General features: G+C 60.2%; 54 protein-coding genes and 1 pseudogene (2 of these 55 only partly in view). 25 read left to right on the top strand and 30 right to left on the bottom strand.

The window, feature by feature from the left end:
• From ACX3YF_RS11105 to ACX3YF_RS11065, 9 genes are all read right to left on the bottom strand, one after another.
• Nucleotides 1-269, bottom strand: the 5' end (the start) of a protein-coding gene (locus ACX3YF_RS11105) for an FAD/NAD(P)-dependent oxidoreductase (RefSeq protein ID WP_458973745.1). 1123 nt of this gene lie to the left of the window's left edge; only the first 269 of its 1392 coding nucleotides appear in the window; its start codon is at nt 267-269; its stop codon lies off the left edge, out of view.
• Nucleotides 251-559, bottom strand: coding sequence for a (2Fe-2S)-binding protein (locus tag ACX3YF_RS11100; RefSeq protein ID WP_458973744.1), 309 nt, complete (start codon nt 557-559; stop codon nt 251-253). Before ACX3YF_RS11100 ends, ACX3YF_RS11105 begins: the two co-directional genes overlap by 19 nt.
• Complete coding sequence (locus ACX3YF_RS11095; RefSeq protein ID WP_458973743.1) at nt 556-2400, bottom strand: ABC transporter ATP-binding protein; 1845 nt, start codon at nt 2398-2400, stop codon at nt 556-558. The genes ACX3YF_RS11100 and ACX3YF_RS11095 overlap by 4 nt, the downstream gene beginning before the upstream one ends.
• Nucleotide 2401: 1 nt before the next feature.
• A complete protein-coding gene (locus ACX3YF_RS11090; protein ID WP_458973742.1) occupies nt 2402-3277 on the bottom strand; it encodes an ABC transporter permease in 876 nt (291 codons plus the stop codon).
• Nucleotides 3274-4230 (bottom strand): ABC transporter permease, encoded by a 957-nt coding sequence (locus ACX3YF_RS11085; RefSeq protein ID WP_458973741.1) that lies wholly within the window; start codon nt 4228-4230, stop codon nt 3274-3276. Before ACX3YF_RS11085 ends, ACX3YF_RS11090 begins: the two co-directional genes overlap by 4 nt.
• Before the next feature lie 46 nt (nt 4231-4276).
• Entirely contained in the window at nt 4277-5923 is a 1647-nt protein-coding gene (locus tag ACX3YF_RS11080) for an ABC transporter substrate-binding protein (RefSeq protein WP_458973740.1), read from the bottom strand.
• A gap of 85 nt (nt 5924-6008) precedes the next feature.
• Entirely contained in the window at nt 6009-7283 is a 1275-nt protein-coding gene (locus tag ACX3YF_RS11075) for an NAD(P)/FAD-dependent oxidoreductase (RefSeq protein ID WP_458973739.1), read from the bottom strand.
• A 36-nt stretch (nt 7284-7319) separates the two neighbouring features.
• Complete coding sequence (locus ACX3YF_RS11070) at nt 7320-7988, bottom strand: haloacid dehalogenase type II (RefSeq protein WP_458973738.1); 669 nt, start codon at nt 7986-7988, stop codon at nt 7320-7322.
• 902 nt (nt 7989-8890) lie between these two features.
• Nucleotides 8891-9775, bottom strand: coding sequence for a LysR family transcriptional regulator (locus ACX3YF_RS11065; protein WP_458973737.1), 885 nt, complete (start codon nt 9773-9775; stop codon nt 8891-8893).
• 95 nt (nt 9776-9870) lie between these two features.
• Between ACX3YF_RS11065 and ACX3YF_RS11060 the strand changes: the two genes are divergently transcribed.
• The 7 genes from ACX3YF_RS11060 (at nt 9871) to ACX3YF_RS11030 (ending at nt 16862) form a co-directional block, all read left to right on the top strand.
• Nucleotides 9871-11007, top strand: coding sequence for a DSD1 family PLP-dependent enzyme (locus ACX3YF_RS11060; protein ID WP_458973736.1), 1137 nt, complete (start codon nt 9871-9873; stop codon nt 11005-11007).
• Nucleotides 10997-11416 carry a RidA family protein gene (locus ACX3YF_RS11055; protein WP_458973735.1) on the top strand — a complete coding sequence of 140 codons (420 nt, stop codon included), beginning with the start codon at nt 10997-10999 and terminating at the stop codon, nt 11414-11416. Before ACX3YF_RS11060 ends, ACX3YF_RS11055 begins: the two co-directional genes overlap by 11 nt.
• A complete protein-coding gene (locus ACX3YF_RS11050; RefSeq protein WP_458973734.1) occupies nt 11413-11721 on the top strand; it encodes a (2Fe-2S)-binding protein in 309 nt (102 codons plus the stop codon). The genes ACX3YF_RS11055 and ACX3YF_RS11050 overlap by 4 nt, the downstream gene beginning before the upstream one ends.
• Nucleotides 11703-13094, top strand: coding sequence for an FAD/NAD(P)-dependent oxidoreductase (locus ACX3YF_RS11045; RefSeq protein ID WP_458973733.1), 1392 nt, complete (start codon nt 11703-11705; stop codon nt 13092-13094). Before ACX3YF_RS11050 ends, ACX3YF_RS11045 begins: the two co-directional genes overlap by 19 nt.
• Nucleotides 13091-14275: an NAD(P)/FAD-dependent oxidoreductase gene (locus ACX3YF_RS11040; protein WP_458973732.1), complete on the top strand. Its 1185-nt coding sequence runs from the start codon at nt 13091-13093 to the stop codon at nt 14273-14275. The genes ACX3YF_RS11045 and ACX3YF_RS11040 overlap by 4 nt, the downstream gene beginning before the upstream one ends.
• 59 nt (nt 14276-14334) lie before the next feature.
• Complete coding sequence (locus tag ACX3YF_RS11035) at nt 14335-15192, top strand: GNAT family N-acetyltransferase (RefSeq protein ID WP_458973731.1); 858 nt, start codon at nt 14335-14337, stop codon at nt 15190-15192.
• A gap of 209 nt (nt 15193-15401) precedes the next feature.
• Nucleotides 15402-16862: an aldehyde dehydrogenase family protein gene (locus ACX3YF_RS11030; RefSeq protein ID WP_458973730.1), complete on the top strand. Its 1461-nt coding sequence runs from the start codon at nt 15402-15404 to the stop codon at nt 16860-16862.
• A gap of 469 nt (nt 16863-17331) precedes the next feature.
• Here ACX3YF_RS11030 and ACX3YF_RS11025 read toward each other — a convergent pair.
• Nucleotides 17332-17712 (bottom strand): annotated as a pseudogene (locus ACX3YF_RS11025) (DEAD/DEAH box helicase); the annotation flags it as partial.
• Between the two features lie 109 nt (nt 17713-17821).
• Between ACX3YF_RS11025 and ACX3YF_RS11020 the strand changes: the two are divergent.
• Both ACX3YF_RS11020 and ACX3YF_RS11015 read left to right on the top strand, forming a co-directional pair.
• A complete protein-coding gene (locus tag ACX3YF_RS11020; protein WP_130204675.1) occupies nt 17822-18241 on the top strand; it encodes a polyribonucleotide nucleotidyltransferase in 420 nt (139 codons plus the stop codon).
• 29 nt (nt 18242-18270) lie between these two features.
• Nucleotides 18271-19167, top strand: coding sequence for a cation diffusion facilitator family transporter (locus ACX3YF_RS11015; RefSeq protein ID WP_130204673.1), 897 nt, complete (start codon nt 18271-18273; stop codon nt 19165-19167).
• On the opposite strand, the gene ACX3YF_RS11010 is transcribed toward ACX3YF_RS11015, so the two are convergent.
• Nucleotides 19161-20192: a DUF6515 family protein gene (locus tag ACX3YF_RS11010; RefSeq protein WP_130204671.1), complete on the bottom strand. Its 1032-nt coding sequence runs from the start codon at nt 20190-20192 to the stop codon at nt 19161-19163. The two genes, ACX3YF_RS11015 and ACX3YF_RS11010, sit on opposite strands and share 7 nt — an antisense overlap.
• 566 nt (nt 20193-20758) lie before the next feature.
• On the opposite strand from ACX3YF_RS11010, the gene ACX3YF_RS11005 reads away from it, so the two are divergent.
• Together ACX3YF_RS11005 and ACX3YF_RS11000 are read left to right on the top strand one after the other, a co-directional pair.
• Nucleotides 20759-21238 carry an Lrp/AsnC family transcriptional regulator gene (locus ACX3YF_RS11005; RefSeq protein ID WP_007937367.1) on the top strand — a complete coding sequence of 160 codons (480 nt, stop codon included), beginning with the start codon at nt 20759-20761 and terminating at the stop codon, nt 21236-21238.
• 199 nt (nt 21239-21437) lie between these two features.
• Complete coding sequence (locus ACX3YF_RS11000) at nt 21438-21647, top strand: DUF2788 domain-containing protein (protein ID WP_007937369.1); 210 nt, start codon at nt 21438-21440, stop codon at nt 21645-21647.
• Here ACX3YF_RS11000 and ACX3YF_RS10995 read toward each other — a convergent pair.
• The 4 genes from ACX3YF_RS10995 to ACX3YF_RS10980 all read right to left on the bottom strand — a co-directional run bounded on the left by ACX3YF_RS10995 (nt 21642) and on the right by ACX3YF_RS10980 (nt 28169).
• On the bottom strand, nt 21642-22277 hold the full coding sequence (locus ACX3YF_RS10995) for a pseudouridine synthase (protein WP_130204669.1): 636 nt from the start codon (nt 22275-22277) through the stop codon (nt 21642-21644). The two genes, ACX3YF_RS11000 and ACX3YF_RS10995, sit on opposite strands and share 6 nt — an antisense overlap.
• 107 nt (nt 22278-22384) lie before the next feature.
• Complete coding sequence (amn, locus tag ACX3YF_RS10990) at nt 22385-23884, bottom strand: AMP nucleosidase (RefSeq protein WP_189340267.1); 1500 nt, start codon at nt 23882-23884, stop codon at nt 22385-22387.
• Nucleotides 23885-24060: 176 nt separating this feature from the next.
• Nucleotides 24061-25710 (bottom strand): acyl-CoA dehydrogenase family protein, encoded by a 1650-nt coding sequence (locus tag ACX3YF_RS10985; RefSeq protein ID WP_130204665.1) that lies wholly within the window; start codon nt 25708-25710, stop codon nt 24061-24063.
• A 98-nt stretch (nt 25711-25808) separates the two neighbouring features.
• Nucleotides 25809-28169, bottom strand: coding sequence for a hybrid sensor histidine kinase/response regulator (locus ACX3YF_RS10980; RefSeq protein WP_130204663.1), 2361 nt, complete (start codon nt 28167-28169; stop codon nt 25809-25811).
• 405 nt (nt 28170-28574) lie between these two features.
• On the opposite strand from ACX3YF_RS10980, the gene ACX3YF_RS10975 reads away from it, so the two are divergent.
• The 4 genes from ACX3YF_RS10975 (at nt 28575) to ACX3YF_RS10960 (ending at nt 32093) form a co-directional block, all read left to right on the top strand.
• Nucleotides 28575-29372, top strand: a complete 798-nt coding sequence (locus tag ACX3YF_RS10975) for a hydroxymethylpyrimidine/phosphomethylpyrimidine kinase (protein ID WP_034148145.1) — start codon at nt 28575-28577, stop codon at nt 29370-29372.
• 18 nt (nt 29373-29390) lie between these two features.
• On the top strand, nt 29391-30014 hold the full coding sequence (thiE, locus tag ACX3YF_RS10970; protein WP_130204661.1) for a thiamine phosphate synthase: 624 nt from the start codon (nt 29391-29393) through the stop codon (nt 30012-30014).
• 15 nt (nt 30015-30029) lie between these two features.
• The gene (gene hemL, locus ACX3YF_RS10965) at nt 30030-31313 is read left to right on the top strand and encodes a glutamate-1-semialdehyde 2,1-aminomutase (RefSeq protein ID WP_130204659.1); all 1284 of its coding nucleotides are present in this window, start codon (nt 30030-30032) and stop codon (nt 31311-31313) included.
• Nucleotides 31314-31538: 225 nt separating this feature from the next.
• Complete coding sequence (locus tag ACX3YF_RS10960) at nt 31539-32093, top strand: tetratricopeptide repeat protein (RefSeq protein ID WP_103403450.1); 555 nt, start codon at nt 31539-31541, stop codon at nt 32091-32093.
• A 141-nt stretch (nt 32094-32234) separates the two neighbouring features.
• Here the strand turns inward: ACX3YF_RS10960 and ACX3YF_RS10955 are convergent, their stop codons facing one another.
• Nucleotides 32235-32564, bottom strand: a complete 330-nt coding sequence (locus tag ACX3YF_RS10955; protein ID WP_003185742.1) for a DUF1820 family protein — start codon at nt 32562-32564, stop codon at nt 32235-32237.
• A gap of 135 nt (nt 32565-32699) precedes the next feature.
• Between ACX3YF_RS10955 and miaB the strand changes: the two genes are divergently transcribed.
• From miaB to lnt, 5 genes are all read left to right on the top strand, one after another.
• Nucleotides 32700-34028, top strand: a complete 1329-nt coding sequence (gene miaB / locus ACX3YF_RS10950) for a tRNA (N6-isopentenyl adenosine(37)-C2)-methylthiotransferase MiaB (protein WP_178083105.1) — start codon at nt 32700-32702, stop codon at nt 34026-34028.
• A 207-nt stretch (nt 34029-34235) separates the two neighbouring features.
• Nucleotides 34236-35240 (top strand): PhoH family protein, encoded by a 1005-nt coding sequence (locus ACX3YF_RS10945; protein ID WP_103403448.1) that lies wholly within the window; start codon nt 34236-34238, stop codon nt 35238-35240.
• Nucleotides 35233-35727, top strand: coding sequence for an rRNA maturation RNase YbeY (ybeY, locus tag ACX3YF_RS10940; protein ID WP_047533696.1), 495 nt, complete (start codon nt 35233-35235; stop codon nt 35725-35727). The genes ACX3YF_RS10945 and ybeY overlap by 8 nt, the downstream gene beginning before the upstream one ends.
• A 5-nt stretch (nt 35728-35732) precedes the next feature.
• A complete protein-coding gene (locus ACX3YF_RS10935) occupies nt 35733-36572 on the top strand; it encodes an HlyC/CorC family transporter (RefSeq protein WP_046028710.1) in 840 nt (279 codons plus the stop codon).
• Between the two features lie 16 nt (nt 36573-36588).
• Nucleotides 36589-38112, top strand: a complete 1524-nt coding sequence (gene lnt, locus ACX3YF_RS10930) for an apolipoprotein N-acyltransferase (protein ID WP_130204657.1) — start codon at nt 36589-36591, stop codon at nt 38110-38112.
• A gap of 76 nt (nt 38113-38188) precedes the next feature.
• Here the strand turns inward: lnt and ACX3YF_RS10925 are convergent, their stop codons facing one another.
• Both ACX3YF_RS10925 and ACX3YF_RS10920 read right to left on the bottom strand, forming a co-directional pair.
• Nucleotides 38189-38950 carry a YdcF family protein gene (locus ACX3YF_RS10925; RefSeq protein WP_204149609.1) on the bottom strand — a complete coding sequence of 254 codons (762 nt, stop codon included), beginning with the start codon at nt 38948-38950 and terminating at the stop codon, nt 38189-38191.
• A 105-nt stretch (nt 38951-39055) separates the two neighbouring features.
• On the bottom strand, nt 39056-39376 hold the full coding sequence (locus ACX3YF_RS10920) for a hypothetical protein (protein WP_130204653.1): 321 nt from the start codon (nt 39374-39376) through the stop codon (nt 39056-39058).
• Nucleotides 39377-39656: 280 nt separating this feature from the next.
• Between ACX3YF_RS10920 and leuS the strand changes: the two genes are divergently transcribed.
• The 5 genes from leuS (at nt 39657) to ACX3YF_RS10895 (ending at nt 45794) form a co-directional block, all read left to right on the top strand.
• A complete protein-coding gene (gene leuS / locus ACX3YF_RS10915; RefSeq protein WP_458973729.1) occupies nt 39657-42263 on the top strand; it encodes a leucine--tRNA ligase in 2607 nt (868 codons plus the stop codon).
• Between the two features lie 88 nt (nt 42264-42351).
• Complete coding sequence (locus ACX3YF_RS10910) at nt 42352-42957, top strand: LPS-assembly lipoprotein LptE (protein WP_458973728.1); 606 nt, start codon at nt 42352-42354, stop codon at nt 42955-42957.
• Nucleotides 42958-42996: 39 nt separating this feature from the next.
• The gene (holA, locus tag ACX3YF_RS10905; RefSeq protein ID WP_130204647.1) at nt 42997-44034 is read left to right on the top strand and encodes a DNA polymerase III subunit delta; all 1038 of its coding nucleotides are present in this window, start codon (nt 42997-42999) and stop codon (nt 44032-44034) included.
• Nucleotides 44035-44244: 210 nt separating this feature from the next.
• Complete coding sequence (gene arfA, locus ACX3YF_RS10900) at nt 44245-44409, top strand: alternative ribosome rescue factor ArfA (protein ID WP_065908951.1); 165 nt, start codon at nt 44245-44247, stop codon at nt 44407-44409.
• A 62-nt stretch (nt 44410-44471) separates the two neighbouring features.
• Nucleotides 44472-45794: a lytic murein transglycosylase gene (locus tag ACX3YF_RS10895; RefSeq protein ID WP_130204645.1), complete on the top strand. Its 1323-nt coding sequence runs from the start codon at nt 44472-44474 to the stop codon at nt 45792-45794.
• Between the two features lie 110 nt (nt 45795-45904).
• Here ACX3YF_RS10895 and ACX3YF_RS10890 read toward each other — a convergent pair whose 3' ends face one another.
• The 12 genes from ACX3YF_RS10890 to nadD all read right to left on the bottom strand — a co-directional run.
• Nucleotides 45905-46855, bottom strand: coding sequence for a S66 peptidase family protein (locus ACX3YF_RS10890; RefSeq protein WP_047533711.1), 951 nt, complete (start codon nt 46853-46855; stop codon nt 45905-45907).
• Between the two features lie 170 nt (nt 46856-47025).
• A complete protein-coding gene (gene lipA / locus ACX3YF_RS10885) occupies nt 47026-48048 on the bottom strand; it encodes a lipoyl synthase (RefSeq protein WP_047533713.1) in 1023 nt (340 codons plus the stop codon).
• Nucleotide 48049: 1 nt separating this feature from the next.
• On the bottom strand, nt 48050-48697 hold the full coding sequence (gene lipB / locus ACX3YF_RS10880; RefSeq protein ID WP_047533716.1) for a lipoyl(octanoyl) transferase LipB: 648 nt from the start codon (nt 48695-48697) through the stop codon (nt 48050-48052).
• On the bottom strand, nt 48697-48972 hold the full coding sequence (locus ACX3YF_RS10875) for a DUF493 domain-containing protein (RefSeq protein ID WP_130204643.1): 276 nt from the start codon (nt 48970-48972) through the stop codon (nt 48697-48699). Before ACX3YF_RS10875 ends, lipB begins: the two co-directional genes overlap by 1 nt.
• Nucleotides 48973-49059: 87 nt before the next feature.
• Nucleotides 49060-50217 (bottom strand): D-alanyl-D-alanine carboxypeptidase family protein, encoded by a 1158-nt coding sequence (locus ACX3YF_RS10870; protein WP_047533722.1) that lies wholly within the window; start codon nt 50215-50217, stop codon nt 49060-49062.
• Between the two features lie 259 nt (nt 50218-50476).
• The gene (locus tag ACX3YF_RS10865) at nt 50477-51484 is read right to left on the bottom strand and encodes a septal ring lytic transglycosylase RlpA family protein (protein WP_458973727.1); all 1008 of its coding nucleotides are present in this window, start codon (nt 51482-51484) and stop codon (nt 50477-50479) included.
• Nucleotides 51484-52494: a lytic murein transglycosylase B gene (gene mltB / locus ACX3YF_RS10860; RefSeq protein ID WP_090466901.1), complete on the bottom strand. Its 1011-nt coding sequence runs from the start codon at nt 52492-52494 to the stop codon at nt 51484-51486. Before mltB ends, ACX3YF_RS10865 begins: the two co-directional genes overlap by 1 nt.
• A gap of 17 nt (nt 52495-52511) precedes the next feature.
• Nucleotides 52512-53615 carry a rod shape-determining protein RodA gene (gene rodA / locus ACX3YF_RS10855; RefSeq protein WP_090327560.1) on the bottom strand — a complete coding sequence of 368 codons (1104 nt, stop codon included), beginning with the start codon at nt 53613-53615 and terminating at the stop codon, nt 52512-52514.
• 31 nt (nt 53616-53646) lie between these two features.
• A complete protein-coding gene (mrdA, locus tag ACX3YF_RS10850) occupies nt 53647-55542 on the bottom strand; it encodes a penicillin-binding protein 2 (RefSeq protein ID WP_130204639.1) in 1896 nt (631 codons plus the stop codon).
• 10 nt (nt 55543-55552) lie between these two features.
• Entirely contained in the window at nt 55553-56020 is a 468-nt protein-coding gene (gene rlmH / locus ACX3YF_RS10845; RefSeq protein ID WP_007937439.1) for a 23S rRNA (pseudouridine(1915)-N(3))-methyltransferase RlmH, read from the bottom strand.
• Nucleotides 56021-56029: 9 nt separating this feature from the next.
• Nucleotides 56030-56524, bottom strand: a complete 495-nt coding sequence (gene rsfS / locus ACX3YF_RS10840) for a ribosome silencing factor (protein ID WP_130204637.1) — start codon at nt 56522-56524, stop codon at nt 56030-56032.
• A 73-nt stretch (nt 56525-56597) separates the two neighbouring features.
• Nucleotides 56598-57029 carry the 3' portion of a nicotinate-nucleotide adenylyltransferase gene (nadD, locus tag ACX3YF_RS10835; RefSeq protein WP_161793943.1) on the bottom strand. Its footprint extends 258 nt past the window's final position, so only the last 432 of its 690 coding nucleotides appear in the window; its start codon lies off the right edge, out of view — the gene reads right to left on this strand; its stop codon occupies nt 56598-56600.

Below are 57029 nucleotides of genomic sequence, written 5' to 3'. Positions count from 1 at the left end.
GTGTCCGGGCGGTAGTCGATCTGCCCGCGCAAGCGGTCGAAGCTCTGGTGCAGGTCATTGGCCTTGGCGGCCTCGGTGCCATACAGGGTGGCATAATCGCGGGTAAAACCTTCGGGTTGGCGACGGTAGATCTGCCCGCCATCCCGGCGATTCTCGTCGATCAGGATGGGCTTGAATCCAGCGGCGACCAGGGTTTCGGCACAACGTGTGCCGGCGGGCCCGGCGCCGACGATAACGACTCGATGAGTGCTCAACCGCGCAGTGGCCATATCGCCTCCGGTTGTGTAGTGACAATATCCAGCCCTTCACGGACCTCATTGGAGCAGGCGCGTAGACGTTCACCGCCGCGGGTCCAGACCCAACAGTCCTGGCAAGCGCCCATCAGACAGAAACCGGCGCGGCGACCCGAATCGAACTCCGATTGACGCAAGGCCAAACCCTGAGTCAGCAAGGCGACCATCAGCGTATCGCCCTGCAGCGCTTCGATGGGCATGCCGTCTACCTGCAGTTTGACAGTGGGCCGGTCCTGTTCGGCCAGTCTTACGAAACGCCCGTTCATGCATAGGCTCCCACGGTCATACTGTTGGAATCCTGCTGAGTGTTCAGCAACTCGGCACTGTCGTGATGGCAAAGGATTTCACTGCCGCCCACAATCATCCGACGGTCCGGCGGAACACAATTGCACAGGCCATCGACCCGCACCGGGCAACGATTGAGGAACGTGCACAGCCCAGGCACATTGGCTTTTGCACCAATGGGCGGCAGCGTGCCGCAGGTCGTTGTGCCACAGCTTTCCAGCCATCCCTGACGCAACTCCGGCACCGAATGGATCAACAAGTCGGTGTAGGGATGGAACGGTGCCTGGGCAAATGACTGACGAGTGCCGGCCTGAATCTTGTGGCCGCTGTACATCACCACGATGTCGTCGCACAGCGCTCGTACGGTAGAAATGTCGTGGCTGATGAACAGATACGAAACCCCCAGCTCCTGACGCAGGTCGCGCAGCAGTTCGAGAATTGCTGCACCGACCACCGTGTCCAGTGCCGAGGTTACTTCGTCGCACAGAATCAGATCCGGTTTGGCCGCCAAGGCCCGGGCCAGATTGACTCGTTGCTTTTGTCCGCCGGACAGTTCATTCGGCCGCCGTTCGGCCAGGGTCCGGGGAAGACGCACCAGATCCAGCAACTCGCCGATGCGTTCGCGCAGCGCGGCCCCCTTGAGGCCGAAATACATTTTCAGCGGACGACTCAGGATCGTGCTGACACTGTGCATCGGATTGAGTGCGGTGTCGGCGTTCTGAAAGACCATCTGAATGCGTCGGAACTGCTCGTCAGTGCGTTCGGATAGAGTACCGCCCAAAGGCTGACCATCGAACGTCAACCCACCGCGGGCCGGCGTCAGCAATCCCGCCACCACTCGAGCCAAGGTCGACTTACCGGAACCCGACTCACCGATCACCCCAATGGCCTGCCCCCTGCGCACCGTCAGATCGATGTCCTCCAGAACGCGAATCAATGGCATACCGTGCGGGTCTTTGTTGCCGTAACCGGCGGTCAGGCCCTGGATAGTCAGTAAAGGCGTGTCTTCAGCGATACCGCAGGGTGGACGAATCGTCGTGTCCGGCCGTGCTGCCGCCAGCAAGCTGCGGGTGTATTCATGGGCCGGGCCTTTGAGCATTGGCGCCGTGGCACTCTGTTCGAAGATTTCGCCACCATTGAGCACCACTATCTGATCTGCCATCTGCGCCACTACGGCCAGGTCATGGGATACATAGACTGCCGTCGCCCCGCGTTCACGCACTACACGTTTGAAGGCTCGCAGCACATCGATCTGAGTGGTCACATCAAGCGCCGTCGTCGGCTCGTCGAGCACTACCAACAGTGGATCACTGATCAGTGCCATGGCCGCCATCACCCGCTGCAGTTGCCCGCCGGAGACTTGATGGGGGTAGCGCTGGCCGATGCGATCGGGGTCGGGCAGGGCCAGATCGCGAAACAATTCGATAGCCTTGGCTTCGAGGACAACGCGGCTGCCCAAGCCATGAATCAACGCACCTTCCACCACCTGATCGATGAGTCTTTTCGCCGGGTTGAACGCCGCGGCGGCACTCTGGGCGATGTACGAAACCCGGTTGCCGCGCAGGCCTTGCAGCTCGCTTTCGCTCACCGACAGCATGTCATGCTCGCCAACCTGCACCACGCCGCCCGCCAAGCGACAACCGCGCCGGGCGTAACCGAGCAGCGCTAGGGCAATAGTTGTCTTGCCGGAGCCGGACTCGCCAATCAGTGCCAGCACTTCACCTTTTGCCAGGGAGAAACTCACGCCCTTGACGATTTCTACCTCGCCGCGCTCGCCACAGGCGACCACGCGCAGGTTCTCGACTCGAATCAAATCACTCATTTCAATGACCTCCCGTACGACGACTGCGTCGCGACGCCAACTGGTCGATCAGCAGATTCACACCGATGGTCAGGGTGCCGATGGCCAGCGCTGGAATCACGATGGCCGGCGCGCCCTGGTTGAGGCCACCAATGTTTTCCCTCACCAGCGAACCGAGGTCGGCATCTGGCGGTTGCACACCGAGACCCAGGAAGCTCATGCCACTGAGCAACAGCACGATGTAACCGAAACGCAGGCCTAGATCGGTCAAGACCGGATTGAGCATGTTCGGCAGGATTTCTACGCAAGCGACGTACAAACGGCGCTCGCCACGGGTACGGGCTACTTGCACATACTCTAGGGCTTCGATGTTCACTGCCATGCTGCGGGCGACGCGGAAGGCGCCCGGTGTGTAACTCATCACTGCAGCGCAGATCAGCAAGGTAACCGACGATCCGAAAGCCGAGACCATGATCAGCGCCAACATCTTGCTTGGAATCGAAATAAAGGCGTCCATCAAGCGACTGATCACCTCATCCACCCACTTTGGCGCAACGACCGATAGCAACGCGCAGAGGGTCCCAAGACCACTGGCGAGGACCGCCGAGACCAGCGCCAAACCCACAGTAAATCGCGCCCCGACAAGAATTCGACTGAGCATGTCACGACCGAGGTAATCGGTGCCAAATAGGTAAGCCGCGCTCAGACTGTCGAAGATATTGTCGGAGACCACTTCCCCCACCGGGTGCGGCGCCAACCACGGGCCGAATATCGCCACCAGCAACCACAGGAAACACATTGCAGCCCCGACCAGCCCTAGCCAGGATCGTCCACTAGACACCTTGCTGAGCGCTACGTCGGAAGCTGCAGGCGTCGATTTCACAATGAAATTTTTCATTGGTTTTTCAGCCTCGGATTGGACAGAATCGAGCACAGGTCGGCAATGAGCACCAACACAAGGTACGCCGTACAAAACAGCATGGTGCAGGCCTGGACCAGCGCCATATCGCGGTTGGTCACCGCATCGACCATCAGGCTGGCGATGCCGGGATAGTTGAAGATCGTCTCGACGATCACCACCCCACCCAACAGATAGGACAGGCTCAGGGCGATGGCATTAGCGATGGGCCCGATGGCATTGGGTAAGGCATGGCGAAGGACAATCCGCACCGGGCTCACGCCCTTGAGCCGGGCCATTTCCACGTAGGGACTGTCCAGTTGATCGATCACCGCCGCCCGGGTCATACGGGCCATTTGCGCGACGATCACGCAGCACAGGGTCATCACCGGCAAGGCGTAAGTACGCATGAATTGCCAGGGTGAGGTGATGTCGCTGGCGTACGACAGCGCCGACAACCAGCCCAGATTCACCGCAAAAATCAGCACCGCCAAGGTCGCCACCAAAAACTCCGGTACGGCCACCATGGTCAGGGTAATAAAACTCAGAAAGCCGTCGATGCGCCCGCCGCGGCCCATGGCCGAACCGATGCCCAGCATCAGCGCCACCGGTACAGACACCAGCGCCGTGGCGCCCGCCAGCATCAGGGTGTTGGGTACCCGCCCGGCCATCAACTCGCTGACCGGCATGGTGTTGGAGACGGACACCCCCATGTCACCGCTCAGCAAGTTCATCAACCAGTGCAGGTATCGCAACACACCGGGTTGATCCAGCCCCAGTTTCAGACGCAAGGCCGCCACCTGTTCCTGCGTGGCGAACTGCCCCAGAGACTGTTGCGCCGCGTCCCCCGGCAGCACCGCCGTGATGGCGAAGACCACCATGGACACAATCAACAAGGTCATGATCGCCGCCCCCAAACGCCGGCCGATCAACCACAGTGTGTTGCTATTCATCACTCTATCCTCTTGCAATATCGCAGCAGCAAAAACCAGCCTTTCATCAAGCGTCTAACCAGACCTGCTCGGCGAACATGTACCCCATGAAACCGCCCAGCGGGTTAGTGCCATAGCCCTTGATGCGCTGGTCGACGCCATCGATGTTGCTGATGAACACCGGTATGCCGATACCACAGTGGTCATGCACCAGGGTCTGCATGTCCCCGTACATCTTGCTACGCTTGGCGTCGTCGGTTTCTGCACGGGCGAGCATCAGTAACTGGTCGAACTGCTCGTTCTGCCAGCCCGACTCGTTCCAGGGCGCTTTCGACTGGAAGAACTGCGAGAACATCACATCGGCATTCGGCCGCGGGTTGATGTTGCCGAAGCTCAACGGGTGCTTCATCCAGTGGTTGGACCAGTAGCCATCGGCCGGTAGACGGTTGACGTCGAGCTTGAGCCCGGCCTGTTTTGCCGACTGTTGCAACAGCACCGCGATGTCCACCGAACCGGTGGCGGCCGGCGATGCCGCCAGCGGCATGCTGATGCTTTCCATGCCAGCCTTCTTCAGCAGGAACTTGGCTTTTTCCGGGTCGTAGACAGTCTGTGGCAGGTCGGCGTTGAAGTAGCGCGAACCGGGGGCAATCGGATGGTCGTTACCGACCACGGCAAAGCCACGGAACACCGCGGATTTGATCTGCTCGCGATCCAGCAGGTATTTCATGGCCTGGGTGAATTCCGGGCTTTTGCCAGGCATCTGATCCTGACGGATGATCAAATCCGTGTAGTTACCCGATGGTGCAGCCACCGCCCGGTGCCCCGCGCTGGCCTTGATGCGCACCGTCGAGCGCGGGTTGACTTCGTTGATGATCTGCACGTCGCCCGACAGCAGCGCGTTGACCCGCGATGACTCGTCGGCAATGCCGATGAACTCGATCTCGTCCAGATATGGCAGACCTGGCTTCCAGTAGTCAGCATTACGCACGGCAAGCGAGCGCACACCGGGATTGAACTCCTTGGCCTTGAACGGCCCGGTGCCAATGCCCTGGTTGAAATCGGTGGTGCCTTCGGGGACGATCAGCATATGTGAAACCGCGAGCATCGACGGCAGCTCGGCATTCGGGCCGGTCAGACGAATCTGCACTTCGTTGGTACCGGTGGCCTTGATCTCGGCAAACTGCTCCGCCAGCGGCATGACTTTGGAACCGGTGATTGGGTCCTTGTGCCGCATTAGAGAAAACACCACATCAGCGGCTGTCAGAGCCTTACCGTTGTGGAAGGTCACCTCCTTGCGCAGGGTGATTACCCAGAGCGTGGCGTCAGTGGTGTCGATGCGCTCGGCCAACTCCAGTTGCGGCACCATATGGCTGTCGAAACGCGTCAGGCCGTTGTAGAACATGTAATGACGCACGTAGTCGGTGGACGATGAGCCTTTAGCCGGATCAAGGGTATCGGCTGTGGAGGAGCTCTGACCGGCAACGCGAATCCGTCCACCCGGTTTGCCTTTGCCAGGGCTTGCGGCTTCATCATCGGCAAACAGCTTGCCAGCGGCGCCGAACAGACTACTGGCGCCCGCGACAGCTACCCCGGCCAACCCCAGCATCTGCAGTGCATTGCGGCGCGACATGCCGCGATTGAGCCCTTCGAAAACGCGCAGACTTTCTTCACCAGTGATCAGCTTGGAGTCGATATTTTTTTTATTGTCAGTCATGTCAGTCCTACCTTTCGTCAATGATAAGGCTCGAGTGCTGGCGATTAAGCGCAGCGTGGTTGAAACGTAAAGCAACTCCATGAACTCAGTGCAGGTAGTCCTGCAGGCGGTAATACGCACCTACCAGAGGCAGGAACCAGGGCTTGCCGAAATGCCCGGGAATAGCTGGCCAATCGAGTTCGCGCCACGGGTTGGCCTCGACCTTGCCGGCCATGACCTCGGCCATGACCTGCCCCATGTGCACAGACATTTGCACCCCATGACCGCTGTAACCCATGGAGTAATAAACCCCTCCATGCTGCCCGGCCCGGGGTAACCGATCGGAGGTCATATCCACCAGTCCACCCCAGCAGTAATCGATCTTCACGCTAGCCAGTTGCGGGAACATCTGGACCATTGCCGCCTGCAAGACCTTGCCACTCTTGGCGTCGGAAATGCTGTCGGACATGGCAAACCGAGCACGACCGCCAAACAGCAAGCGGTTGTCCGGCGTCAGGCGGAAGTAGTTACCGATCATGCGGCTGGTGACATAGGAACGCCGTGCCGGTAGCAAGCTGTCGATCAGGGCCTGCGGTAGAACCTCGGTGGCAATCACGAAACTGCCCACTGGCACGATCCGCCGCCGATACCAGCCCAATCCGCCCTGCTGGCACGTGCCTGTGGCCAGCAGAACCTGCGAGGCCTGTAGCGAGCCCTTGGTGGTGTTGACCTGATAGCCGCCGCCACTGGCTTTCCAGTCCGTCACCAACACGCCCTGGAAAATCGACGCACCATGACGTGCTGCCGCCTCGGCCAGACCGACACCAAAGCGCCCGACATGCATTTGCACCCCGTTACGCTGGAGCAAGCCACCGTGGAACTGGGCCGAATTGACTTCCGCGCGGGCCTCTTGCGCGGACAGCAGCTCGACATCGGCATCGACCTCCCGCCGAATCAATTCGCAGGTGCGCGCCAGGCCTTCGTAATGCATCGGTTTGGCGGCCAGCTTGAGCTTGCCATTACGCTTGAGGTCGCAGGCAATCTGCTCCTGCTCCACCAATGAAACGACGCTCTGTACGGCGCTTTCATAGGCTTGGTAATAAGCACGCGCCTTATCAGCGCCGAGGCTGGCGCTGAGTGCCGCGTAGTCTTGGGCAACGCCGGTGCTGCAGTGCCCTCCATTGCGCCCAGAAGCCTCGCCAATCACCCGCCCTCCTTCCAGCACCGCCACACTGGCCCCCTTCAAGGCCAGGGCTCGGGCCGCGGCCAGGCCAGTGAGACCACCACCGACGATGGCCACATCGACCTGCCCGGGCAATGCGCCGAGCTGTGCACCGGTGAATTGCGGTGCGGTATCGAGCCAATAGGACTCACTGCCCATGTCTAACCCCTTTTGCCTTGAAGAGTGCCTTGAGACTTATAGACCGACCAACCCGGGCAATGCGCCGATATCCGGAATCTGGTGGTAGCCATAAACGGCATTCGCCGGCTGTTCATGACCACGAGCAACGAAGGCTTTGTTCTTGATCTTCATGTCGTGGGCCGGCATCAGGTCGTAACGGAAGCTCGATGACACATGCAGGATGTCTTCCGGGCCGCAGTTGAGGTTATCGAGCATGAACTCGAAGGCAGCCAAGCGCGGCTTGTAGGCCTGGGCTTGCTGGGCGGTGAAGACTTTATGGAAAGGTGCGCCGAGCTTGTCGACGTTGGACATGATCTGCTCGTCCATCGCGTTGGAGAAAATCACCAGCGGAATTTTGTCGGCGATTTTCGCCAGGCCGGCCGGCACGTCGGCATGCGGACCCCAGGTCGGAACGGCATCGTAATAGAGTTGACCTTCGCCCTTGTACTCGACACCCCAACGCTTGCAGACCCGCGCCAGGGCGGTCTTGAGAATCTCATCATACGGCCGCCAATCACCCATCACCTGGTCCAGGCGATAGGCGGAAAAGTCCTGGACAAACTGATCCATTTGCTCGGCAGGGACCCGATCGGCGAACAGTTCGCGCGTCATGGTTCCCATCTGAAAGTTGGTCAACGTGCCGTAGCAGTCAAAGGTAATGAACTTGGGACGAAGAAAGCTCATGAGTGCGGTCCTTAGTGATGGTTGAGGTCATGAGGGGGCAAGCAGTTACTCCGTTCTGGAAGCATCGGTGCAACGCTGCATCACGGAATTATTACAACACCAAGAGACCATGCATAAACTGTTAAAAGTATAGGCTGCTTGGTACAAACCACCGTTTTGCAGGGCTTGCTCAGCAGACTTTGCGGGACGCTCCAGACTCGAGCACTCCACCCCAAGTTCTATGCCTTTGCGGGCAGTTACGGTGCGTCGACGAGCCATGCACAACGCAAAGTGCGGCAGAATTTACGACTGGTGGAACGAGAACGCGCGCGTCCCTGAGGATACGGCCGCTGATTGTGCTGCGAGGGAGAGGTAGGCCCAACAACCTTTCGGCCTGCGGTCGTTACGATTAGCCCATACCGTTCCGGCCTTCAGGCGCCGAATACTCAAATTAGCGCTAGACGCGCAACTCTTGTTCCATAAAGATCCAGAATGGTTCTTTGAACACATCCACCGAACTTTTTCGGCTGCACTGAGCTTGTCGAAATGCCGAGAAGCCCGCATAGATCAAGACACTGAAAATGTCTTATCACGACGCCCTTGCCTATAAAATCCAAATAAGCGGCCGGGTCGAGGATGCACACGCCCGCACCCTGCACAACAAGTGTCAAGCGGTATGGGATAACCTTGCTTCTATCAGCGATAGGCGAGATACGCTGGCCAAAGCAACATTTATACGCTTCGCGCTGAGACTACCGAGCCCAGAGTAATGAAGCGTCCGTCAGCGAAATCTGCGGGTTCAATCAGGCGTTTAGCCGTCTGGGGAAAGACGTAAGCCCCTCATCAGATATTTGAAAAACACCGATCATGCATCGTCGACCAGTGCACTCCAATGAAGTGGATCCGTGCTGCCTATCGCCCTGTCATGCTTTCAATGCATCTTCTAGAAATGCCACTAACGCCTGTACACGCGGACTGCGAAGTTTGCGTGAGGGGACCAACAGGTTCATCGGAGCGCTGTCGAATTGCCAATCCGCCATCACCCGTATCAGGCTGCCGCTGGCAATAGCGTCACTTACGTCCCATTGCGAACGTAAAACCAACCCCAAGCCTTGCTCGGCCCAACGCCGAGCTACGCTTCCGTCGTTGCTCAACAACATGGGTTCGATGCGCAGCGTTTTCCGCTCCGACCCCTTACGCATATGCCATAGCGTGACATCTTCATCATTTTCACGAATGCAAATGCAGCGATGCTCGGGGAGTTGGTCCGGCGACGACAGCACACCGTGCTGCTCTAGATAGGCCGGACTGGCGCATAACCATCGGTTGTTTTGCGTGAGAGGCTTGGCGATCCACAGGCTGTCATTGAGCTGACCGATGTGAATCACAGCATCGCTGTCGTGACGATCAGGCCATGGCGTTTCGCGTAAATCCAGGTGCAGGCGAAGCTGTGGGTGCAACCTGGCGAAACGAGCCAGCAGCGGCGCAATGCGTTGTCGCCCATAGCCGAACGGCGCCGCTAACCTGAGTGTGCCAACTAGCTGCTCGTCTTTCTGCTTGAAAGATTCCGGAAGCGCCTCCAGCTGCTCCAGCAAGAGCGCGCTTTCTCGGGAGAAACGCTCGCCATCGGCGGTGAGACTCAGGCGCCGGGCATCGCGATTGGCCAGGGTCAGACCGAGCAGCGTCTCCAGCTTACGCAGACGCATGGACAGCGCCGGTGGTGAGACATTCAGAATTCTGGCAGCAGCGCTTAAAGACTCGGAGCGCGCCAGCGTTACGGCCAGACGTAGGTCTTCGACGGAGATCATTCAATTTTACTTAATGATTGATGACTATCCATTGAACCATGACTTAATGACAGCTGAGTAGAGTGGCCCCTGTACCCAGCCACCCGAGTTCTGTCATGTCAGCCTCTATTTCCTCCCTCGATACCCCCGTCGCGATAGTCGATATCTCGCGAATGCAGCGCAATATCCAGAGCATGCAGCAACGCATGGACACCCAAGGTGTGCGTTTGCGCCCGCACATCAAAACCAGCAAATGCCTCCCCGTGATCAAGGCACAGATAGCCGCTGGCGCAAGCGGTGTCACAGTTTCCACCCTGAAAGAAGCTGAGCATTGTTTCGCTGAAGGCATCAGCGACATTTTTTATGCCGTTGCAATAGCGCCTGGCAAATTGGCCCAGGCACTGACACTCAGGCGCAAAGGCTGCAGGCTGAGCGTGCTCACCGACAGCGTCATTGGGGCTCAAGCCATCGTCTCCTTTGGACAGCAGAACAACGAACGATTCGAGGTCTGGATCGAAATAGATTGCGACGGCCATCGATCAGGTCTGACCGTTGAAGACAACGCACTCACAGACGTCGCACATATCCTTGTTGAGGGGGGCATGCAATTGCGAGGCGTGATGACCCATGCCGGATCCAGTTACGAACTCGACAATCTTGAAGCGCTGCAGATTTTGGCCGAACAAGAACGCTTCCTCTGCGTCAGCGCCGCCGAAAGAATCCGCGACGCCGGCTTGACGTGCCCGGAGGTCAGCATCGGCTCCACTCCCACGGCCCTATCGGCACTGAGTCTGGAAGGCGTCACTGAAGTACGCGCAGGCGTTTATGTGTTCTTCGACCTGGTTATGCACAACATCGGCGTCTGCCAGACAGACGAGTTGGCACTGAGTGTGCTGACCACCGTCATAGGCCACCAGCAAGATAAAGGCTGGATCATCACCGATGCCGGCTGGATGGCCATGAGTCGTGATCGCGGCACGCAGCGCCAGCGACAGGACTTCGGTTACGGACAGGTGTGTACCGAAGCTGGCGACTGGATCGAGGGCGCGCTGGTCACTGGCGCCAACCAGGAACACGGCATCATCACTCTTGGAGCGGCCGAGAGCGCCAACATCGTAGCGCGCTTCCCCATCGGCAGCCGTCTGCGCATTCTGCCCAACCACGCATGTGCCACAGGCGCGCAATTCCCGGACTATCACGCCGTTGACGCAGAGGGCGTCGTGCACACCTGGAGTCGCTTACATGGCTGGTAATCAAGCAGGTTCGATCGACTTAATCCACACGGCTAACGCAGCAGCTTCGGGTGGACATTACTCCCAGGCGGTAGCGCACGAGGGTGTTTTATATGTGTCCGGGCAACTGCCGGTACGCGCGAATGGCGACCACAGTGCCGACCAACCGTTTGAGGTTCAAACATCAATCGCCCTCGACAACCTAGTGGCGATCCTCAGCGAAGCGGGCCGGAGCACGAGTGATCTGATGAAGGTCACGGTCTATGTCGTAGGGATAGAACACTGGCCCGCCTTCGATCGGATTTATGCCCATTACCTGGGTGAACATCGGCCAGCACGCGTCGTGGTGCCTGTTCCGGTCTTGCATCACGGTTACTTGATCGAAATCGAAGCGCTGGCCCGCGGTGAACAAAAGGAAACCTACCAATGACGGGGCGCCTTGCAAGACTGGGAGAGCACGAACGCCCCAGCGTAAAACTTTGCGTGGACGGCTTGCCCATCACAGCGTTGCAGGGCGACACGCTGATGGTCGCGCTGCTGACCCAGGGTTCGGGGTTGCGCCAGTCGGAGTTCGATTCGGGCCGCCGCGCCGGTTTTTGTTTGATGGGTGCCTGTCAGGATTGCTGGGTCTGGACCCGCAGCGGCGAACGCCTGCGCGCCTGTTCCAACGAAGTCCGTGACGGGCTGGACATCGTCACCACACAACCGGAGGCGACATGGCCACTGCACGGCTGAGCGCTAATAAAGTCGTTATCGTCGGCGCCGGACCGGCGGGTATTCGCTGTACCGAGACCTTGTTGGCAGCGGGCTTCAAACCGATCCTGATCGATGAAAATCGCCGCGATGGCGGGCAGATCTACCGGCGCCAGCCGGACGGCTTCACCCGGGATTACGCCACGCTGTACGGCACCGAAGCGGCCAAGGCCCGCGACCTGCACGATAGCTTCGACCGCTTGCGCGGACAGATTGATTACCGCCCGGACACCCTGGTGTGGAACCTGACGCCGGGGCAATTGTACTGTGTCAGCCAGGGCCACCACTCAACGGTGGAGTACGACGCGCTGATCCTGTGCACCGGCGCCACCGACCGCCTGATGCCGATCGAAGGCTGGCAACTCGCGGGCACCTACAGCCTCGGCGGGGCGCAGATCGCGCTCAAATCGCAAGCAGTCTCCATTGGTCACCGCGTGGTGTTCTTGGGCAGCGGGCCGTTGCTGTATCTGGTCGCCAGCCAATACCTCAAGGCCGGTGCCAACGTGGCGGCGGTGCTCGACACTTCGCCGCTGAGCAAACGCATCGGCGCCTTGCCGAAACTGCTGGCGCGTCCCGGATTGCTGTTCACCGGCATGAAGCTGTTGGCGCAGCTGTATCGGGCGAAGATTCCGGTGCACCTGGGGATCAAACCGCTGGCGGTGCAGGGCGATGCGGCCAGCGGTGTCAGTGGCGCGCGGGTGCTAACGGCTCGCGGCGAGACTTTGACTATGAGCTGCGATGCCGTGGCACTGGGTTATCACCTGCGCCCGGAAACCCAACTCGCCGACCTGGCCGGTTGCCGTCTGCGCTTCGATGAGGCCTCCAGCCAATGGTGGCTGGCCACCGATGAAGAAGGCCGGACCACGGTCAGTGGTGTTTATGCCGCCGGTGACGGCTCGAAGATTCGTGGCGCGGATGCCGCGGAACACGCCGGGCGATTGGTGGCCATGGCGTTGCTGGAAGACCTGAACCAACCAATTAACGCTGGATTACGCGACGAACAACGCCAGCCTTTAGCGGTGATGGAGCAGTTTCGCCTGGGTTTGGACCAAGCGTTTCCCTGGCCGGCGGAGCAAGCCAAAGCCTTGCCGGACACCACCATCGTTTGTCGTTGCGAGATGATCAGCGCCGGCGAATTGCGCCGCACCGTCAGGGAAAAAGGGGCCTGCGAAGTCAACCGCGCCAAGGCCTTCAGCCGGGTCGGCATGGGCCGTTGCCAAGGTCGTTATTGCTCCCAAGCCGGGGCCGAGGTGATTGCCGCGGCGGCTGGCGTCAGTGTGCAACAGGTCGGTCGGCAACGGGGTCAGGCCCCGGTCAAACCCTTACCGATGACGATCATCGAGGAGCCCTTATGAAACCGCAAAAAAGCGATGTCCTGATTATCGGCGGCGGCATCATGGGCTCGACGTCGGCGTTTTTCCTGCGTCAACGTGGGCACTCAGTCACCCTGCTGGAGCGTGACCAGATCGGTCAGTACGCCAGTGGCGTGAACTTCGGCAACGTGCGGCGCCAAGGGCGTTACCTCGGGCAGCTGGAATTGGCCAACCGTTCCTGGGCATTGTGGAAACGACTGCCGGAGCTGATCGACGACGACCTCGAGTTCATCGCCAGCGGCCATATGCGGGTGTGTTATCGCGAAGATGAAATCGCCGAGCTGGAGGCCTATGCCGCAGCGCCTGAGGCGGCGCAACTGGATCTGAGGATTTATCGCGGTGCCGAGTTGCATCGGCGTTTTCCATTCCTCGGCCCGGAGGTCAAGGGCGGTTCCTACGCGCCTCACGATGGTCACGCCAACCCGCGTCTGGCAGCGCCGGCGTTTGCCCGGGCAGCCCGGCGCCTCGGCGCGAGGATCGAAGAGCGCACCGAGGTCGTCGAGGTGCAGAAGGTCAATGACGAATTCCACGTCACGACCACCGATGGTCAGCTGTTCGTCGCCCAGCAACTGTTGATCACCGCGGGCGCCTGGGCCGCCAAGCTGTCCGAGCAATTCGGCGAACCGGTGCCGCTGGAACCCAATGGTCCGCAAATGTCGGTGACCGAGCCAGTGCCCTACGCCTTGCCGACGGTGATTGGCGTGTTTACCAAAATCAAGGAAGAGGTGATCTACTTCCGCCAGATCCCCCGCGGCAACATCATCATCGGCGGCGGCAACCGCTGCACACCGGACATGCTCAACCGGCGTGCCTACTTCCAGCCGGAAAGCCTGCTCAACCAGATGCGGCAAATGCGCCGCCTGCTGCCAGGGGCCGAAAAGCTGAACATCATCCGGGTCTGGAGCGGTATCGAGAGCTATACGCCGGACTCCCTGCCGGTCATCGGCCCCAGCGGCACCGTCGACGGCTTGTTCTACGCCTTCGGCTTCTGCGGCCATGGCTTCCAGCTTGGCCCGGGCGTCGGCGACGTGACGGCCGAACTGATCAGCACCGGCAGCACCAGCACCTTGATCAGTCCATTCGATATCCGTCGGTTTACTAACCCATCCGCGATTGCGATGCCTTCATCTACAAGCCTCCTCAGCACAGGCAAACTTATATGAGCCGCACACTGCAACGCCCTGATCGCCCCGCTCAAGATCGCCATCTTCAAGGAGGCTCCATGCCTGCAACGTCAGATTCTGTCTATCTGTACCGCACTGTAACCGCGGCGGACATGCCCGCGGCACACGCTCTCTCCTTGCACCTGAAATGGCCTCACCGAGAAGAAGACTGGGCCATGGTACAGCGCACGTCCGAAGGCTTTGTCACGGAACATAACGGACAGTTGGTCGGCGTAGCATTCGCCTGCCATCAAGGCGCTTATTCCTCAATCGGCCTAGTGATCGTGAGTGACGAGCACCAAGGAAAGGGGATCGGACGTCGACTGATGAACCTGTGCCTGGAGGCCACTGCTCCACGCACGCCAATTCTCAATGCCACCGAGTCAGGCGCACCGCTTTATGCAAGCATGGGATTCGTCGACTTCGCACGAATCCAGCAGCATCAAGGTGTGCCACAGGCACCTGCGCTGATCCCTTTGATCAAGGGCTCGTATTGTCGCACATTAGGCCCGGCCGATTACCCGAAGCTGATTGAATTGGCCAATGCTGGTAGCGGCCTGGACCGCACAACGGTACTTAACGATTTGCTCCCGATGGCCGAGTACGTGGTCGGCATTGACGTGGATGGAAAACTACAAGGTACTGCCCTGCTCCGTCGTTTTGGTCGTGGCCATATCATTGGTCCGGTTGTCGCGCAAAACCTGGAACAGGCTCAACACTTGATTACCCACCTTCTGCGTTTGATACCTGGTGCCTTTGTTCGCTTCGACATTCTGGCCGATTGCAGGTTGGCCGGCTGGCTGGAAAGCCTGGGGTTGCAGTGCGTCGACAGAGCACCGCGAATGGTTCGCGGAGTCCCCCCGCAATCAAGCGGTGGACTCCAGCAGTTTGCTCTAGTGACTCAGGCTATAGGCTAACGATCACGGCCGCCAGCAAGCGACTTTACCGGACGCATTACTGACGTAAACGGCTCAGTTACGTTAATGCAAAGTTAGTCTGGCAGATACAGCAGATTATCCCTTGCAAACTTGAAGAACGGCACATTTTGTGGGGGCACTTTGTTAGCTTATTGATGACCGATCTCTGCTACTCGCAGTGCCTATTACCGCTCCAAGGAGCTAGTTGGATGACAACTCAATCTTCGAATAGCTACAGTGTTGATCCGCAAACGTCGCACAAGTTTTATATCAATGGCCGTTGGTCTTCCCCGGCAAGCCCGGCAAGCTTGCCGGTGGTCAATCCGGCAAGTGAAGCCGTTGTTGCCGAGGTCGCACAAGGGTCTGCCGAGGATGTTGATCAGGCAGTAGCTGCGGCGCGAGCAGCGTTTCCTGGTTGGTCTACCACCTCGGCAGAATCCCGCGCGCTGTTTCTTGGAAAGATCTATGACCTTATCCTTGAGCGAAAAGAGGCTCTGGCGCAGGCGATCTCTCTCGAAATGGGCGCTGCCATCGATTTCGCACGGGCAATGCATGTGCCTCTCGCGGCCGAACACGTTCGGGTCGCACGTGATCTGCTATCCACCTATCGTTTCCAGACGATTGAAGACGGCACCGCGATTGAACGCGAACCCATAGGTGTCTGCGCTCTCATCACTCCGTGGAACTGGCCGCTGTATCAAATCACCGCGAAAGTCGCCCCGGCTATTGCTGCCGGCTGCACAGTGGTCCTGAAACCAAGCGAACTGTCGCCTCTGAGCGCCCTTCTTTTTGCGCAACTGGTGCATGACGCAGGCCTCCCGCCTGGCGTCTTCAATCTGGTGAACGGAAGTGGTCCCGAGGTCGGCGCAGCCATGGCGGCGCATCCCGATATCGACATGATTTCCATTACCGGCTCAAACCGCGCAGGCGCTCTGGTTGCACAGGCGGCCGCGCATACGGTGAAGCGCGTCACACAAGAACTGGGAGGCAAGTCCCCGAATATTCTGCTTCCCGACGCCGACTTCGCCAAAGCCGTTCCATTGGGAGTGATGTCCGCGTTCCGCAACGTGGGACAATCCTGCAGCGCCCCGACAAGAATGATCGTTCCAAAGGACAGACTGGCGGAGGTCGAGTCTCTCGCTGCAGCAACCGCCAACGCAATCATCGTTGGTGACCCGCAATCAGAAGATACGGTACTCGGCCCCATTGCCAACGAGGCGCAGTTCAATCGCGTGCAAGCAATGATCGAGGCAGGCCTTAATGAGGGTGCAAAACTCGTTTGCGGCGGACCAGGACGTGTGCCGGGCTTTGAAAAGGGCTTCTACACCCGACCGACTGTTTTCTCCGAAGTAAATTCCGCAATGCGGATCGCCCAAGAAGAAATTTTTGGTCCAGTGTTGTGCATCATTCCGTATGAGACGGTCGATGAGGCGGTCGCTATCGCAAACGACACAGTGTATGGACTGGGCGCTCATGTTCAGTCTCAGGACCTTGATCTTGCACGTGCCGTTGCCTCTCGTATCCGCGCTGGGCAAGTGCATCTGAACTACCCCGCTTGGAATCCAATGGCTCCGTTCGGCGGCTATAAACGATCTGGCAATGGTCGTGAATACGGTGTCTATGGCTTTGAAGAGTACTTGGAAACCAAAGCAATCATTGGATTTGGCTGATCGCTTGTTGGGTGCTGCGAATGGTTCGCGGAGTCCGACCGGTATCAAGTGACGGGATCGAGCAATTCGCTCTCGTCACTCAGGCAATAGGTAGTAGCTCCTCAACTTGAAGCACAGCGCTTGTTGGCGCTGATACGATTTTGACTAACCCATACATAGCCTCTGAAATCCCGCGCTGGGTCAGCGTTTGCGGCGCCTTCGGCTGGGTCAATGAATTCCGGCAGCCTAGGTCAAAATCGTATCAGCGCCAACAAGGCAGCTTCAGATGGCTCTGGGGCGACCGTGTATGACGGGAGTGAGTGAGTCGGACTCGAGACCGTGGCACCTACCGGAGTTGGAATCGAGGGTCACACCGAGGTCAATCAGGGATGGGAAGGTCTGGGGATGGCCTGGAAGAAGGTTAATTTTGGCAGGGGAATGTAATGCGCTTTGACAAGATTCGTGGGTATTTCGGTGCAAATGGCAAAACGTGAAACTCGTCGAAGATCAGCAGGCCCACGCCTTCCAGCGCCGGGTCGTCCTGCAAGCGCCGGGTGAGGATGCCTTCGGTGACGACTTCGATGCGGGTGTCGGGGCCGACCTTGCTGTCGAGCCGGATGCGATAACCCACGGTTTCGCCGACTTTCTCGCCCAGTTCACTGGCCAGGCGCTCCGCTGCCGCACGCGCCGCCAACCGGCGCGGTTCGAGCATCAGGATGGTTTGCCCGGCCAGCCACGGCTCGTTGAGCAAGGCCAAGGGCACGCGGGTGGTTTTACCGGCGCCGGGCGGTGCTTCGAGCACCGCTTCGTGGCGTGTCGCCAAGGCTTCACGCAGGGCGGGTAAAACTTCATCGATCGGCAAAGAAATCATGCTGGCTCCCAAACAGAGCGGCGAGTATAACGGCGAACTGCCCAGTGTTCGTTGCGGTCCTAATTCATACCGATAACACTTCGTTTTGAAATGACCCAGGAGATTTCATATGCATATTCCCCTTCGCCTGATTGGCGGTGTTCTGGTCGCCACCCTGCTGACCCAAGTGACGGCCTGCGGTTCGATCTTCTACCCGGATCGCCGCGGCCAGATCGACGGCAAGATCGACCCGGCCATTGCCGTGCTCGACGCCGTGGGCCTGTTGTTCTATATCATTCCCGGCCTGATCGCGTTTGCCGTGGACTTTGCCACCGGCGCGATTTACTTCGAACCGGGCAAAACCGCCCAGGTTGATCCGGAAAAACTCAAGGACGCCATCGGCGCCGACGGTAAGGTCGATAACCTCAAGTTGCAGACTATTCTGCAGCGTGAACTGGGCCGCAGCTTCCCGCTGGATGATCCACGCCTGATCCAGCACAAGGGCAGCACCCAGCAACTGGCCATGTTCGGCCTGCAACCCGCCGCGTAATCGGTGCATTTCAAGGAAAGGCCGCATTTATGATCTCCAGCTCCGAACACGCCCGCCTGCTGCGGCTGGCGACCCGTGCCTCGGTGGCGGTGGCTTGCACGCTGGTCGTCGCCAAAGCCATCGCCTGGTGGCTGAGCGGATCGGTGAGCATGCTCGCCGGGTTGACCGACTCGGCACTCGACGGCATCACTTCGATGCTCAACTTGCTGGCCGTGCACTACGCCCTGCGCCCCGCCGACGACGATCATCGCTATGGGCATGGCAAGGCCGAATCGCTGGCCGGCATGGCCCAGGCGCTGTTCATCGGCGGCAGTGCGGTGCTGATTGCGATGCAGGCGTTCGAGCGGATCAAGCATCCGGAGCCGGTGGGCGCGCCGTGGATCAGCATCGGGGTGATTGTGTTCTCGCTGGTCCTGACCCTGGCGCTGCTGATGTTGCAGCACCGTGTGGTCAAGGCCACGGGCTCCAACGCGGTGCGCGCCGACTCCTTGCATTACCGCTCGGACATGCTGCTCAACGGCAGCATTCTGGTGGCGCTGGTACTGGCCGGGTTTGGCTGGCATCAGGTCGACGCCTGGTTCGGTCTGGGTATCGCTGCGTACATCCTCTGGAGCGCGGTGCAGATCGCCCGGGAAAGTTTCACGGTGCTGATGGATGAAGAGCTGCCGCCGGATGTCAGCCAGCACATGCTCGAACTGGCATGCGGCGTTCCGGGGGTGCTGGGTGCGCATGACCTGCGCACGCGGGTGTCCGGCAACCAGTGGTTCGTACAACTGCACCTTGAATTACCGGGGGATCTGACGCTATCCGTTGCCCATGGCATCAGTGATCAAGCCGCCGATGCGATTCACGCCGCCTACCCGCGAGCCGAGGTGCTGGTGCACGCCGACCCGCAGGAAGTGGTGAACGCTGCCAGCGCTCAGTAACTCACCTGGTAGCCGCGACTGCTCAGGCAATTGCCCTGAGCCTGGCGATAGGCTTGCACCACCGAAGGGTCTGGCTGGTAGGTCGCAGTTCGCGGATCGAAGCCACTCTGCTGCACCGCGTATTGATAGCACTCGTAGCCATCCCGATTGACCTGGTCCTGGGACTGGCCGTTGGCCGGATAAGCCACTACGTCATAACTATTATTGGCGAGTTGCGGCGGCTGCGGTTGAAGGCTGCCAACGGGTGGCTCGACCACGACGTAATCCTGGGTGCTCTCTTGATAGGCGTAATACGCGCCCGCCGCCAAAAAGAGCACCGCACCGCCGATCAACACCTGTTCGGCATAATCCGGCAAGTAACTGACGCGAATCCCGCGCGGTGGCTCGACCACCACATAACGCGGACCCAGCGGGCGATACCAGTAGCCGCCGGAGTAGAAATAATCCATGCCACGATATGGCACGCGGTACTCGCGGTCCGGGAAGCGATCGATCACATGACCCGGGCGATACTGCGGCCCTGGGCCCCAACCATTGCCGTGCCCGTTCGGACGGCCCTGCCACTGATCATGACTCGACGGCGCACCGGTGTAGCCGCCCCAGTGCTGGTTGTTGTCGTTGCGCCGCGGCACGTCCTGGTAATACCCGCGTTGCGGCGGCTGGGTCTGACGCACCGCGTCGGGCCGTGGCTGGATCGGCAAGTCATTGGCCGGCAATTGCGGTGGCGGCGGAGGAGAGCGAACCGGATTGTTGAAATCGGGCTGTTGACGGTTTTGCCATTGGCCATCGTTGCGGTTCTGGCCGTTGTGCTCGAACTGGCGACTGTTGTCGCCACGAATGACGTCATTGTTTTGCGGGCGCGGCTGATTGTTGCCGCCATGGCCCTGATTATTTCCCTGATGACCGCCCTCCCCCTGTCGACCACCCTCGGGCCCATGGTTCTGCGGCTCATCGGCCAACGATTGCGCAGTGACACTGACACACAGCAAACCAACTCCGGCCAAACGCCAGATGCGCGACTTCATGCTTTTCCTCACTGTGGGGACTGCTGGGGTACGGATTGCGCAGGAGCGAGCCTGCTCGCGATGAACTCAAGCGCCATGCGTTTATTCAGAAAGCATGCGTCATCGTTAACGTCCATCGCGAGCAGGCTCGCTCCTACAGTGAAGCGAACAGCGCTTGTACGTAAGACTGGAGATGCACAGGCTGGTTCTGCCACAGGTTATCAGTCGCGAAACTTATTTATTAAGGGAACAGCACTAAAATCCAGGCAAAGAAAAAGGGGAGACCCGTCGGCCTCCCCTTGAGAACTTCGTCCGTGCTCGACGCTTTTGACGTCGGCTCACCTCACGCCGTCTTCTGGACAGTGTGTAGCTCGGGGGCCGGCACATCCCCTGTGGGGGTGGCGACCGCAGCTGGCCTGATTGGGCGAGCCGCACTGGACTGTTTGTCCGAGCAGTGATTCTGGTGATAAGAATAGACTCGGAGAGCCAGCAGAGGATTGCGAAGATTGCTCAAATAAACACTACTTGCGCAATTTTTAACCCTGGATAGATAATCTGTCGCAATAGTTATGACAAAGGCCTGATTGATGAGCAAACTCGACCGATACGACCTGAGCATTTTGGCTGAATTGCAGCGTGATGCACGCATCTCCAATCAGGAGCTGGCCGAACGCATCGGCCTGTCACCGTCGCCCTGCTCACGGCGGGTCAAGCAACTGGAGGACGACGGCTACATTTCCCGCCAGGTCGCCCTGCTCGACCGCAAGATGCTCGGCCTGAGCCTGACGGCGTATGTGCTGATCGGCATGGACCGCCATACGCCAGAGCGCTTCGAGAACTTCGAAGCGGCCATCCGTACCTTGCCGCAAGTCCTGGAATGCAGCCTGGTGACCGGGATGGATGCCGATTATCAGCTCAAGGTCGTGGTGCCGGACATGGACCACTATCAGAAACTGCTGCTGGGGCACCTGACGCGAATTGAAGGTGTGACCAGCGTGCGCTCCAGTTTTGTGTTGAACCAGGTTTTGAACAGCACTGAGCTGCCGCTGACTCATCTTCGTAGCTAAGGGCGCCTTCGCTGACAAGCCAGCTCCTACAGGGGATCTTCAGCGCACCAGGATTAACGGCAGGAGCGAGCTTGCTCGCGATGGGGCCGCAACAGCCGACGAATGACTGCGACACACCGCCGCAGGTCAATACTGCCCTCCACCAGCGAGGCGTATACTCCCCGCGCCCTTTTAGCCTCGCCCGCGCTGGAGATGTTCAATGGATCCTGCAGTTTTCGAAGAGTGGATGATGACCGGCCTGGTCTCCATCCTGATCATTTTCATGGGTTTCATCGTCTGGGATCTGGCGAAGAAGTCCAAGGCCGGGCGTTTCGGCTCGTTCATTCTGTTCTTCGTGCTGGGCCTTGGCGTGGCGGCGTTCGTCATCAAGAGCGTGGTGATCGGACTGATCGAGTCCGGCACCTTATAAGCGCGCCGGCACTTCCTTCCACTGGCCCTGATCAAGCCCTTCGAGGGTCCAGTCGCCGATTCTGACCCGCACCAGGCGCAACGTCGGCAGTCCGACCGCCGCCGTCATGCGTCGCACCTGACGGTTTCGCCCCTCGCGAATCACCAGCTCCAGCCAACGGGTCGGCACACTCTTGCGAAAGCGCACCGGCGGATTGCGCGGCCACAACTCGGGTTCATCCAGTTGCCGCGCCTCGGCGGGCAAGGTCATGCCGTCGTTCAACTCGACACCGTCACGCAAGCGCTGCAACTGCTCGGCGCTCGGCTCACCTTCCACTTGCACCCAATAGGTCTTGGCCAGTTTGTGTTTCGGGTCGGCGATCCGCGCCTGTAGCTGGCCGTCGTTGGTCAGCAGCAGCAAGCCTTCGCTGTCACGGTCCAGCCGTCCGGCGGGGTAAATTCCCGGAATCTCGATAAAGTCCTTGAGCGTCGCCCGACCTTCGCCATCGCTGAATTGCGTCAGCACATCGAACGGTTTGTTGAACAGGATCAGTTTGGGCTCGGCCGGTGGCGCCTTGGCGACACGGCGCGGGGCCGAAGGGGATGGCTTCGCGCCAGGACGGCGGGGAGCGGGACGTTGAGGACGGGACATGGCAAAAGAGAACATCTAACGGTCAGGGCTGCTAATGCTAGGGCGCGCGATCAATTATTACCACTGCCGCGCCCTTGCCCTGACCGCCAAATGACCATGACAAACCGTTAGCGGAACGGCGGTTCGTCGAAGCTGCGCAGTTTGCGCGAGTGCAGCGAGTTGAGTTCGGTGCGCAGCAAGTCCACCGCCTCGATGCCGATCTTCAAATGCTGGCTGACCGCGCGTTCGTAGAAGGCGTTGGCCGAGCCCGGCAGTTTGATTTCACTGTGCAGCGGCTTGTCCGACACGCAGAGCAACGTGCCGTAAGGCACACGCAGGCGATAGCCCTGGGCGGCAATGGTGCCGCTTTCCATGTCCACCGCGACGGCGCGAGACAGGTTGATCAGCGGACGCTCCTGGGCCCAGCGCAGCTCCCAGTTACGGTCGTCGTAAGTCAATACGGTGCCGGTGCGCAGGCGTTTCTTCAGTTGGTCGCCTTGCTCGCCGGTGATGTTGGCCGCCGCTTGCTGCAAGGCCATCTGCACTTCGGCCAGGGCCGGGATCGGAATATTCGGTGGCACCACCCGGTCGAGAATCCCGTCGCGGCGCATGTAGGCGTGCGCCAACACGTAGTCGCCAATGGTCTGCGACTGACGCAAGCCGCCACAGTGGCCGATCATCAGCCAGCAGTGCGGACGCAGCACCGCCAGGTGATCGGTGATGTTCTTGGCATTGGACGGACCGACGCCGATGTTCACCAGGGTCACCCCGTGACCGTCACTGGCGATCAGGTGATAGGCCGGCATCTGGTAGCGGTGCCAGACCACGCCCGCCGCAATCGCCGAGGCTTCGCCGTGGTCCATGCTCTTTTCGATGATCACGTTGCCCGGCAGCACCATGCGCACGAAACGCGGGTCTTTGCGCAATTGTTCAAGGCCATGGACGATGAACTGGTCGACGTAACGGTGGTAGTTGGTCAGCAGAATCCACGGCTGTACATGACGCCAGTCGCTGCCGGTGTAATGCACCAGTCGGCGCAGGGAGAAATCCACCCGTGCGGCATCGAACAGCGCCAGTGGCAGCGGATCGGTGTTTTCCCAGTCGTACAAGCCATCGGCAATGCCGTCGGTCGCCGCCGACAGGTCGGTGCTCGGGAACACCCGTGCCAGCACGGCTGCGGTGACGCCAGAACCGGCCAGCTCATCGCCCTGTTCGACGACATACGGATACGGGATGTTTTGCTGACTGACACCGACCTCTACGGTCACGGTGAAGTCGTGCATCAAGGGCACGAGCTGTTCCAGCAGGTACTTACGGAACGCTGAAGGGTGGGTGACGGTGACGCTGTAGGTGCCTGGCAACTGGACCTTGGCGTAGGCGCGCGTGGTCTGCGGAACTTCGCCCTGGCAATGGTAGGTCAGACGCAGCTCGGGATAACGAAACATCGCCCGCTGCTCGGCGTCCGGTTCGACGCGATCCTTGAGGTAGCGCTTGAGCGCCTGACTCAGTGCGGTGGTTGCACGATTGTGCAAGAGCGCAAGCCGGTCAACGGCTTGCTCGGCGGTTTGAACGACAATAAAAGCTTCGGTCACGATCAGCATCCTGTGTTCTGACTTGCAGGCCTTCATCTTGCCTGCATCGTCGCTTCACGGGAACAGTGGCATGCTGATACAAAAAATATTGCACACACCGAAAACCTTGTGGGAGCGGGCCTGCTCGCGATCAGGCCATCACATCCAACATTTTGGTTGAATGGAAGTTCGCTATCGCGAGCAGGCTCGCTCCCACAGTGGGTTGATGGTGATCAAAAGCCCTGCGGGGTCGACCGGGCGACAATGGCTTCCACATCCAGCCCCCGTGGCAACGCGCCATATACACGTCCGGCGGAACCGAGACGACTGGCGATGAAGGCATCGCTGACCGCCGCATTGCCTGCCTCCAGCAGCAGTTTGGCTTGCAAACCCAGGGCAATGTCTTCGGTCAATTGCCGGGCACGGTACTGAATGTCACGGGTGTCCTTGAAGGCTGTCTGCAACTGATTGATGTGTGTAGCCAGACGCTTGTCGCCATGGCCGTCGCCCAGCTCGTTGAACAATACGTCCAGTACGCCAGGCTCTTTGGACAGCGCCCGCAGCACATCGAGGCATTGCACGTTGCCGGAGCCTTCCCAGGTCGAGTTGACCGGCGCCTCGCGGTACAGCCGCGGCAGGATGCTGTCTTCGACATAACCGGCCCCCCCCATGCACTCGGCAGCTTCGTTGATCATGGCTGGCGCGCGTTTGCAGATCCAGTACTTGCCCACCGCCGTCACCAGTCGGGCGAATTTCGCTTCCTGCTCACTCTCCAGATGATCCAGCGCCCGGCCCATGCGCAAGCTCAAGGCCAGCGCCGCTTCGCTTTCCAGTGCCAGGTCCGCCAGCACGTTTTGCATCAATGGCTGTTCGCTGAGCAATTTGCCGCCGACCGAGCGATGCGCACAGTGATGGCTGGCCTGGGTCAGGGCCTGGCGCATCAGCGAACTGGAACCGACCATGCAATCGAAGCGGGTCATGGCCACCATCTCGATGATGGTGGGAACACCGCGCCCCTCTTCGCCGACCATCCACGCCAGCGCACCACGAAACTCCACTTCGCTGGAGGCGTTGGAGCAGTTGCCGAGTTTGTTTTTCAGGCGCTGGATGTAGAACTGATTGCGCGTGTCATCCGGGCGATGGCGCGGCAGCAGGAAACAGGTCAAGCCCTTGTCCGTCTGCGCAAGCGTCAGAAAGGCATCGCACATCGGCGCCGAACAGAACCACTTGTGCCCCACCAGTTCGTAAGCCTGGCCAGGACCGCTGGCACCGACCGGATAAGCCTTGGTGGTGTTGGCACGAACGTCGGTGCCGCCCTGTTTCTCGGTCATGGCCATGCCGATGGTGACCCCGGCCTTGTGGGCCATGCCGACGTTGCGCGGGTCGTATTCGGTGGCAAGAATTTTCGGCAGCCATTGTCTGGCCAGATCCGGCTGCAGGCGCAGTGCCGGCACGCTGGCGAAGGTCATGGTCAGCGGGCAGCCACTGCCGGCTTCGGCCTGGCTGTGCAAATAGGTCATGGACGCGCGGGCAACATGGGCACCGTCCTGCGGGTGTGCCCAGGGCAATGAAGTCAGGCCGTGCTCGATCGCCGTGCGCATCAGTTCATGGTAGGCCGGGTGAAATTCCACCAGGTCGATACGATGGCCAAAGCGGTCGTGACTGTTGAACACCGGTTTGTTCTGATTGGCCAGGAACCCCGCTTCCATCAGCGGCCCGCCCGCCAGTGCACCGTACGCATCGATCCGCGATTCGGCCCAACCGGCCCCAAAGCGCCGCGACCACTCCTGCAACGGCAAGTCGATGCGATACAGGTTGGCGCCGTCCAGGGATGGTGGCTGGTTGGTGACTTCGTGGGTTTCGGCAAACTGATGCAGGTTCATGACGGGGCTCCTTTGGTCAGCCAAGGGACCTCAGTTAAGCACCGCCCTTGGGCTGATCAAAGTGTCATATCTGCCTAACTGCCGGCGCTTTCGCCCTGTTACGCGCAAAGCACCCGTCGATAGAGCGCAGCCTGCAAATCTTCGAATTTCACCGGTTTGTTCAGGTAGTCGATCAACGCGCCGGTCGGGCAGCGCTCCCGATCAACGCCCAGTGCGATGATGAATATCGGCACCTCGGCGCAGCCCGGCAAGGCGCGAATCTGGCAGCACAACGACACACCATCCAGGGCCGGCAACTGACCATCGAGCAGCACGGCGTCGAAGGTTTCATACTGCAACAATTCGAGTGCGGTTTGGCCGCTGTCAGCCGTGCGGACCCGGAACCCGAGCTTGAGCAACATGCCCCGCATCACCAACTGATTGATGCTGTTTTCGTCTGCCAGCAACACCGAGCAATCCTGCGGCAGGCGCAGGCGCGGGAAATCCCGGACCATAGAGGGCACCGTCGAACGTTCCGACGCTGGCACTTCGAACTCGACATCGAGCTGGAAGCGACTCCCACGCCCAGGCTCGGAGCGATGGGTCAGGCGTCCGCCAAGCAATTCCACCAACTGCCGGCAGATGGCCAGACCCACGCCCAAGCCACCGTATTCACGGGTCATCGAGCCGTCGAGCTGGAAGAAGCGTTGATACAGGGTCGCCTCCCCCAGATCGGTAAAGCCGATGCCGGTATCGATCACCGCGAAGGACAGCGCGAATCGGTCAGGCTCGACGGTTTTACCCGTCACCCGCAACGCCAGCCCTCCCACCTTGGTGAATTTGATCGCGTTATCCAGCAGGCATTCCAGGCATTGCGCCAACTTGGTGCTATCGCCATGCAATCGGTCCGGCACGCCGGGCGCCACGTCGACCTTGAAGTCCAGCGATTTGCTCGACGCATTGCCGTCGAATTGCACGCGCAACGCCTCGACCACACCGCGCAAACTGAATGTCGTCGGGTAAGCCTTGAGCTTGCCGGCCTGCAACTCGGTCAGGGTCAGGATGCCGTTGACCATGCGCATCATCTCCCGCGCCGATCCTGCGGCTGTTTGCTGGTATTGCTCCAGCTCGGGATCCATCTCGACGGTCTGCATCAGCTCCAGCGAACCGATCACCCCGTTCATGGGCGTGCGCAGTTCATGGGTCAAGGTGGCAAGGAACTCGTCCTTGAGCTTGTTACTGTGGGCCAGTTGCTGGTTGAGCACTTCAAGCTTTTGCCCGGCGTCGAACAGCGTTTGCGCCTGCTGTTCGCGCATCGCATTGATGCGGTCGGCCAGGGCCAGGGACAGCAGCGCCACTTCGATGGCCGAACCGATCTGGCTGGAATACATGGTCAGGAACACGTTCGGCAGATAACCCAGCACCATCAGCGTGTTGATGATGCCGCCCAGCAAAAAAGCCGACCAGGCAATGATGAAATACCGCGCCACTCGCAGGCCACGCAGCCAGGCGAAAATCCCCGCAGAAAAGATCACCACGGTAAAGGTCAGCGCCAGCGCCGTGGCCAGGCGCAGGGCCAGGGCGTAACTGGTCATCAAGGACAACCCGACCACCAGCGCGCTGAACGCCACCAATGCCAGCAACAGGCGATCGAGCCAGCGACTGTGGGTGGCCGTCTGCAAGAAGCTGCGAGCGAACTGGCTGCCGAACAGCCCGGCGCAACCGATGAAAAATGGCGTCGCGGCGTTGGCCCACCAGGGATTGTCCGGCCAGAAATACTGCACGGCAGCGCCGTTCACAGAGAGTTGATACAGGCCGAACGAGGCAATGTAGACGATGTAATAGAGATAACTGGTGTCGCGCACGCTGAGGTAGATGAACAGGTTGTAGACCAGCATCCCCAGCAACACGCCATAGATCAGGCCCAACACATAGAGTCGGACCGGCTGCTCTTCGAGGTAGGCGGTGCTTGACCACAATGTCACCGGCGCCTGGATCGAGCCTTCACTTTGCAAGCGCAGGTACAGGGTTTGGGTCTGGCCGGGGGTGAAATTCAGACTGAACAGGTAGTTGTTCTGACGGATCTCGCGGCTGGAAAAAGGTAAGGCATCGCCCGTCTGACGGACCACTTGATAGTTACCGGTTGCGTCAGGCAGATAGAGATCAAGGTGATCGAGGGGCGGGTAGGCCAGTTCCAGCAGCCAGGTCCGTTGCGCCGCAGGGTTGGTCGGGCGGTACTGCAAGTCGATTTTCAGCCAGAACACCGAACGCGAGTACCCGGCATTGAGGGTGGCTTTGTCATGGGATTTGAAGTTGCCGGCCGCCGCTTGCGCGCGCACGTCCGCAACGCTCGCCTGACCACTTGCGTCTTCAAACACCTGCAGGGATCGGCCCAGGGGGAGGCTTTGAGTGAACTCATCGAATTCGACGGCGTTCGCCAAAAAGGGCAAACACAACATCAACATTAGCAAATAGCGCATTGGTGCCCCAGCGTGGCCTATCCGGTTCTGTCAGGAAGCCCCCCATTCCTTTTGAGCAGACGTAAAACCGGCATTACCTGTTATTGATTTGGATCCACTCTAGCATAGCCGTTGATGGCCATTGAGCACTACTGAAATTTTTCCTGAAAAGGCTCTAGGACGGGCTTTTCAGCGGAGATTATTGAGCTAGAGCTGTTTAATTGATCAGGTTGTAAAAATACCTGAGCGAACACCTGTGGCGAGGGAACTTGCTCCCGCCGGGCGGCGAAGCGGCCCCAACGTTTTGTCAGTTGCGCCGAGCCATTGGACTTTACGACTGCTTCGCACTCGAGCCGGTGCAAGCTGCCTCGCCACAAGCATGTCGCTGCATCCGAAAAAAGTTGTTTGGTGGTAAGCTCGCGCACCATGAATATCTACAGCTCTCGCCCCGTTGTCCTCTGTCTCTCCGGCCACGACCCAAGTGGTGGCGCCGGCTTGCAGGCAGATATCGAAGCCCTGCTCGCTCAGGGTTGCCATGCGGCGCCGGCCGTCACTGCCCTGACCGTGCAAGATACGGTCAATGTCACTGACTTCCGCGTCCTCGACCGTGAGTGGGTGTTGGCCCAGGCCAATGCCGTGCTCAACGATTCCGAGGTCGCGGCCGTCAAACTGGGCATGCTCGGTTCGCTGGAAATGGTCGACACCGTGGTCGAACTGCTCTCGGCGCACCCGCACCTGCCAGTGGTCTGCGACCCGGTGCTGCGCGCTGGCGGCGGCGGACGCCTGGGCAAGGACGAAGTCGGCTACGCCATGCGCGAACGCCTGCTGCCGCTCTCGATCATCGCCACCCCTAACCTTCCCGAAGCCCGCATCCTCGCCGAACTGCCCGAAGGCACCGCGGACGAGTGCGCTGAAAAACTCCTGCCGTTCGTCAAACACCTGTTGATCACCGGCGGTCATGGCGACGAAACCGAAATCCACAATCGCCTCTACAGCCGCGACGGCCATCGCGACACTTTTACCTGTCAGCGCCTGCCAGGCAGTTATCACGGTTCCGGCTGCACCCTGGCCAGCGCCCTCGCCGGCCGTCTGGCCCAGGGTGAAAACCTCGCCAGCGCCGTACAGACTGCACTTAACTACACGTGGCGCACCCTGCGTGACGCGGAGCAACTGGGCAAAGGGCAATTCGTGCCACGCCGCCTGCCACTGGACTTCTGTTCGTAACGCCATGAGGCCTGTCCGATGAAACTACGTGGCCTGTACGCCATTACCGACAGCCAATTGCTGGCCGGTAAATTTCTCTCGTACGTGGAGGCGGCGCTGGAAGGCGGCGTCACCCTGTTGCAGTACCGCGACAAGAGCAGCGATGAGGCCCGTCGACTGCGCGAGGCGCAAGCCCTGCGCAATTTGTGCGAGCGCTACAAGACGCAGTTGATCATCAATGACGACGCCGAACTGGCCGCACGCCTGAACGTAGGCGTACACCTGGGCCAAACCGACGGCCCGTTGTCGCCGACCCGCGCCCTGCTCGGCTCCAAAGCCATCATCGGTTCGACCTGCCATGCACGGCTCGAACTGGCCGAGCAAGCTGTCAAGGAAGGCGCCAGTTATGTCGCGTTCGGACGCTTCTTCAATTCCAACACCAAGCCCGGAGCCCCGACCTGCAGCCTCGATCTGCTGGACCAGGCGCGCAAGCAACTGCACCTGCCGATCTGTGCGATCGGCGGCATCACCCTGGACAACGCCGCTCCGCTGGTGGCCCATGGCGTCGATCTGCTGGCCGTGGTGCATGGTTTGTTTGGCGCCGAGAGCACGACTGAAGTGACCCGCCGCGCCCGCGCATTCAATGAATTACTAAAAATCTGATTTGAGAGTCCGCACATGTCTCGTTCCGAAACCCTGTTTGCCAATGCCCAGAAACACATTCCCGGTGGCGTGAACTCGCCAGTGCGCGCGTTCAAAAGCGTTGGCGGCACGCCGTTGTTCTTCAAACACGCTGAAGGCGCCTACGTCACCGACGAAGACAACAAACGTTATGTGGATTACGTCGGCTCCTGGGGCCCGATGATTCTCGGCCACAGCCACCCGGACGTGCTGGACGCCGTGCGTAAACAGCTGGAGCACGGCCTGTCCTACGGCGCACCGACCGAGATGGAAACCCAGATGGCCGACCTGGTCTGCTCGCTGGTGCCGTCGATGGACATGGTGCGCATGGTCAGCTCCGGCACCGAAGCGACCATGAGTGCCATTCGTCTGGCCCGCGGCTTCACCGGTCGCGACAGCATCATCAAATTTGAAGGCTGCTACCACGGTCACTCCGACAGCCTGCTGGTCAAGGCCGGTTCCGGCGCCCTGACCCAAGGCGTACCGAGTTCGGCCGGCGTGCCGGCGGCGTTCGCCAAACACACCCTGACCCTGCCATTCAACGACATCGACGCGGTTGAAGCGATGCTCGCCGAAGTCGGCCAGGACGTAGCCTGCATCATCGTTGAACCGGTGGCCGGCAACATGAACTGCGTACCACCGGCGCCGGGCTTCCTCGAAGGCCTGCGGACCCTGTGCGACAAGCACGGCGTGGTCCTGATTTTCGACGAAGTGATGACCGGCTTCCGTGTCGCCCTGGGCGGCGCCCAGGCTCATTACGGCGTAACGCCGGACCTGACCACGTTCGGCAAGATCATCGGCGGCGGCATGCCGGTCGGCTGCTTCGGTGGCAAGCGTGAAATCATGTCGCGCATCGCCCCGCTGGGCCCGGTCTACCAGGCCGGTACCTTGTCGGGTAACCCGCTGGCGATGGCTGCCGGCCTGACCACCCTGCGCCTGATCAGCCGCCCGGGTTTCCACGCGGAACTGACCGACTACACCACGCGCCTGCTCGATGGCTTGCAACAACGTGCCGATGCGGCAGGCATCCCGTTCGTGACCACTCAGGCCGGTGGCATGTTCGGCCTGTACTTCAGCGGTGCCGACGACATCGTGACCTTCGATGACGTGATGGCCAGCGATGCGGCGCTGTTCGGTCGCTTCTTCCACCTGATGCTCGAAGGTGGTGTGTACCTGGCGCCAAGCGCGTTCGAAGCCGGCTTCACCTCGATCGCCCACGGCGAAGCCGAGCTGAAACTGACCCTGGATGCCGCTGAGCGCGCGTTCGCTGCACTGAAGTAACGTGATCGAGCCGACGCTGGCCATCGCCAGCGTCGGCTTTCACCTGCATTCCCGCATTTTTTCCGACTCATCTGCCAATAATCCCCAGCAAAGTGGGCGATATATTTCCCGCGCAGCAGAAAAACGAGTAAAGACTTTGTAAGGTTGGCCCTGCTTATTTCATAATGCGCGCTTATTGGATCCCCTCGATGGGTCCGCGCGCCCTTCAGAGGTAAGTCGATTCCCATGAACCGCACCGGCCGCGCCCTTTCACTGGGCTGCCTGTTGCTCCTTCAGCCCCTGCTCGCGCTCGCACAAGCAGGCGGTAACTCGTTGTTAATCCCAGCGATGGGTCGCTGCACCCTCAATACCCAGCCGCAAGACCTGGCACAGGCACTCGCCGCCTGCCAGAAAGCGTCGGATGAAGGGGATGCCCAAGCGCAATACGAGTTGGGTGAGTTCTACTACGAAGGCAAAAACGCCCCGCGCGACCTCAATCAAGCCCTGAGCTATTTCGAAAAGGCCTCGCTGCAAGGCCACGCCCAGGCGCAATTCAAACTCGGCACCATGTTTTTCCACGGCGAAGGCGTGCCGGCCAATAACGTTCAGGCGTATATCCTGCTGAAAATGGCTGCGGTCAATGGCGACGAAGATGCGCTGGACACCGCCGACGAAGTCACCGAAAAGATGCCTCGCGAAGAACTGGAAGTCGCCACTCAGGTGCTGGGGCAAATTTTCCGTAAGTATTTGATGGAATTGCAGAGCGCCGACGGGCGTACGCCGTTCGCGCCGTTGCCTTAAGTTCTGTACCGATTTTTCTGGCCCCATCGCGAGCAAGCTCGCTCCCACAAGTGATTTCTGGCGTTCACAAATAATGTGTTCGCAGACGATTCATTGTGGGAGCGAGCTTGCTCGCGATGGAGTCGACCCGGTCTTGAAACCTTACTTCTCAGGCATCGGCATCGGAAACGGCATGACATTGCCGACCGCGCCACGGGCTTCGCTGATTTTCGGCGTGCCCAGGCGCTCGACTTCATCGATGCGCACGATCGAATGCATGGGCACAAAACTGCGCACCACGCCTTCGAACTGAGCCTTGAGCTTCTCTTCGCTCGGATCGACGACCACTTGCGTGCGCTCGCCAAAGACGAACTCTTCCACTTCCAGAAAGCCCCACAGATCACTTTGATAGATCTGCTTGGCGTACATTTCGAACACCTGGCCCTGGTTGAGGAAAATCACCTTGTAGATTGGAGCTTCACGTTTGGTCATGGTGGGCGGGTAACACATCGAGGGATAAAAAAGAGGGCGCGAACTATAGCATAGCCGTCGGACGCGCAGCGGTAGGAACCTGGGTGCATGTTCCCTATAATGCGCGGTTCTTTGAATCACGTGATGACTCTTTCCATGGCCAAGAAGCTTTACATCGAAACCCACGGTTGCCAGATGAACGAGTACGACAGCTCGCGCATGGTCGATCTGCTGGGCGAACACCAGGCCCTGGAAGTCACCGCGCGCGCTGAAGACGCCGACGTCATCCTGCTCAACACCTGCTCGATTCGCGAACGCGCTCAGGACCGTGTCTACTCTCAGCTCGGCCGCTGGCGCGAACTGAAACTCGCCAACCCGGACATGGTCATCGCCGTCGGCGGTTGCGTGGCCAGCCAGGAAGGCGCCGCCATCCGTGATCGCGCGCCCTACGTGGACGTCGTCTTCGGCCCGCAGACCTTGCACCGCCTGCCGGAAATGATTGACGCAGCACGTATCAGCAAACTGCCGCAGGTCGACGTTTCTTTCCCGGAAATCGAAAAATTCGACCACTTGCCCGAGCCGCGCATCGATGGCCCCAGCGCTTACGTGTCGGTGATGGAAGGCTGCAGCAAGTACTGCACGTTCTGCGTGGTGCCGTACACCCGCGGCGAAGAAGTGAGCCGGCCATTCGACGACGTGATCGCCGAGATCATTCACCTGGCTGAAAACGGCGTGCGCGAAGTCACCTTGCTGGGGCAGAACGTCAACGGTTATCGCGGCACCACGCACGACGGTCGCCTGGCCGATCTGGCGGAGTTGATCCGTGTGGTCGCCGCCATCGATGGCATCGACCGCATCCGCTACACCACCTCGCACCCGCTGGAATTCTCCGACAGCCTGATCCAGGCCCATGCCGAGGTGCCGGAACTGGTGAAACACCTGCATTTGCCGGTGCAGTCAGGCTCGGACCGCATCCTCGCGGCGATGAAGCGCAACCACACTGCGCTGGAATACAAATCCAAACTGCGCAAGCTGCGCGCGGCCGTACCGGGCATCTGCATCAGTTCGGACTTCATCGTCGGTTTCCCCGGCGAGACGGAAAAAGACTTCGAACAGACCATGAAACTGATCCAGGACGTCGGCTTCGACTTTTCCTATTCATTCGTCTACAGCCAGCGTCCAGGCACTCCGGCCGCCGATCTGGCAGACGACACCCCCGAAGAGCTGAAAAAAGAGCGCCTGAACGCCCTGCAACATCGCCTGAACCAACAGGGCTTCGAAATCAGCCGACAAATGGTCGGGTCGATCCAGCGGATTCTGGTTACCGATTATTCGAAAAAAGACCCCGGAGAGCTGCAAGGCCGGACCGAAAATAATCGTATCGTCAACTTCAAGTGTGACAATCCGACCCTGATCGGTCAGTTTGCCGACGTGCACATCGATGCCGCGCAGCCGCACTCGCTGCGGGGCTCGCTGATTCAATAACACCACCTACCCGCTGTGGGAGCGAGCCTGCTCGCGATTGCGACCTGACATTCAGCGCATCAGCCGTCAGACATACCGCCATCGCGAGCAGGCTCGCTCCCACAGAGGACAGTGTTTGGCGCTGGAGTATTTAAGAGCTTTCGCACCCACGCCACTGGCGCTATCCTTGAACTCATCACCATTGCCCCAGGGCGGCTAAATACGACCTTGAACGCACCCATCGAACCACATCGTTTTATCCTCGAGCCTTTTGAAGCTCGCCGCTTCGCCAATCTGTGCGGGCAATTCGACGAGCATCTGCGCTTGATCGAACAGCGCCTGACCATCGAGATCCGCAACCGCGGAAACCAGTTCGAATTGATCGGCGAACCCAAACACACCACCTCTGCGGAAAACCTGCTGCGCCGCCTGTACCGGGAAACCAAGGGTACGGAGCTGTCGCCGGACATGGTTCACCTGTTCCTGCAGGAATCGGCCGTTGAAGAGCTGGACAATCACTCCCCTGCCGAAGCTTCCGTCGCCCTGCGCACCAAGAAAGGCATGATTCGCCCTCGCGGCTTGAATCAGTTGCGCTACGTGAAGGAAATCCTCGGCAACGACATCAACTTCGGCATTGGTCCGGCCGGTACCGGCAAGACCTATCTGGCGGTTGCCTGCGCGGTCGATGCACTGGAACGCGAGCAGATCCGCCGCATTCTGTTGGTGCGGCCGGCGGTCGAAGCGGGTGAGAAACTCGGCTTCCTGCCTGGGGATCTGTCCCAGAAGATCGACCCGTATTTGCGCCCGCTTTACGACGCGCTCTACGAGATGCTCGGCTTCGAATACGTCGCCAAGCTGATCGAACGCCAGGTGATCGAAGTCGCCCCCTTGGCTTATATGCGCGGGCGCACGCTGAACAACAGCTTCATCATCCTCGACGAAAGCCAGAACACCACCGTCGAGCAAATGAAAATGTTCCTGACCCGGATCGGCTTCGGTTCCACGGCCGTCATCACCGGTGACATCACCCAGGTCGACCTGCCCAAAGGCACCAAATCCGGGTTGCACCACGTGATTGAAGTCCTGAAAGACGTGCCAGGCATCAGCTTTACTCACTTCATGCCCAAGGACGTTGTGCGTCATCCGTTGGTGCAGCGCATTGTCGAAGCCTATGAGCGCTTCGAGAACCGTGTGACCGATGAAGCACCAAAGGACAGCCGCCGCGATGCTTGAGCTTGATCTGCAACTGGCTACCCAGGCACCCGCCCCCGGCGAGGCCGAGTTCCGCCAATGGTGCGAACTGGCCCTGCGCCAGCGCAGCGCCGACTCCGAGATGACCATTCGTCTGGTCGACGAAGCCGAAGGCCGCGAACTGAATCACACCTGGCGGCAAAAGGATTACGCCACTAACGTCCTGTCATTCCCTGCCGACGTACCCGACGAGTTTCTCGACATCCCGTTGCTGGGCGATCTGGTGATCTGCGTGGCCGTGGTCGAGCGCGAAGCCGCCGAACAGGGCAAGGAACTCAAGGCCCACTGGGCTCATCTGGTGATTCACGGCTGCTTGCATCTACTGGGTTACGACCATATAGATGACGACGAAGCCGAAGAAATGGAAGCACTGGAACGAACGTTGCTTGCAGAATTGGGCTATCCCGATCCGTACGCGGACGACGAAACCGAAACATCCCCAACCGTTACAACAAAGGATTCAGAGTAATCGCTATGAGCGAAGATCGATCGAGCAACGGGCAAAAGTCCTGGCTGGGTAAGCTCACCCAGGCTTTTGCCCATGAGCCGAAAAACCGCCAGGAGCTGCTGGAGCTGCTGCGCGACGCACACCAAAACAAACTGCTGGACAGCGAAGCGCTGGCCATCGTCGAAGGCGCCATCCAGGTCGCTGACCTGCAAGTACGGGACATCATGGTCCCGCGCTCGCAGATGGTCAGCATCAAGGCGACCCAGACTCCCCGCGAGTTCCTGCCCGCCGTGGTCGACTCGGCCCACTCCCGCTACCCGGTGATCGGCGAAAGCCACGATGACGTGATGGGCGTGTTGCTGGCCAAGGACTTGCTGCCGTTGATCCTTCGGGAGAACGGCGACAGCTTCAATATCAAGGATCTGCTGCGCCCGGCCACGTTCGTGCCGGAGTCCAAGCGCCTGAACGTGCTGCTGCGCGAGTTCCGCGCCAACCATAACCACATGGCCATCGTCATTGACGAATATGGCGGCGTGGCGGGCCTGGTGACCATCGAAGACGTGCTCGAACAGATTGTCGGCGACATCGAAGACGAACACGATGTCGAAGAAGACAGCTACATCAAGCCGCTGCCAAGCGGTGATTTCCTGATCAAGGCACTGACGCCGATCGAGAACTTCAACGAGTTCTTCGACAGTGAATTCTCCGATGACGAGTTCGACACCGTCGGCGGCCTGGTGATGAGTGCATTCGGGCATCTTCCAAAACGCAACGAAATCACCGAAATCGGCCCGTACCGCTTCCGCATCCTGAATGCCGACAGTCGTCGGATTCACCTGCTGCGCCTGACGCCAATCGCCCGGTAAAACATTAAGGATTGAAATGCGCTGGACAACCCGCCCCGGCTGGCCCGGTAACCTGCTGGCCGTGGCGGCCGGTGCAATCACCACCCTGGCCCTGGCGCCGTTCGATATCTGGCCATTGGCACTGCTGGCGGTCGGGCTTTTCTATGCCGGTCTGCGCGAACTGAGCCCTCGCCAGGCACTCGGCCGTGGCTGGTGTTTCGGTTTTGGCCTGTTCGGTGCCGGTACCAGTTGGATCTACTACAGCATTCACAACTTCGGTGGCGCCTCGGTGTTGCTGGCCGGGTTCCTGATGCTGCTGTTCACGGCGGCGATTGCCTGGTTCTTTGCGCTGCCCGCCTGGCTCTGGGCGCGCTGGCTACGACGCAACGAAGCGCCACTGGCCGACGCCCTTGCATTCGCCGCGCTGTGGGTAGGCCAGGAGGCCTTCCGCGGCTGGTTCCTGACCGGCTTCCCGTGGCTCTATTCCGGCTACAGCCAGCTCGATGGCCCACTGACGGGGCTCGCCCCCGTTGGCGGTATGTGGCTGATTTCCTTCACCCTGGCCCTGACCGCTGCGCTGATCTACAACGGTATGCGCCTGGTGCGCACGGGTCGTAAAGGCTTCATCGCGGCTGGCGCCCTGCTGCTGGTCGGCCCCTGGGTCGCCGGCATGGCCCTCAAGCACCACGCCTGGACCAGCCCGGCGGGCGCACCACTGAGTGTCGCGGCGATCCAGGGCAATATCGAACAGAGCATGAAATGGGACCCGGCGCAGCTCAATGCACAACTGGAGCTTTATCGCGACATGAGCTTCAGCTCCAAACGCGTCGACCTGCTGATCTGGCCGGAAACCGCAGTCCCGGTGCTCAAGGAGTCCGCCGAGGGTTACCTGAACATGATGGGGAATTTTGCCGCAGAACGTCACTCGGCGTTGATTACCGGCGTGCCGATTCGCCAGATGGTCCATCACGAAAAACGCTTCTACAACGGCATCACCGTGGTCGGTGAAGGCGATGGCACGTACCTCAAGCAGAAACTGGTGCCGTTTGGCGAATACGTTCCACTGCAGGATGTGCTGCGCGGGTTGATCGCCTTCTTCGACCTGCCGATGTCGGACTTTGCCCGAGGCCCGGCCGACCAGGCCATGTTGCAGGCCAAGGGTTACCAGATTGCGCCGTTCATCTGCTACGAAGTGGTGTATCCGGAGTTCGCTGCCGGCCTCGCGGCACAAAGCGATTTGCTGCTGACCATCAGCAACGACACCTGGTTCGGCACCTCGATCGGTCCGCTGCAACACTTGCAGATGGCGCAGATGCGCGCGCTGGAGGCCGGACGCTGGATGATCCGCGCCACCAACAACGGCGTGACCGGCCTGATCAACCCGTTCGGCCAGATCACCGCGCAGATCCCGCAGTTCGAGCGCGGCATCCTGTATGGCGAAGTGGTGCCGATGCACAACCTGACGCCTTATCTTCAATGGCGTTCGTGGCCGTTGATCATTGTTTGCGTGCTGTTGTTTGGCTGGGCACTGATTGCCAGCCGGATGGCCAAAACGGTCTGACTTGCGGGCCCTGGACAGAGGGCTTTTTGTGGTGAGGGAGCACACGCCCTCACCACAGGGTGTTGACCAGCCCTCGCTATCGGTAAAACAACGAATACCCCACCTGCCCCACCGCTTCATTCAGCAACTGCCCGCTCTGCCAGATCGACTTGAATTCCGGCATCCAGCCACCCAGCGGCCGGGCATTGTCCACGCCTAAAAAACCCACGGGCGCAGACACCACTTCAAACCCTGCCTTCTGAAAGCTCCAGACAGCTCGCGGCATGTGCCAGGCCTGAGTCACCACCACCACGCGCTTGATGCCTTCAGGCAACAACACTTCAGCGCTGAATTTCGCGTTTTCCCAGGTCGTACGGCTGCGCCCTTCCTGCCACCGAACAGTGACGCCGAAATCATCGTGCAGCGAATCGGCCATCAACCGGGCCTCGGTCGGCGGCGTGCCGTAATGCAGGCCGCCACTGGTCAGCACCGGCAAGCCCGAGGCCTTGGCCAGGCGCGCCGCATAGCGTTCGCGCTCCAGGCCCACGCCCGTCGGCTGATCCGCTCCCCATGCCGGATCGCCCCGCTCGCGCCCCGAACCCAATACCACGATCGCATCGGCATGCCGAGCCAAAGTGGCCCACTCCTCGCGAGCCAACGGTGGCTCGCGCTCAAGCAACTGGGCGCCCCATTGCACCACGATGGGCAAGCTCATCAACCAGAAGCCGCCCAGGCCCAGGGCAAAGCACATTGCGGCGAGCCTCGGCCTTGAACGGCGCCACCACCAGGCAAGCGCCAGCAGTAGCAACAGAATGCCCGGCGGCAACAGAAGTTGTTTTAAGAAATAACGAAAAGGCATCGAGCATCTCCATGAAGATGCCCGAAGCCTAAGTGGGTTGACGTAATGCGACAATCAATATGGAAAGGCTATGCTTCGAAAAACCCGGGAGCATGACGCCATGCCTTACTTGCAATGCAGAGACCGGACCTTTACCGCGTCTCTGCCGGGTGTTTTGTCCTTGAGCCAGATGATCTTGGCTGAATGCGGCGCATCAAGTTGCTTCACTGCCTCGGACAAGCATCCGTGCGTTTCACGCTCACAACGATCCAGATACGCCTTGACCAGAGCAAACTCTGCGGGGCTCAGACCACGCAATTCCAGCTCCAGCGGACGCTCATCACGCAACCGGCCTGCGGTTTTTGCCGCTTCCAGGGCCATTCCAAGACGATCTATCAGTCTTTCATATAACTCCGGTTTTGTAGCTTTTTGCTGTGAATCAACCATCCCTCACCTCATTGGAAGATAAAACCTACTCCCCAGTTAGAGCTTAGCCTCCATGAACAAACCGACTGAACGCCGCGACCAACGGCCCTCGTAGCGTTTTTTGCGAGACGCGCGGCAGTAATCAGGGTTTCCCTCGATAGAGTGCGGTCATGTATGCTACGGCGCTTCCTGTAACTCCACTTCCAGCTCGCCTGGGCAGCGAAACGCCGAATTGGCGCATTCACGGTCCAGCGTCGCATTGAAGAGGATTAGGCCACCCCTATTCAGTTCAAAAGTAGCCATGCACGAACAATATCAGCCCCGTGAAATCGAAGCCGCCGCCCAATCGTTCTGGGACGAGCAAAAGTCCTTTGAAGTCAGTGAACAGCCAGGCAAGGAGACTTACTACTGCCTGTCGATGTTCCCTTACCCCAGCGGCAAGCTACACATGGGGCACGTGCGCAACTACACCATCGGCGACGTGATCTCCCGCTATCAGCGCATGCAAGGCAAGAACGTCCTGCAACCCATGGGTTGGGACGCCTTCGGCATGCCGGCGGAAAACGCCGCGATGAAGAACAACGTGGCACCGGCCAAGTGGACCTACGAAAACATCGCCTACATGAAATCCCAGCTGCGCAGCCTGGGCCTGGCGGTGGACTGGTCGCGCGAAGTGACCACCTGCAAGCCTGACTACTACCGCTGGGAACAATGGCTGTTCACCCGCCTGTTCGAAAAAGGCGTGATCTACCGCAAGAACGGCACCGTGAACTGGGACCCGGTCGACCAGACCGTCCTGGCCAACGAGCAGGTCATCGACGGTCGCGGCTGGCGTTCCGGCGCGCTGATCGAGAAGCGCGAAATCCCGATGTACTACTTCAAGATCACCGCCTACGCGGATGAACTGCTGGAGAGTCTCGACGAGCTGACTGGCTGGCCTGAACAGGTCAAGACCATGCAGCGCAACTGGATCGGCAAATCCCGCGGCATGGAAGTGCAGTTCCCGTACAACGTCGATTCCATCGGCGAAGCCGGCGCACTGAAAGTCTTCACCACCCGTCCGGACACCCTGATGGGCGCCACCTACGTCGCCGTGGCCGCCGAGCACCACCTGGCCACCCTGGCCGCGCAGAACAATCCTGAGCTGCAGGCGTTCATCGCTGAATGCAAGGGCGGCAGCGTCGCCGAAGCCGATGTCGCCACCCAGGAGAAGAAAGGCGTTCCGACCGGCCTGTTCGTCGAACACCCGCTGACCGGTGAAAAGCTGCCGGTCTGGGTCGCCAACTACGTGCTGATGCATTACGGCGATGGCGCGGTGATGGCCGTTCCAGCCCACGACGAACGCGATTTCGAATTCGCCCACAAGTACAACCTGCCGGTCAAATCCGTGGTGCGCACCAGCTCCGGTGACGTCAACCCGGCACCGTGGCAGGACGCCTATGGCGAACACGGCACGCTGATCAACTCCGGCGAATTCGACGGCCTCGACTTCGCCGGCGCCTTCGACGCCATTGAAGTGGCACTGATCAAGAAAAACCTCGGCGCCTCGCGCACCCAGTTCCGTCTGCGTGACTGGGGCATCAGCCGTCAACGCTACTGGGGCTGCCCGATCCCGATCATTCACTGCGATACCTGCGGTGACGTGCCGGTACCGGAAGATCAACTGCCGGTCGTGCTGCCGGAAGACGTCGTACCCGACGGCGCCGGCTCGCCACTGGCGCGCATGCCCGAGTTCTACGAGTGCAGCTGCCCGAAATGCGGCCAGCCTGCCAAGCGTGAAACCGACACCATGGACACCTTCGTCGAGTCCTCGTGGTACTACGCCCGCTACGCCTCGCCGCACTTTGAAGGTGGCCTGGTGGAAAAATCCGCGGCTGACCACTGGCTGCCGGTGGATCAGTACATTGGCGGTATCGAACACGCGATTCTTCACCTGCTCTATGCGCGCTTCTTCCACAAGCTGATGCGCGACGAAGGCCTGGTGAGCTCCAACGAACCGTTCAAGAACCTGCTGACCCAGGGCATGGTGATCGCCGAGACTTACTATCGTCGCGAAGCCAACGGTGCCTACACCTGGTTCAACCCGGCGGACGTGGAACTCGAACGCGACAGCAAGGCCAAGGTCATCAGCGCCAAATTGAAATCCGACGGCCTGCCGGTGGAAATCGGTGGCACCGAGAAGATGGCCAAGTCGAAGAACAACGGCGTTGACCCGCAGTCGATGATCGATCAGTTCGGCGCAGACACCTGCCGCCTGTTCATGATGTTCGCCTCGCCACCGGACATGAGCGCGGAATGGTCCGACTCCGGGGTGGAAGGTTCGCACCGCTTCCTCAAGCGCGTCTGGCGCCTGGCTCAAGCGCACGTCACTCAGGGCCTGCCGGGAAAACTCGACGTGGCCAGCCTGAACGACGAGCAGAAAGCCATTCGCCGCTCGATCCACCAGGCCATCAAGCAGGCCAGCCACGACGTCGGCCAGAACCACAAATTCAACACCGCCATCGCCCAGGTGATGACGCTGATGAACGTGCTGGAAAAAGCCCCGCAAGGCACCGGGCAGGATCGCGCACTGGTTCAGGAAGGCCTGGAAACCGTGACCCTGCTGCTGGCCCCGATCACCCCGCACATCAGTCACGAGCTGTGGAATCAACTGGGTCACGCCGCCCCGGTGATCGACGCCGCCTGGCCAGTGCTGGACGAGAGCGCGCTGGTACAGGACAGCCTGCAACTGGTGATCCAGGTCAACGGCAAACTGCGCGGCCATATCGACATGCCGGCCAGCGCCAGCCGTGAAGAAGTCGAAGCCGCCGCACGCGCCAACGAGAACGTGCTGCGTTTCGTCGACGGTCTGACCATTCGGAAAGTGATCGTGGTGCCCGGGAAACTGGTCAACATCGTCGCCAGCTAATTGGATCAGGCGCCAGGTCATGCCTGGCGCCGCGTAAAACCTTTCGGGCCGCATGATCGGCCCACATGGTTTCAAGGGGAGCAACACAATGATCAAACGCAATTTGCTGGTGATGGGCCTTGCGGTCCTGCTGAGCGCCTGCGGTTTCCAGCTGCGTGGCACCGGCACTACAGAACTGGCGATCAAGGAGCTCGACCTGAGCGCGCGCAACGCCTACGGCGAAACCGTGACGCAAATGCGCCAGGTGCTGGAAAGCAGCGGCGTCAAGGTCTACACCGGCGCACCTTACAAACTGGTGCTGACCGATGAGCAGGAAAACCAGCGCATCCTCAGTTACGCCGGCGCCGGTCGTACTGGCGAGTACCAGGTCACCACCGTCCTCAACTACGACATCCGTGGTAAAAACAACCTGGATCTGCTGAGCGACAAACTTGAAGTTCAGAAGATCTTCATCCACGACGGCAACAACCTGGTAGGTTCCGACCAGGAAGCTGCAACAGCCCGGGGCGAAACCCGTCGCGAGCTGACTCAGAGCATGATGCTGCGCCTGCAACAACTGACCCCGGCCCAGCTCGATCAGTTGCAGCAGACTGCCGATGCCAGGGCCAAGGCTGAAGCCGCGGCGCTGGAAGCGGCGCAGAAGGCTGAAGCGGAAACTCCGCGTCAGTCGCCTCTCGAACTGCCGAAGCAGTAAGACTTGCGGGGCGCTCAGGCGCCCCGTTCGCCCTCGCCTATGAAACTCGCCCCCGCCCAACTCGGCAAACACCTGCAAGGCGCCCTCGCGCCGGTCTACGTCATCAGTGGCGACGACCCCTTGCTGTGTCAGGAAGCCGCCGACGCCATCCGCGCTGCCGCACGCCAGCAAGGTTTTGATGAACGCCAGGTCTTTGCCGCCGATGCCAGTTTCGACTGGGGTACGCTGCTGCAAGCCGGTGCCAGCATGTCGTTGTTCGCCGAAAAACGCCTGCTGGAACTGCGTCTGCCCTCCGGCAAGCCCGGTGACAAGGGCGCCGCCGCGCTCATCGAGTACTGCTCGCGACCGGCCGAAGACACGGTGCTGTTGATCAGCCTGCCAAAGCTCGATGGCAGCGCGCAGAAAACCAAGTGGGGCAAGGCGTTGGTCGAAGGCCCGCAAACCCAGTTCGTGCAGATCTGGCCGGTGGATGTCAGCCAGTTGCCGAGCTGGATCCGACAGCGACTGTCCCAGGCCGGGCTTTCCGCCAGCCAGGATGCGGTCGAGCTGATCGCCGCGCGGGTCGAAGGCAACCTGCTGGCCGCCGCCCAGGAAATCGAAAAACTCAAGCTGATGGCCGAAGGTGGTCAGATCACGATCGAAACCGTGCAGGCAGCGGTGGCCGACAGTGCACGCTTCGATGTCTTCGGGCTGACCGATGCGATTCTCAACGGCGAAGCCGCCCATGCCCTGCGCATGCTCGAAGGGCTGCGCGGGGAAGGCGTCGAACCGCCGGTCATTCTCTGGGCGCTGGCCCGGGAACTGCGCCTGCTGGCCAATATCTCGTTGCAATACAGCCAGGGAACTCCCCTGGACAAAGCCTTCAGCCAGGCCAAGCCACCTGTCTGGGACAAGCGCAAGCCACTGATGAGCAAAGCCCTGCAACGTTATTCGGCGCAACGCTGGGCGCAGTTGCTACTCGAAGCGCAGCGCATCGATGCACAGATCAAGGGCCAGGCCGCCGGCTCGCCCTGGATGAGCCTGAGTCGGTTGACGTTGCTGATGGCGGGCCAGCGCCTTACGCTGCCTGCCGAGTAACCCCGCCCCCCCTGTAGGAGCGAGCCTGCTCGCGATGGTCGTTAACGATAACGCGGGGAGTCTGGCTCCCCGCAGTGTTCCTGATTCCATCGCGAGCAGGCTCGCTCCTACAGGGTACGGCGTATTTACTGACAACCCGCCCTATAGACAGAACCCCAACTTCAGCCGATGATTTGCTCCGCAAAAACCACTCACTTGCGAGAATCCATCATGAGCAAAAAGCCGTCCAGACACGGCCCCAACAAGGCCAAATCCATCATCGCCCAGCCACTGTTCCGCAGCCGTCAGGAACGAGCCGGCAAGGGCAAAGGCAGCTACCGCCGCGAAGCCTTCCAGTCTAATAGCTGGGAGGCTTCTTACTTTCTGGCAGCCTGAAAGGCATGCATCCGCTCAACATGTTAAGGTCTGCACCTGATCCGTTTTCCCTGGACCCGTGCATGCCCCTTTGTCTTTCCCGTCGTTGGCACCTGCGCCAATTGATAGCTGCCTCCAGCCTCATTTTGCTAGTCGCCTGCGCGGAAAAACCCACCGCCGCCGACGCCCAGCCGCTTCAGACCCTTCCTGTCACCACCGCCCCTGCAGTGGTAGCGCCAGTGGTACCAAGCGACGACAATCTCGACATCCAGCCGACCCAGACCTTCGCCGAATGGCAGGCCGGTTTCCGCAAGGACGCCATGGCCGCCGGTATTCGCGCCGACCTCTTCGACCGCGCCTTCGCCAACATCAGCTTCGACCCCAGCGTGATTCGTGCCGACCGCAGCCAACCGGAATTCACCCGGCCGGTATGGGAATACCTGGACGGCGCCCTGTCACCACTGCGAGTGCGTAAGGGGCAGTCACTGGTCAGCCAATACGACGGCATTCTTCAAAGCATCGAGCAGCGATACGGCGTCGATCGCCAGGCCCTGGTCGCCGTGTGGGGCATGGAAAGTAACTTCGGCCAATTCCAGGGCAACAAGTCGGTGATCAACTCGCTGGCGACCCTGGCCTATGAAGGCCGACGCCCCGGCTTCGCCCACGCGCAATTGATCGCCGCTTTGCAGATCCTGCAACAAGGCGACATCGAACCGGAGAAAATGCTCGGTTCCTGGGCCGGCGCCATGGGCCAGACCCAATTCATCCCGACCACCTACAACACCCACGCCGTGGACTTCGATGGCGACGGTCGCCGAGATATCTGGGGCAGTGCCAGCGACGCCCTCGCGTCAACTGCGCATTACCTGCAAAGCTCCGGATGGCAGAAAGGCCAGCCATGGGGCTTCGAAGTGCAACTGCCGGGCAACTTCAATTACATGCTGGCTGACGGCACAATTCGTAAAAGTGTCGCCGAATGGCGCCAACTGGGTATCACGCTGCCCAATGGCGGGCAGGTCCCGCCAGGCACCGAGCAACTGTCTGCGGCCTTGCTGCTGCCAGCCGGTTATCGCGGCCCGGCATTCCTCGTGCTCGATAACTTCCGGGCGATCCTCAAGTACAACAACTCTTCGTCCTACGCCCTGGCGGTGAGCCTGTTGGCCGAGCGTTTCAACGGTGCGGGCCTGATCAACGGCTCCTGGCCGAAAGATGATTTGCCATTGAGCCGTACGGAGCGCATTGAACTGCAAAACCTGCTGAGCGCGCAGAACTACGATGCGGGCACTGCCGACGGCATCATCGGCGCCAACACGCGCAAGGCGATCCGCAGCGCCCAGCAGTCATTCGGCTGGCCGGCCGATGGTTACCCGACGCACAAGTTGCTGGAAGGTCTTCGCAGCCGCTGAAAGCATCGCGGGCAAGCCCCCACTGACATCACGCTGCATGCAAATACTGCATTCACCTTGATGCCAGAGGGGGACTTGCCCGCGATGACGACTTGTCAGGCCGTGACGTTCTAGCGCCTGATCACCACATCCTGTTCCAGCACCAGCTCTTGCCTGCCCGCATTCAGCCTGACCAGCGCGCCCATGGGCAACGTCAAATTCGGGTCACAATGCCCGCTGCGCCACCCGGACAGCACCGGAATCCGAAATGGCTCGAACGCCTGCTTGAGCAATCGATCCAGGGAGGACACATCGACCCCCGCCACGTCCCCGACCAGAACGCCACGCAGCTTGCGCAGCGTCCCGGCGAGTCGCAGATGAGTCAGTAAGCGATCGATGCGATACAGCGGTTCGTTGATGTCTTCGATAAACAGGATGACACCCTCGGCGTCGATCTCGTAAGGCGTGCCCATGGTCGCGGCAATCATCGACAGGTTCCCACCCAGCAAACGCCCGTGAGCGATGCCAGGCGCGATGGTGGTCAATGGGTAGGCCTCGGGGTGCGCGAGCACGCTGCCCGCCTTCAAATGGCCGCGCAGCATGTTGAGGAACGAAGACTCGGTGGGTTGTTGTCGTTTGCCGAGAAGGTCGGCGTTGAGCAGTGGACCATGGAACGTCACAAACCCTGCATGGCGACTGATCGCCAGATGCAACGCAGTAATGTCGCTATAACCGATGAATGGCTTGGCGTTATTGCGCAGCAACTCGAAATCGATACGGTCAAGCAAGCGTGGCGTGCCGTAACCACCTCGCAGGCAGATGATGGCGTCGACTTCAGGATCGGCAAATGCCGCATGCAAATCGTTCAGCCGCACCTCATCGCTACCGGCCAGGTAGCCTTCCTTTTCGTAGACGCCGGGAAACACTTTGAGCGAATAGCCTCGGGCGCGCATCCACTGCACGGCCTTGTGGGTGTCCAGCGCAGCGGGACCGGCAGGCGCAATGACGCCAATCAGCCCTTCCATCGGCAATGCCGGAACGGGAGCATTTGGACAAAGAGTGTGGGTCGGTGGAACTGTCATCCATATCTCCCTGCGTGAAATCCTCAACACACAGTAGTCAGGAATGGGCACAAACAGAAGAGGCTTCTTTGCCCCGCAGGTTGCAGGAAAAATCGGTGATGGCCGTGGACAGGACAAAAAAATGCCCGCCTGGCTCAATGCCTGGCGGGCGTTTTCCTGTCTTCAGCGCATCAGGACGACATCAACTCGGCCTTGACCAGCTTCGCCTGCTCGTCGGCGTGGTACGAGGAGCGGACCAGCGGACCGGAAGCGACGTTCTTGAAGCCCATCTTGTAACCTTCCTCGGCGAACCAGGCGAAGGTGTCCGGGTGCACGAAACGCTGCACCGGCAAGTGGCTGCGGGACGGTTGCAGGTACTGGCCCAGGGTCAACATGTCGATGTCGTGTTCGCGCATGCGCTTCATGACTTCGATGACTTCTTCATCGGTCTCGCCCAGACCCAGCATCAGGCCCGACTTGGTCGGAATGTGCGGCATCATCTGCTTGAAGCGTTGCAGCAGGGTCAGCGACCACTGGTAGTCCGACCCCGGACGCGCAGCCTTGTAGAGGCGCGGCACGGTTTCCAGGTTGTGGTTGAACACATCCGGCGGCTCGGCCGCGGTGATTTCCAGCGCGATGTCCATGCGGCCACGGTAGTCCGGCACCAGGGTTTCGAGCTGAACGTTTGGCGACAGTTTGCGGATTTCGCGGATGCAGTCGGCAAAGTGCTGGGCACCGCCGTCACGCAGGTCGTCGCGGTCTACCGAGGTGATCACCACGTATTTGAGACGCAGGTCAGCGATGGCGATGGCCAGGCTTTCCGGCTCATTGACATCCAGTGGCTTCGGACGACCATGGCCCACATCGCAGAACGGGCAGCGACGGGTGCAGATGTCACCCATGATCATGAAGGTCGCGGTACCGCCGGAGAAGCACTCGCCCAGGTTCGGGCAGGAGGCCTCTTCGCACACGCTGTGCAGTTTGTGTTTGCGCAACAGGGCCTTGATGCGGTCGACCTCCGGGGATACCGGGATACGAACGCGAATCCAGTCAGGCTTTTTCGGCAGCTCGGTGGTCGGAATGATCTTTACCGGAATGCGTGCAACCTTCTCGGCGCCGCGCAGCTTTACGCCGGCTTCAACCTTGGCACGCGGGGCCGGACGATCAGTGACATCCTGCGTCGGGATCATGGTTTGCACTGCATCAGTAGTCATATCAGTCGATTCCGCCCGTTAGGGTCGTCTGCTCAGCATAGTCGAGGTGTTTGACGAGCTGCGCGCGCAGCCGGGCACTTACCTCGGCAAATTCAATCGATCCTGCGTGATCGCTCAGCTGGGTCATCGCCAGCCCGGCGTAGCCGCAGGGATTAATCCGTCGAAACGGTTCCAGGTTCATGTCCACGTTCAGGGCCAGGCCATGAAAGGAACAACCGTGGCGGATCCGCAGACCCAGGGATGCGATTTTCGCTCCGTCGACGTAGACACCCGGCGCATCCGGCTTGGCCGCAGCCGTCACGCCATAACTGGCGAGCAGCTCGATCAGGCACGTCTCCATTCGGGTCACCAGGTCACGGACACCGAAACCCAGCTTGCGCACGTCCAGCAGCAGGTAGGCCACCAATTGCCCGGGGCCGTGATACGTCACCTGGCCACCGCGGTCAACCTGCACCACCGGAATATCTCCCGGCAGCAACAGGTGTTCGGCCTTGCCGGCCTGGCCCTGGGTGAACACCGGCGGGTGCTCTACCAGCCAGATTTCGTCGGCGGCATCGCTGCCGCGTTCGTTGGTGAAGCGTTGCATGGCATGCCAGACCGGTTCGTAAGCCATCTGGCCGAGTTCGCGAAAGCCCAGCGTGCCAGGCATCACAGCACCATGTGCACGAAGCCGGTCGCCCGCAGTTCGCTGTTGATGTTGTACAGCTGATCCTGGTCGGTGGCGACGATGTGCAACTGAATCGTGGTGTATTTACCGTTGGTGCTCTGGCGCTCATCCACGCGGTCATGGTTGATCGTCGCGTGTTTCCTGACGATCTCGATGATCCTGTCTTTGTTGCCCACGCCAGTATCGCTGATCACCTTAACCGGGTAATCAACGTTGGGGAATTCGATCTTTGGCGCCTTTACTTCGGTATCGGTCATGGCGTAACGGCCTCGTAAGCGTAAGCCGTGGCGACGGGCAAGGCTCCGGGCTGGATCAGCACGGAGCCTTGCAGGTGCACACTAAATTCAGTTGAACAGGCTGTAGAAGAATAGACGGATGCTATCCCACATGCGGCGGAAGATACCACCTTCCTCGACGGCGTCCAGAGCGATCAGATCAGCGCTGTGCACGACCTTATCGTCCAGTTTCACTTCGACTTTACCGATCACGTCGCCCTTGGCGATTGGCGCAACCAGTTGCGGGTTCATGGTCATGCTGGCAGCGAGCTTTTTCAGCTGGCCTTTCGGCAGGGTCATGGTCAGGTCTTCAGCCAGACCGGCCTTGACCTGGTTGGTCGAGCCTTTCCAGACAGGAGCCTGAGCCAGCTCGGCGCCTTTCTGATAGAAGGTCTGGGTTTCGAAGAAACGGAAACCGTAAGTCAGCAGTTTCTGAGTCTCGGCGGCGCGAGCCACTTCGCTGTTGGTGCCGAACACCACGGCGATCAGACGCATGCCATCACGCACGGCCGAAGACACCATGCAGTAGCCTGCTTCATCGGTGTGGCCGGTTTTCAGACCGTCAACGGTCTTGTCGCGCCACAGCAGCAGGTTGCGGTTCGGTTGCTTGATGCCGTTCCAGAAGAACTCTTTCTGCGAGTAGATCGCGTAGTGGGCCGGGTCTTCGTGGATGATCGCGCGAGCCAGCACCGCCATGTCGTGAGCAGACGAGTAGTGCTCAGGGTTCGGCAGCCCGGTCGGGTTCATGAAGTGGGTGTTGCTCATGCCCAGGTCGGCAACGGTTTTGTTCATCAGGTCGGCGAACGCGTCTTCGCTGCCGGCGATGTGCTCGGAGAGCGCCACGCTGGCGTCGTTGCCCGACTGAATGATGATGCCGTGCAGCAGGTCGCTGACAGTGACTTGCGAGCCGACCTTGATGAACATCCGGGAACCGCCGGTGCGCCAGGCGTTTTCACTGACGGTCACCGGATCGTTTTCGCCGATCTGGCCACGACGGATTTCCAGGGTCGCGATGTAGGCGGTCATCAGCTTGGTCAGGCTGGCTGGCGGCAGGCGCTGGTCACCATTGTTCTCGACCAGCACGTTGCCGCTGCTGGCGTCCATGAGCACGTAGGCCTTGGCGGCCAGTTGCGGTGGCGACGGCATCATCTCGGCCGCGAACGCGGCAGGCGAGAGGAGCAGCGGGACTAGAAGGCACAGGCGTTTGGCAAAGGTGGTGATGTTCATCCGTCTCTCGAAATCGCTAATGGAAACTTGCCCAAGGGCAAAACTAATCAAATAACCTTCAGGCCTTGCTCTTGAACGGCCTGCGCGACGATGACGCTGCTTGCGTGACCGCCGCTCGGCGAGTTTTCGAACAAACCCTACGAGTCATCGCGTATTCAGTTGCTCACTCCAGTCACCCTTTGCCGGGCTTTTGTTCTCGACGAGCCAACAACCTGGTTCACTCCCGACTGCAAGTGAACCGTCAATCAAGTCCTACGTATTACTCCGTGACCACACTCGGCGAGCCAAGATTGGCCAGACGCACGCTGTTCTGCACTTGCTGGATTTCACCCGGCGTACCGATGGGTCCCAGTCGAACCCGATGCAGCGTCTGTTGATTGCGTACGATCGAGCTGATGAACACCGGGGTGCTCACCATCCCGCTGAGTTTCGACCTCAGGAGCTCTGCAGCGTCCGGGTTGGCGAACGCGCCCACCTGCAGATACTGGCCAGAGGCTGGTGCAGAAGCGTTTTTTTTAGCATCGAGCTGGACAGGCACAACGGCGGCAGCGTGCTGCTGTGGTGGCGGTGTCCATTGCTCGACGGTACCGGCCGACGCCGTAATGACCGGGGCACTATTCTGTGCAACTTGCGGCTCGTTGAGCATCAGGGGCGCCGGTCGGCCCTTGGCGGCCCACCATTGTTGCGGATCGATCCCTTCCACCTTGACTCGCGCGGTGCCGATTTCGGCATAGCCCAGCTTTTTGGCGGCGGCGTAGGACAAGTCGATGATCCGGTCCGAGTAGAACGGCCCGCGGTCATTGACCCGCAGGATCACGCTCTTGTTATTGTCCAGGTTGGTCACCCGAACGTAACTTGGCAGTGGCAAAGTCTTGTGCGCGGCGCTCATGCCATACAGGTCATAGACTTCGCCGTTGGCGGTGTTCTGACCATGGAACTTGGTGCCGTACCAGGACGCCGTGCCCGAAGCGACGTAAGTCTTGGAATCCTGCAGCGGGAAATAGGTTTTTCCGAGCACCGTGTACGGATTGGCCTTGTAGGGGCCGGTGTGCAGGGTCGGCGTGGCATCGGGGATGCGCGACACATCGACATCCCACCACGGCGCGCCATCCTTGTGGGCGCGGTTGATGTCCAGCCCCGGTGCCGAACGCACGGCAGTGGAGGACTTCTGGCCGGGCGAGCGACTGGTCGAACAACTGGCGACCAGCACTGCCAACGCGACGAATGCCATCAGCTTCAGGGGTTTATTCATAGGCAATGCCCGCATTACTTGACGCCCCGTGCTTGGACCAGCTGTTCTGACAGTTGATGTACAGCCATGGCGTACATCACGCTGCGGTTATATCGCGTGATTGCGTAAAAATTCTTCAGGCCCATCCAGTATTCGGGGCCATTGTCGCCTTCCAGGCGGAACGCGGTAACCGGCATATCATCGCGCAGCGCATCATGACTTGACCAGCCCAAGGCCCGCAATTCTCCGACGGTTTTCGTCGGTTCGATGCCGGTGGTCAAACCATCGTCCACTTGATCACCCCGGACATCGGCGCGACTGACCACGGGTTCACCGGCCACCCAGCCATGACGCTTGAAGTAACTGGCGACGCTGCCGATGGCGTCGTCCGGGTTGGTCCAGATATTAATGTGCCCGTCACCGTCGAAGTCCACCGCATAGGCGCGAAAGCTGCTCGGCATGAACTGCGGCAAGCCCATGGCACCGGCGTAGGAACCTTTGAGGGTCAATGGATCGACCTGCTCTTCCCGGGCCAGCAGCAGGAATTCACGCAATTCCTTGCGGAAAAATTCGGCACGGGGAGGATAGTCGAAACCCAGGGTCGACAACGCATCGATTACCCGGAAATTACCGGTATTGCGTCCGAAAAAGGTCTCAACGCCGATGATCGACACAATCACCTGGGCCGGCACGCCATATTCCTGCTCGGCACGGGCCAGCACCGCCTCGTGCTGACGCCAGAAGTCGACACCGCGAGCAATGCGCGCATCGGTGATGAACATCGGGCGATATTCGCTCCACTGCTTGACCCGCTCGGCGGGTTTCGAAATCGCGTCCAGAATTGACTGCTTGCGCTCGGCCTCACGGAACACGCCCATCAGCTGCTCGCCGGCGAAGCCGTAATCGCGGGTCATCTCACCGACGAATTCGGCCACCTGGGGTGAACCTTCGTAATCGCCGGCCAACGCTTCCTGCGCAGTGCCAAGGATGCTTACCAGGCCAACCCACGACGCGTATCGAGTCGCCCAGCCATGCATTACTTGCATTGAAATCTTCACCTTATTCAAACCTGCGCGATCCACTTGCGATGGGTATGGATCGACATCAAAACCCCAAACGCTGACAGCAACGTCACCAGCGAAGTTCCTCCGTAGCTAATGAACGGCAACGGCACCCCCACCACCGGCAACAGGCCACTGACCATACCGATGTTGACGAAAACATATACAAAAAAAGTCATGGTCAGGCTGCCGGCCAGCAATTTGCCGAACAATGTCTGGGCCTGGGCGGTGATCACCAGCCCGCGACCGATCAACAACAGATAGATCAGCAGCAACGCACAGATGCCCACCAGGCCGAACTCCTCACCCATGACCGCGATGATGAAGTCGGTGTGGCTCTCCGGCAGGAAGTCCAGGTGCGACTGGGTGCCCAGCAACCAGCCTTTGCCGAACACACCGCCGGAACCGATGGCGGCCTTGGACTGAATGATGTTCCAGCCGGTGCCCAGCGGATCGCTTTCCGGGTCGAGGAAGGTCAGGATTCGCTGTTTCTGGTAGTCGTGCATGATGAAGAACCACATCGCCACGGCCACCGGCACGGCGGCGGCCAGCACGCTGAGAATCCAGCGCCAGCGCAGCCCGCCCATGAACAGCACGAAGGCACCACCGGCCAGAATCAACAGCGAGGTGCCCAGGTCCGGCTGCCGCACGATAAGGATGAAGGGCAAGCCGATCAGAAACAGACTGACCCCCACATGCTTGAGCTGCGGCGGCAACGTGCGCTTGGACAGGTACCAGGCGATGGTCGCCGGCATCAGGATTTTCATGAACTCCGAAGGCTGGAAGCGAATTACCCCCGGGATGTTGATCCAGCGCGTGGCGCCCATGGCGTTGTGGCCCATCACGTCCACCACCACCAGCAAAAGCACGCCGAGCACATAACCGACCGGCACCCAGCGGGCCATGAAGCGCGGCTCGAACTGGGCAATGACGATCATCGACACCAGACCGATGCCAAACGAGGTCGCCTGTTTGGCCAGCAGATCCCAGCTCTTGCCACTGGCCGAATACAGCACGAACAGGCTGCCGGCGGCGAGGGTCAGCAGCAAAATCAGCAGCGGGCCATCAATGTGCAGGCGCTGCAGCAGCGTCGCACGACGACGCATCACATCCTCGCTGGAGAGCATGCGATCAAAATTATTCATCACGGGCGGTAGCCTCCGCGCTGTTAGGGCTGGCGTATTCGGCTTTGAGACGACCATCCTTATCCAGCAGCCAGGCGTCCATGACCTGACGCACCACCGGCGCGGCGACACCGGAGCCGGATTCACCGTTCTCGACCATCACCGACACCACGATTTTCGGATCATCGGCCGGCGCGAAGCCAACGAACAAGGCGTGGTCGCGATGGCGTTCCTGAACCTTGGAGCGGTCATACTTTTCACCCTGTTTGATCGCGACCACCTGGGCCGTACCACTCTTGCCGGCGATCCGGTACTGCGCACCGATCGAGGCTTTGCGCGCCGTGCCACGGGCGCCGTGCATCACTTGCTGCATGCCGTGGTTGACCTTGTTCCAGTCGGACGGGTCACGCAGGACGATGTCCGGCATCGGGTTGGGATCCACCGGTTTCTGGCCTTCAATGGTCTTGGCCAGGTGCGGACGGTTCCAGATACCTTTGTTGGCCACCAGCGCGGTGGCCTGGGCCAGTTGCAACGGGGTCGACTGCATGTAGCCCTGGCCGATCCCGAGAATCAGTGTTTCGCCCGGGAACCATGCCTGGCGGCGCGTTGCGCGCTTCCACTCGCGCGTAGGCATCAAGCCCGGAGACTCTTCGAACATGTCCAGCGAGACCTTCTGACCGATGCCGAACTTGCTCAGGTACGACGACAAGCGATCGATCCCCAGCTTGTGGGCCAGGTCATAGAAGTAGGTGTCGTTGGAGCGCATGATCGCCGTATCGAGGTCGACAAAGCCGTCCCCGGTGCGGTTCCAGTTGCGGTATTTGTGGTCGTAGTTGGGCAACATGTAGTAACCGGGGTCGAATACCCGCGTCGAGGCCGTGACCACGCCCGAATCCAGGCCGGCAATCGCTACCGCCGGCTTGATGGTCGAACCCGGTGGATACAGACCGCGCAGCACACGGTTGAACAGCGGTCGGTCGATGGAGTCGCGCAACTCGGAATAAGCCTTGAAGCTGATGCCGGTGACGAACAGGTTCGGGTCGAAGCTCGGCTGGCTGACCATCGCCAGCACTTCACCGGTTTTCGGGTCCAGTGCCACCACCGCGCCACGACGACCGCCGAGCGCGGCTTCGGCGGCTTCCTGCAATTTGATGTCCAGGCTCAGGACGATGTCCTTGCCGGGAATCGGATCGGTGCGCTTGAGTACCCGCAATACGCGGCCCCGAGCGTTGGTCTCGACTTCCTCATACCCCACCTGACCGTGCAGTTCGGGCTCGTAAAAGCGCTCGATGCCGGTTTTGCCGATTTGATGGGTACCGCTGTAACTCACCGGATCCAGAGATTTGAGCTCTTTCTCGTTGATCCGCCCCATATAGCCCACCGAGTGCGCAAAGTGCGCGCCTTGGGGATAGTGACGAACCAGTTGCGCGACCACTTCCACCCCGGGCAGGCGGAACTGGTTGACGGCGATTCGAGCGATTTGCTCCTCGGTCAATTCGAACATGATCGGCACCGGCTCGAACGGCCGACGCCCCTGGCGCATGCGCTTTTCGAAAATCACCCGGTCCTCGGGCGTCAGTTCCAGCACCTGGACGATCACATCGAGCACTTGCTGCCAATCGCCAGAGCGCTCGCGGGTCATGCTCAGGCTGAAGCTGGGCCGGTTGTCGGCAATGACCACACCGTTGCGGTCGAAAATCAACCCACGGGGTGGCGGAATCGGCTGCACGTGGACGCGGTTGTTTTCCGACAGGGTCGAGTGGTACTCGTACTGGATCACCTGAAGGAAATACAGCCGCGCGATCAGCACGCCGATCAGCGTCACGACCGCAATGGCCCCGAACACGACACGGCCACGCACCAGACGGGCGTCTTTTTCGTGGTCCTTGATGCGGATCGGCTGAGACATGAGGGCAGAACTACTTGTGGTAAGGGTGGCCGGACAACACGGTCCAGGCACGATACAGCTGTTCGCCGATCAGAATTCGCACCAGCGGGTGCGGCAACGTCAACGGCGATAGCGACCAGCGCTGATCGGCACGGGCACAGACTTCAGGCGCCAGCCCCTCGGGGCCACCGACCATGAAGTTCACCGTGCGCGAGTCCAGCCGCCAGCGATCGAGTTCGACCGCCAGCTGCTCGGTACTCCAGGGCTTGCCGTGGACTTCGAGGGTGACAACACGTTCGTTCGGCCCGACCTTGGCCAGCATGGCTTCGCCTTCCTGACGGATGAAGCGGGCCACGTCGGCGTTCTTGCCACGGGTGTTGAGCGGAATTTCCACCAGTTCAAGCGCCAGCTCGGACGGAAGACGCTTGGCATATTCATGCCAGCCCTCTTCCACCCACTTGGGCATGCGTGAACCGACGGCGATCAGTCGCAGTCGCACAGCGGGCCCTTATTCCTGGTCTTTGTTGAGCTTGGTGAAGTGCTCGTGGGTGTTTTCAGGGCTGTGGTGAGCCGCGCTGGCCGAACGGCTCTGCTCGGCACCGGCCCACAAGCGTTCCAGGTCATAGAACTGGCGAGCGGAGGCCGTCATCATGTGCACGATGACATCGTCCATATCCAGCAGTACCCAGTCGCTGTCGCCCTTGCCTTCCTCGCCCAGTGGCTTGACGCCCTGGGCCTTGACCGCTTCGCGGACCTTGTCGAGCATCGCGCCGATCTGGCGATTGGACGTACCGGTAGCGATGATCATGAAGTCAGTGATGCTCTGCTTGTCACGAACGTCGATCACCTGGATGTCCTGGGCCTTCACATCTTCCAGGGCCGCCACGGCAACCTTGACCAGCTCTTCGCCGGCGAGAACCACGCCGGTTGCTGCCGGTACTGGCAGCGGAGCGCTCTTGAACGTGCCTTTGCGCTTTACTTTGGTTTGGTCTTTGTCAGTCATATAAAACTCGTTTTGCTCGTATGTTCGGGCGCTTCAATACACGTTGTTGCTACGTGCCTTGAGGCACTCCTATTCAGTTCGACGCACGGTAAAGTCCGTGCGCATCGATGTAGGCCAGGACCGCGTCGGGCACCAGGAAACGTACCGACTTACCGCTGGCCAGCAGTTGACGGATCTGGGTGGCGGATACCGCGAGCGGTGTCTGCCAGACGAATGCAATCTGTCCGCTCGGCCCTTTGAGGGCCAGCGGGTCGCTCACCGAGCGCGCTGCCAGCAGGTTGCGCAAGGCATCCGGCGGTTCGCTGTCGGCATCCGGGCGTTGCAACACCAGGATATGGCAATGCTGGAGCAACTCTTCCCAGCGGTGCCAAGTGGGCAGGCCGCAAAAAGCGTCCCAGCCCAAAAGCAGAAAAACCTGGTCATCCGCGGCCAGTTCGGCGCGCATCAGTTCCAGGGTATCGATGGTGTAGGACGGTTTGTCCCGCTGCAATTCGCGGGCGTCCAC

It is taken from the genome of Pseudomonas fluorescens group sp. PF-69 (genome assembly GCF_054481235.1).
Note: the sequence above shows the minus strand (reverse complement) of the source record. Positions and strands in the feature narration are given on the sequence as shown.

Bases quoted from the DNA above. Each gene is read 5' to 3' on its own strand.
- ACX3YF_RS11100 (WP_458973744.1), bottom strand. From the start codon at position 559: ATGAACGGGCGTTTCGTAAGACTGGCCGAACAGGACCGGCCCACTGTC.
- ACX3YF_RS11095 (WP_458973743.1), bottom strand. From the start codon at position 2,400: ATGAGTGATTTGATTCGAGTCGAGAACCTGCGCGTGGTCGCCTGTGGC.
- ACX3YF_RS11090 (WP_458973742.1), bottom strand. From the start codon at position 3,277: ATGAAAAATTTCATTGTGAAATCGACGCCTGCAGCTTCCGACGTAGCG.
- ACX3YF_RS11085 (WP_458973741.1), bottom strand. From the start codon at position 4,230: ATGAATAGCAACACACTGTGGTTGATCGGCCGGCGTTTGGGGGCGGCG.
- ACX3YF_RS11080 (WP_458973740.1), bottom strand. From the start codon at position 5,923: ATGACTGACAATAAAAAAAATATCGACTCCAAGCTGATCACTGGTGAA.
- ACX3YF_RS11075 (WP_458973739.1), bottom strand. From the start codon at position 7,283: ATGGGCAGTGAGTCCTATTGGCTCGATACCGCACCGCAATTCACCGGT.
- ACX3YF_RS11070 (WP_458973738.1), bottom strand. From the start codon at position 7,988: ATGAGCTTTCTTCGTCCCAAGTTCATTACCTTTGACTGCTACGGCACG.
- ACX3YF_RS11065 (WP_458973737.1), bottom strand. From the start codon at position 9,775: ATGATCTCCGTCGAAGACCTACGTCTGGCCGTAACGCTGGCGCGCTCC.
- ACX3YF_RS11060 (WP_458973736.1), top strand. From the start codon at position 9,871: ATGTCAGCCTCTATTTCCTCCCTCGATACCCCCGTCGCGATAGTCGAT.
- ACX3YF_RS11055 (WP_458973735.1), top strand. From the start codon at position 10,997: ATGGCTGGTAATCAAGCAGGTTCGATCGACTTAATCCACACGGCTAAC.
- ACX3YF_RS11050 (WP_458973734.1), top strand. From the start codon at position 11,413: ATGACGGGGCGCCTTGCAAGACTGGGAGAGCACGAACGCCCCAGCGTA.
- ACX3YF_RS11045 (WP_458973733.1), top strand. From the start codon at position 11,703: ATGGCCACTGCACGGCTGAGCGCTAATAAAGTCGTTATCGTCGGCGCC.
- ACX3YF_RS11040 (WP_458973732.1), top strand. From the start codon at position 13,091: ATGAAACCGCAAAAAAGCGATGTCCTGATTATCGGCGGCGGCATCATG.
- ACX3YF_RS11035 (WP_458973731.1), top strand. From the start codon at position 14,335: ATGCCTGCAACGTCAGATTCTGTCTATCTGTACCGCACTGTAACCGCG.
- ACX3YF_RS11030 (WP_458973730.1), top strand. From the start codon at position 15,402: ATGACAACTCAATCTTCGAATAGCTACAGTGTTGATCCGCAAACGTCG.
- ACX3YF_RS11020 (WP_130204675.1), top strand. From the start codon at position 17,822: ATGCATATTCCCCTTCGCCTGATTGGCGGTGTTCTGGTCGCCACCCTG.
- ACX3YF_RS11015 (WP_130204673.1), top strand. From the start codon at position 18,271: ATGATCTCCAGCTCCGAACACGCCCGCCTGCTGCGGCTGGCGACCCGT.
- ACX3YF_RS11010 (WP_130204671.1), bottom strand. From the start codon at position 20,192: ATGAAGTCGCGCATCTGGCGTTTGGCCGGAGTTGGTTTGCTGTGTGTC.
- ACX3YF_RS11005 (WP_007937367.1), top strand. From the start codon at position 20,759: ATGAGCAAACTCGACCGATACGACCTGAGCATTTTGGCTGAATTGCAG.
- ACX3YF_RS11000 (WP_007937369.1), top strand. From the start codon at position 21,438: ATGGATCCTGCAGTTTTCGAAGAGTGGATGATGACCGGCCTGGTCTCC.
- ACX3YF_RS10995 (WP_130204669.1), bottom strand. From the start codon at position 22,277: ATGTCCCGTCCTCAACGTCCCGCTCCCCGCCGTCCTGGCGCGAAGCCA.
- amn (WP_189340267.1), bottom strand. From the start codon at position 23,884: ATGAAGGCCTGCAAGTCAGAACACAGGATGCTGATCGTGACCGAAGCT.
- ACX3YF_RS10985 (WP_130204665.1), bottom strand. From the start codon at position 25,710: ATGAACCTGCATCAGTTTGCCGAAACCCACGAAGTCACCAACCAGCCA.
- ACX3YF_RS10980 (WP_130204663.1), bottom strand. From the start codon at position 28,169: ATGCGCTATTTGCTAATGTTGATGTTGTGTTTGCCCTTTTTGGCGAAC.
- ACX3YF_RS10975 (WP_034148145.1), top strand. From the start codon at position 28,575: ATGAATATCTACAGCTCTCGCCCCGTTGTCCTCTGTCTCTCCGGCCAC.
- thiE (WP_130204661.1), top strand. From the start codon at position 29,391: ATGAAACTACGTGGCCTGTACGCCATTACCGACAGCCAATTGCTGGCC.
- hemL (WP_130204659.1), top strand. From the start codon at position 30,030: ATGTCTCGTTCCGAAACCCTGTTTGCCAATGCCCAGAAACACATTCCC.
- ACX3YF_RS10960 (WP_103403450.1), top strand. From the start codon at position 31,539: ATGAACCGCACCGGCCGCGCCCTTTCACTGGGCTGCCTGTTGCTCCTT.
- ACX3YF_RS10955 (WP_003185742.1), bottom strand. From the start codon at position 32,564: ATGACCAAACGTGAAGCTCCAATCTACAAGGTGATTTTCCTCAACCAG.
- miaB (WP_178083105.1), top strand. From the start codon at position 32,700: ATGGCCAAGAAGCTTTACATCGAAACCCACGGTTGCCAGATGAACGAG.
- ybeY (WP_047533696.1), top strand. From the start codon at position 35,233: ATGCTTGAGCTTGATCTGCAACTGGCTACCCAGGCACCCGCCCCCGGC.
- ACX3YF_RS10935 (WP_046028710.1), top strand. From the start codon at position 35,733: ATGAGCGAAGATCGATCGAGCAACGGGCAAAAGTCCTGGCTGGGTAAG.
- lnt (WP_130204657.1), top strand. From the start codon at position 36,589: ATGCGCTGGACAACCCGCCCCGGCTGGCCCGGTAACCTGCTGGCCGTG.
- ACX3YF_RS10925 (WP_204149609.1), bottom strand. From the start codon at position 38,950: ATGCCTTTTCGTTATTTCTTAAAACAACTTCTGTTGCCGCCGGGCATT.
- ACX3YF_RS10920 (WP_130204653.1), bottom strand. From the start codon at position 39,376: ATGGTTGATTCACAGCAAAAAGCTACAAAACCGGAGTTATATGAAAGA.
- leuS (WP_458973729.1), top strand. From the start codon at position 39,657: ATGCACGAACAATATCAGCCCCGTGAAATCGAAGCCGCCGCCCAATCG.
- ACX3YF_RS10910 (WP_458973728.1), top strand. From the start codon at position 42,352: ATGATCAAACGCAATTTGCTGGTGATGGGCCTTGCGGTCCTGCTGAGC.
- holA (WP_130204647.1), top strand. From the start codon at position 42,997: ATGAAACTCGCCCCCGCCCAACTCGGCAAACACCTGCAAGGCGCCCTC.
- arfA (WP_065908951.1), top strand. From the start codon at position 44,245: ATGAGCAAAAAGCCGTCCAGACACGGCCCCAACAAGGCCAAATCCATC.
- ACX3YF_RS10895 (WP_130204645.1), top strand. From the start codon at position 44,472: ATGCCCCTTTGTCTTTCCCGTCGTTGGCACCTGCGCCAATTGATAGCT.
- ACX3YF_RS10890 (WP_047533711.1), bottom strand. From the start codon at position 46,855: ATGACAGTTCCACCGACCCACACTCTTTGTCCAAATGCTCCCGTTCCG.
- lipA (WP_047533713.1), bottom strand. From the start codon at position 48,048: ATGACTACTGATGCAGTGCAAACCATGATCCCGACGCAGGATGTCACT.
- lipB (WP_047533716.1), bottom strand. From the start codon at position 48,697: ATGCCTGGCACGCTGGGCTTTCGCGAACTCGGCCAGATGGCTTACGAA.
- ACX3YF_RS10875 (WP_130204643.1), bottom strand. From the start codon at position 48,972: ATGACCGATACCGAAGTAAAGGCGCCAAAGATCGAATTCCCCAACGTT.
- ACX3YF_RS10870 (WP_047533722.1), bottom strand. From the start codon at position 50,217: ATGAACATCACCACCTTTGCCAAACGCCTGTGCCTTCTAGTCCCGCTG.
- ACX3YF_RS10865 (WP_458973727.1), bottom strand. From the start codon at position 51,484: ATGCGGGCATTGCCTATGAATAAACCCCTGAAGCTGATGGCATTCGTC.
- mltB (WP_090466901.1), bottom strand. From the start codon at position 52,494: ATGCAAGTAATGCATGGCTGGGCGACTCGATACGCGTCGTGGGTTGGC.
- rodA (WP_090327560.1), bottom strand. From the start codon at position 53,615: ATGCGTCGTCGTGCGACGCTGCTGCAGCGCCTGCACATTGATGGCCCG.
- mrdA (WP_130204639.1), bottom strand. From the start codon at position 55,542: ATGTCTCAGCCGATCCGCATCAAGGACCACGAAAAAGACGCCCGTCTG.
- rsfS (WP_130204637.1), bottom strand. From the start codon at position 56,524: ATGACTGACAAAGACCAAACCAAAGTAAAGCGCAAAGGCACGTTCAAG.